Origin of the sequence: Haliscomenobacter sp. (assembly GCF_033763495.1) — a bacterium.
GTDB lineage: Bacteria > Bacteroidota > Bacteroidia > Chitinophagales > Saprospiraceae > Haliscomenobacter.
Genome location: NZ_JANRKL010000030.1, coordinates 1 through 57,671 on the forward strand (window position 1 = coordinate 1; position 57,671 = coordinate 57,671).

43 protein-coding genes (1 of these 43 running past the window's edge) are annotated in these 57,671 nt (G+C 45.5%); 20 read left to right on the forward strand and 23 right to left on the reverse strand.

Annotated features, from left to right (window positions below; translation table 11 throughout):
- Nucleotides 1–110: 110 nt before the first annotated feature.
- Nucleotides 111–836, forward strand: a complete 726-nt coding sequence (locus SFV55_RS02750; RefSeq protein ID WP_320027924.1) for a lipoprotein signal peptidase — start codon at nucleotides 111–113, stop codon at nucleotides 834–836.
- 71 nt (nucleotides 837–907) lie between these two features.
- Here the strand turns inward: SFV55_RS02750 and SFV55_RS02755 are convergent, their stop codons facing one another.
- Nucleotides 908–1,144 carry a CDGSH iron-sulfur domain-containing protein gene (locus tag SFV55_RS02755; RefSeq protein ID WP_320027925.1) on the reverse strand — a complete coding sequence of 79 codons (237 nt, stop codon included), beginning with the start codon at nucleotides 1,142–1,144 and terminating at the stop codon, nucleotides 908–910.
- A gap of 94 nt (nucleotides 1,145–1,238) precedes the next feature.
- Here SFV55_RS02755 and SFV55_RS02760 point away from each other — a divergent pair, with 94 nt between their 5' ends.
- Complete coding sequence (locus SFV55_RS02760; protein ID WP_320027926.1) at nucleotides 1,239–1,910, forward strand: RluA family pseudouridine synthase; 672 nt, start codon at nucleotides 1,239–1,241, stop codon at nucleotides 1,908–1,910.
- Nucleotides 1,911–2,296: 386 nt separating this feature from the next.
- On the opposite strand, the gene SFV55_RS02765 is transcribed toward SFV55_RS02760, so the two are convergent.
- Nucleotides 2,297–2,728 (reverse strand): hypothetical protein, encoded by a 432-nt coding sequence (locus SFV55_RS02765; RefSeq protein WP_320027927.1) that lies wholly within the window; start codon nucleotides 2,726–2,728, stop codon nucleotides 2,297–2,299.
- Nucleotides 2,729–2,811: 83 nt separating this feature from the next.
- Here SFV55_RS02765 and SFV55_RS02770 point away from each other — a divergent pair, with 83 nt between their 5' ends.
- The 4 genes from SFV55_RS02770 (at nucleotide 2,812) to SFV55_RS02785 (ending at nucleotide 8,338) form a co-directional block, all read left to right on the forward strand.
- Complete coding sequence (locus tag SFV55_RS02770; RefSeq protein ID WP_320027928.1) at nucleotides 2,812–3,438, forward strand: ABC transporter ATP-binding protein; 627 nt, start codon at nucleotides 2,812–2,814, stop codon at nucleotides 3,436–3,438.
- Nucleotides 3,439–3,520: 82 nt separating this feature from the next.
- Complete coding sequence (locus SFV55_RS02775) at nucleotides 3,521–4,921, forward strand: ABC transporter permease (RefSeq protein ID WP_320027929.1); 1,401 nt, start codon at nucleotides 3,521–3,523, stop codon at nucleotides 4,919–4,921.
- 203 nt (nucleotides 4,922–5,124) lie between these two features.
- Nucleotides 5,125–5,511 (forward strand): BlaI/MecI/CopY family transcriptional regulator, encoded by a 387-nt coding sequence (locus SFV55_RS02780; protein ID WP_320027930.1) that lies wholly within the window; start codon nucleotides 5,125–5,127, stop codon nucleotides 5,509–5,511.
- 109 nt (nucleotides 5,512–5,620) lie between these two features.
- Nucleotides 5,621–8,338: a M56 family metallopeptidase gene (locus tag SFV55_RS02785; RefSeq protein WP_320027931.1), complete on the forward strand. Its 2,718-nt coding sequence runs from the start codon at nucleotides 5,621–5,623 to the stop codon at nucleotides 8,336–8,338.
- An 88-nt stretch (nucleotides 8,339–8,426) separates the two neighbouring features.
- On the opposite strand, the gene SFV55_RS02790 is transcribed toward SFV55_RS02785, so the two are convergent.
- A complete protein-coding gene (locus SFV55_RS02790; RefSeq protein ID WP_320027932.1) occupies nucleotides 8,427–9,692 on the reverse strand; it encodes a serine hydrolase domain-containing protein in 1,266 nt (421 codons plus the stop codon).
- Between the two features lie 210 nt (nucleotides 9,693–9,902).
- Between SFV55_RS02790 and SFV55_RS02795 the strand changes: the two genes are divergently transcribed.
- The gene (locus SFV55_RS02795) at nucleotides 9,903–14,282 is read left to right on the forward strand and encodes an alkaline phosphatase PhoX (protein ID WP_320027933.1); all 4,380 of its coding nucleotides are present in this window, start codon (nucleotides 9,903–9,905) and stop codon (nucleotides 14,280–14,282) included.
- A gap of 89 nt (nucleotides 14,283–14,371) precedes the next feature.
- On the opposite strand, the gene SFV55_RS02800 is transcribed toward SFV55_RS02795, so the two are convergent.
- Complete coding sequence (locus tag SFV55_RS02800; protein ID WP_320027934.1) at nucleotides 14,372–16,363, reverse strand: M1 family metallopeptidase; 1,992 nt, start codon at nucleotides 16,361–16,363, stop codon at nucleotides 14,372–14,374.
- A gap of 123 nt (nucleotides 16,364–16,486) precedes the next feature.
- Here SFV55_RS02800 and SFV55_RS02805 point away from each other — a divergent pair, with 123 nt between their 5' ends.
- Nucleotides 16,487–18,058 (forward strand): sulfatase, encoded by a 1,572-nt coding sequence (locus SFV55_RS02805; protein WP_320027935.1) that lies wholly within the window; start codon nucleotides 16,487–16,489, stop codon nucleotides 18,056–18,058.
- Nucleotides 18,059–18,099: 41 nt separating this feature from the next.
- Nucleotides 18,100–18,864: a GNAT family N-acetyltransferase gene (locus tag SFV55_RS02810; RefSeq protein WP_320027936.1), complete on the forward strand. Its 765-nt coding sequence runs from the start codon at nucleotides 18,100–18,102 to the stop codon at nucleotides 18,862–18,864.
- Here SFV55_RS02810 and SFV55_RS02815 read toward each other — a convergent pair.
- Nucleotides 18,861–20,204, reverse strand: a complete 1,344-nt coding sequence (locus SFV55_RS02815; RefSeq protein ID WP_320027937.1) for a cytochrome P450 — start codon at nucleotides 20,202–20,204, stop codon at nucleotides 18,861–18,863. The two genes, SFV55_RS02810 and SFV55_RS02815, sit on opposite strands and share 4 nt — an antisense overlap.
- Before the next feature lie 597 nt (nucleotides 20,205–20,801).
- Here SFV55_RS02815 and SFV55_RS02820 point away from each other — a divergent pair.
- Both SFV55_RS02820 and SFV55_RS02825 read left to right on the forward strand, forming a co-directional pair.
- On the forward strand, nucleotides 20,802–23,618 hold the full coding sequence (locus SFV55_RS02820; protein WP_320027938.1) for a TIR domain-containing protein: 2,817 nt from the start codon (nucleotides 20,802–20,804) through the stop codon (nucleotides 23,616–23,618).
- Entirely contained in the window at nucleotides 23,521–24,960 is a 1,440-nt protein-coding gene (locus SFV55_RS02825) for a formylglycine-generating enzyme family protein (RefSeq protein WP_320027939.1), read from the forward strand. Before SFV55_RS02820 ends, SFV55_RS02825 begins: the two co-directional genes overlap by 98 nt.
- Nucleotides 24,961–25,023: 63 nt before the next feature.
- Here SFV55_RS02825 and SFV55_RS02830 read toward each other — a convergent pair whose 3' ends face one another.
- The 9 genes from SFV55_RS02830 to SFV55_RS02870 form a co-directional block, all read right to left on the reverse strand.
- Nucleotides 25,024–26,505: a RagB/SusD family nutrient uptake outer membrane protein gene (locus tag SFV55_RS02830; RefSeq protein WP_320027940.1), complete on the reverse strand. Its 1,482-nt coding sequence runs from the start codon at nucleotides 26,503–26,505 to the stop codon at nucleotides 25,024–25,026.
- A 14-nt stretch (nucleotides 26,506–26,519) separates the two neighbouring features.
- Nucleotides 26,520–29,693, reverse strand: coding sequence for a SusC/RagA family TonB-linked outer membrane protein (locus SFV55_RS02835; protein ID WP_320027941.1), 3,174 nt, complete (start codon nucleotides 29,691–29,693; stop codon nucleotides 26,520–26,522).
- Nucleotides 29,694–30,113: 420 nt separating this feature from the next.
- Nucleotides 30,114–32,252 carry an NAD-dependent DNA ligase LigA gene (ligA, locus tag SFV55_RS02840; RefSeq protein WP_320027942.1) on the reverse strand — a complete coding sequence of 713 codons (2,139 nt, stop codon included), beginning with the start codon at nucleotides 32,250–32,252 and terminating at the stop codon, nucleotides 30,114–30,116.
- Between the two features lie 117 nt (nucleotides 32,253–32,369).
- On the reverse strand, nucleotides 32,370–33,206 hold the full coding sequence (locus SFV55_RS02845; RefSeq protein ID WP_320027943.1) for a choice-of-anchor V domain-containing protein: 837 nt from the start codon (nucleotides 33,204–33,206) through the stop codon (nucleotides 32,370–32,372).
- Nucleotides 33,207–33,329: 123 nt separating this feature from the next.
- On the reverse strand, nucleotides 33,330–33,881 hold the full coding sequence (locus SFV55_RS02850) for a 1-acyl-sn-glycerol-3-phosphate acyltransferase (protein ID WP_320027944.1): 552 nt from the start codon (nucleotides 33,879–33,881) through the stop codon (nucleotides 33,330–33,332).
- 68 nt (nucleotides 33,882–33,949) lie between these two features.
- Nucleotides 33,950–35,380, reverse strand: a complete 1,431-nt coding sequence (locus SFV55_RS02855) for an L-serine ammonia-lyase (protein ID WP_320027945.1) — start codon at nucleotides 35,378–35,380, stop codon at nucleotides 33,950–33,952.
- A gap of 20 nt (nucleotides 35,381–35,400) precedes the next feature.
- Entirely contained in the window at nucleotides 35,401–36,672 is a 1,272-nt protein-coding gene (locus tag SFV55_RS02860; RefSeq protein ID WP_320027946.1) for a hypothetical protein, read from the reverse strand.
- A 200-nt stretch (nucleotides 36,673–36,872) separates the two neighbouring features.
- On the reverse strand, nucleotides 36,873–37,280 hold the full coding sequence (locus SFV55_RS02865) for a GxxExxY protein (protein WP_320027947.1): 408 nt from the start codon (nucleotides 37,278–37,280) through the stop codon (nucleotides 36,873–36,875).
- A 45-nt stretch (nucleotides 37,281–37,325) separates the two neighbouring features.
- Entirely contained in the window at nucleotides 37,326–38,030 is a 705-nt protein-coding gene (locus tag SFV55_RS02870) for a ComF family protein (protein ID WP_320027948.1), read from the reverse strand.
- Nucleotides 38,031–38,256: 226 nt separating this feature from the next.
- On the opposite strand from SFV55_RS02870, the gene SFV55_RS02875 reads away from it, so the two are divergent.
- Both SFV55_RS02875 and SFV55_RS02880 read left to right on the forward strand, forming a co-directional pair.
- The gene (locus SFV55_RS02875) at nucleotides 38,257–40,515 is read left to right on the forward strand and encodes a hypothetical protein (protein ID WP_320027949.1); all 2,259 of its coding nucleotides are present in this window, start codon (nucleotides 38,257–38,259) and stop codon (nucleotides 40,513–40,515) included.
- A gap of 52 nt (nucleotides 40,516–40,567) precedes the next feature.
- Complete coding sequence (locus SFV55_RS02880) at nucleotides 40,568–41,734, forward strand: hypothetical protein (protein ID WP_320027950.1); 1,167 nt, start codon at nucleotides 40,568–40,570, stop codon at nucleotides 41,732–41,734.
- Nucleotides 41,735–41,896: 162 nt separating this feature from the next.
- Here SFV55_RS02880 and SFV55_RS02885 read toward each other — a convergent pair whose 3' ends face one another.
- Entirely contained in the window at nucleotides 41,897–43,036 is a 1,140-nt protein-coding gene (locus SFV55_RS02885) for a S1C family serine protease (RefSeq protein ID WP_320027951.1), read from the reverse strand.
- A 351-nt stretch (nucleotides 43,037–43,387) separates the two neighbouring features.
- Here SFV55_RS02885 and SFV55_RS02890 point away from each other — a divergent pair, with 351 nt between their 5' ends.
- The gene (locus SFV55_RS02890; protein ID WP_320027952.1) at nucleotides 43,388–43,990 is read left to right on the forward strand and encodes an HD domain-containing protein; all 603 of its coding nucleotides are present in this window, start codon (nucleotides 43,388–43,390) and stop codon (nucleotides 43,988–43,990) included.
- Nucleotides 43,991–44,088: 98 nt separating this feature from the next.
- Nucleotides 44,089–44,745, forward strand: coding sequence for a hypothetical protein (locus SFV55_RS02895; protein WP_320027953.1), 657 nt, complete (start codon nucleotides 44,089–44,091; stop codon nucleotides 44,743–44,745).
- Nucleotides 44,746–44,786: 41 nt separating this feature from the next.
- Here the strand turns inward: SFV55_RS02895 and SFV55_RS02900 are convergent, their stop codons facing one another.
- The 7 genes from SFV55_RS02900 to SFV55_RS02930 all read right to left on the reverse strand — a co-directional run bounded on the left by SFV55_RS02900 (nucleotide 44,787) and on the right by SFV55_RS02930 (nucleotide 49,922).
- Nucleotides 44,787–46,508 (reverse strand): M3 family oligoendopeptidase, encoded by a 1,722-nt coding sequence (locus SFV55_RS02900; protein WP_320027954.1) that lies wholly within the window; start codon nucleotides 46,506–46,508, stop codon nucleotides 44,787–44,789.
- Between the two features lie 132 nt (nucleotides 46,509–46,640).
- On the reverse strand, nucleotides 46,641–47,114 hold the full coding sequence (locus SFV55_RS02905) for a DUF5606 domain-containing protein (RefSeq protein WP_320027955.1): 474 nt from the start codon (nucleotides 47,112–47,114) through the stop codon (nucleotides 46,641–46,643).
- Between the two features lie 268 nt (nucleotides 47,115–47,382).
- A complete protein-coding gene (locus tag SFV55_RS02910) occupies nucleotides 47,383–47,883 on the reverse strand; it encodes a cytochrome c (RefSeq protein WP_320027956.1) in 501 nt (166 codons plus the stop codon).
- A complete protein-coding gene (locus SFV55_RS02915) occupies nucleotides 47,867–48,238 on the reverse strand; it encodes a hypothetical protein (protein WP_320027957.1) in 372 nt (123 codons plus the stop codon). Before SFV55_RS02915 ends, SFV55_RS02910 begins: the two co-directional genes overlap by 17 nt.
- Nucleotides 48,235–48,777 (reverse strand): RNA polymerase sigma factor, encoded by a 543-nt coding sequence (locus SFV55_RS02920; RefSeq protein ID WP_320027958.1) that lies wholly within the window; start codon nucleotides 48,775–48,777, stop codon nucleotides 48,235–48,237. The genes SFV55_RS02915 and SFV55_RS02920 overlap by 4 nt, the downstream gene beginning before the upstream one ends.
- Before the next feature lie 269 nt (nucleotides 48,778–49,046).
- Nucleotides 49,047–49,517: a RidA family protein gene (locus SFV55_RS02925; RefSeq protein WP_320027959.1), complete on the reverse strand. Its 471-nt coding sequence runs from the start codon at nucleotides 49,515–49,517 to the stop codon at nucleotides 49,047–49,049.
- Between the two features lie 258 nt (nucleotides 49,518–49,775).
- Complete coding sequence (locus SFV55_RS02930; protein ID WP_320027980.1) at nucleotides 49,776–49,922, reverse strand: T9SS type A sorting domain-containing protein; 147 nt, start codon at nucleotides 49,920–49,922, stop codon at nucleotides 49,776–49,778.
- Between the two features lie 133 nt (nucleotides 49,923–50,055).
- On the opposite strand from SFV55_RS02930, the gene SFV55_RS02935 reads away from it, so the two are divergent.
- The 4 genes from SFV55_RS02935 (at nucleotide 50,056) to htpG (ending at nucleotide 55,790) form a co-directional block, all read left to right on the forward strand.
- On the forward strand, nucleotides 50,056–50,610 hold the full coding sequence (locus SFV55_RS02935) for an RNA polymerase sigma factor (RefSeq protein WP_320027960.1): 555 nt from the start codon (nucleotides 50,056–50,058) through the stop codon (nucleotides 50,608–50,610).
- A 5-nt stretch (nucleotides 50,611–50,615) separates the two neighbouring features.
- The gene (locus SFV55_RS02940) at nucleotides 50,616–51,350 is read left to right on the forward strand and encodes a tetratricopeptide repeat protein (RefSeq protein WP_320027961.1); all 735 of its coding nucleotides are present in this window, start codon (nucleotides 50,616–50,618) and stop codon (nucleotides 51,348–51,350) included.
- A 254-nt stretch (nucleotides 51,351–51,604) separates the two neighbouring features.
- Nucleotides 51,605–53,278 (forward strand): leucine-rich repeat domain-containing protein, encoded by a 1,674-nt coding sequence (locus SFV55_RS02945; RefSeq protein WP_320027962.1) that lies wholly within the window; start codon nucleotides 51,605–51,607, stop codon nucleotides 53,276–53,278.
- A 643-nt stretch (nucleotides 53,279–53,921) separates the two neighbouring features.
- Entirely contained in the window at nucleotides 53,922–55,790 is a 1,869-nt protein-coding gene (gene htpG, locus SFV55_RS02950) for a molecular chaperone HtpG (RefSeq protein ID WP_413776684.1), read from the forward strand.
- A 146-nt stretch (nucleotides 55,791–55,936) separates the two neighbouring features.
- Here htpG and SFV55_RS02955 read toward each other — a convergent pair whose 3' ends face one another.
- Entirely contained in the window at nucleotides 55,937–57,283 is a 1,347-nt protein-coding gene (locus tag SFV55_RS02955) for a D-alanyl-D-alanine carboxypeptidase/D-alanyl-D-alanine-endopeptidase (RefSeq protein ID WP_320027963.1), read from the reverse strand.
- 78 nt (nucleotides 57,284–57,361) lie between these two features.
- Here SFV55_RS02955 and SFV55_RS02960 point away from each other — a divergent pair, with 78 nt between their 5' ends.
- Nucleotides 57,362–57,671, forward strand: the 5' end (the start) of a protein-coding gene (locus SFV55_RS02960; protein WP_320027964.1) for a serine hydrolase domain-containing protein. The gene runs 1,613 nt beyond the window's last position; the window shows 310 of its 1,923 coding nt (coding positions 1–310); its start codon is at nucleotides 57,362–57,364; its stop codon lies beyond the right edge, outside the window.

Here is a 57,671-nt window from a genome sequence, read left to right on the forward strand (position 1 = left end):
CTAAACTCGTGTATTCGGAACTCTAAACTCGAAGGCGCCTGATCCCAAAATCACTAGGTAGTGCTTTAATTATTTGATAATCAACTCGCCTCAATTCCAATAACTAAACAATGAAGCCATCCACTAAAGTAGGTATACTCATTTTTTTGGTTTTGCTTGCTGATCAGGCTTTGAAGATCAGCGTAAAAACCCAGATGGAATATGGCACGGAGGTCAAAATACTGGGCCTGGACTGGGCCCTCTTGCATTTTGTAGAGAACAATGGCATGGCCTTCGGTTGGGACCTGGGCGGTGAATACGGCAAATTGGCCTTGAGCCTGTTTCGCATTGCCGCTGTCCTGTTTTTGATTTTTTTCATCCGCCAACTCATCAATGAAAAAATCCGTTTTGGCGTGTTGGCCAGCTTTGGGCTGATTTTGGCTGGAGCCATCGGCAACATCATTGACAGTGCTTTTTATGGACTGATCTTTTCACAATCTTGTCATTATTGTGAAGTGGCCAGGCTTTTTCCTGCTGAGGGAGGCTATGCAGGTTTTTTACATGGCAAGGTAGTGGATATGATGTATTTCCCGATCTGGCAAGGCATTTACCCCAGTTGGGTGCCCTTTTTGGGCGGCAAGGAGTATTTCTTTTTTAAACCCGTATTTAACATCGCCGATGTGTCCATCACCGTAGGCGTACTCAATATTTTGATTTTTCAGCGCGATTTTTTTCGCTATTATCAGAAAGACGAAAACGCTACGCCTTCGGCAATTATTCCAGCTACACTTGACAACAACAATCCCGATTTGCCAGAGGTACAAGATTCAAACAAACAGTCGAACAATCCGCAATAAATCTTTAAATTAGCCACGAAGGCACAAAGCCACAAAAACTTGTTCCCTTTTGTGCCTTCGTGGCTAAATAACTATTCCTGTGATGCTACCGTTTCAAAAGGAGGCAAACTTTTGTGGGCGCCGTCGCAAAAAGGTTTGTTAGCTGAAGCGCCACAACGACAAAAAGTTGTACGTGGCCCAGGCTTATTAACGATGCTTCCATCCGCCAGTTTTACTTCCAAAGGACCCAATACCCGCAGAGGGCCGTTGGTGATCACTTCAATGATGGTTGGATTTTCCGTGATTTCTGGACTTGACTTTTCTTCCATAATGTGCTTATTTGTGACAATTTTGTATTTGTGGGCTCTAAACTAATGTTTTTTTTGCGGAACTGCTTATTTTGTACAACAGCTAAGAGAGAACATGTCTGAATACAAGCCAAATTGGTGGATTGCTGAAACTTCAGCCTGGATCGCGGTCAACAAGCCCTTTGGCCTGAGCGTTGAAAAAACCATTGGCGCCAATGATACCATCGAGGATCAGGTCCTTGCCTATCTCAGGCGCAGTAGTTCCATGCCTTTTTTGGGCATTGTACACCGCCTTGATCGGGTAACTTCGGGGATTTTATTGCTGGCCAAAAAAAAGAGTGCCCTGCGCAAACTCAACGAACAATTTTCGCAAAGACTGGTCAAAAAAACATATCTTGCGGTGGTAGAGGGTGTTCCCGAAAAAACCGAAGCCCAGCTTTCCCAGTGGTTGTATAAAGATCAAAAAGAAAAAAAAGCCATAATTTTTGACGAGGCTGGCGAGCAAAGAGATGCTTGTCAATTGTATTACCAGACAATTAAAAAAGATGGGAAAAAGGCCTTGTTGGAAATTGAACTCCTGACTGGAAAATTTCACCAGATTCGCGCCCAATTAGCTGCTATGGGCACTCCGATTATAGGTGATGATAAATACGGTGCCAGACTCACTTACGCAGACAAAGGTATTGCTTTACATGCCTTTAAACTTTCCTTTCAGGACCCCATCGATGGAGCTCCAATTTTGCTGCATGCAAATACTCCCGCTAATCCAATTTGGAAGTTATTATGAATAGAGGCTGCTTGAGACAGAATGGGGTAGAAAAAAAAGTGCCCCAACTGACAAGTATTACAGTGGGGCCCTCTGGTGTATAATGACGAACACACTAGTGGATGCGCAATAAGGAGGAAGCCAGAATATGGTTTCCGCTTCTTGTACAGGTACAAACTACCTGAAATAGAAAATCATGTGATTGTAAGGAAGAAATACACCACATCAAACGGTGATGTCTGATTCAGTTCAGTGTATGGTGTGCAGATAGCTCAAAACGATACGTAAATATATATACTTTTTAAATTCCAAGCAAGTTTTTGTCAGAAATTTGTAAAAAAAATCTTATACGTATTTCTTGGTGCAGCAATTTTCCACTTAAATTGCAACAAACAAACAACACATTGTTATTTAATCGGCACAACCATGTGTTGTTCGTAATGAAAGCCCTCATCAGTTTGTTCTTCCGCATTCCAGCCTTTCATCACCACTATCTTGTCTTTGACTTCCAGAGCATAAAAATAATCACCTGCTCCGGCATACCACCCACCGCAGGCAGCTATCGCATTGGCTGGGATTTGAAAATTAAGGTAGCCATCTTTGGTGATTTGATCACAAGCCGTAACATCGGCAATTTTGGTGCTTCGATCATTGACCACCAAAAAAATCTGATTACGGGGCACCTCGTTTTCATCTTCGCCAAGGGATTCACATCGAAAGCTAACCTTAGCCTTAGGTGGATCAGTGGTCAGACCCGTCCCATTGTCCTTGGTTTTGGATTCTGGTTGACAAGCCGTAAAAAAAAGTAGAAAAATTGAAGAGTAGACCAACAAGCGCATGGTAAAGATGTTTATTTTTGAAGAATCTATCAAAGTTAACATTACCTGAGTAATCCACTAACCAAATCGCTTATTTTTATTCCATGTTAACAACCAAACAATTACAGTTCAGTTACACCCGAAATCAGGTGATGAACTTTCCCGATTTTAGCCTGCAAAAAGGTGAACATTGGCTTTTGCTGGGACAATCAGGTAGTGGAAAAACCACTTTACTCCATTTACTCGGCGGTTTACTTTCGCCCAGTAGTGGCTCCATCCAGATTGAGAATACCGAATTGGGGCAATTACGGGCTTCGGCTCTGGACCAATTCAGGGGCAAAAACATTGGCATCGTTTTTCAAAAGTCTCATTTTGTGCGAGCCCTCAGCATTGGTGAAAACCTAGCACTGGCCCAACAACTTGCTGGGCTCAAACCCAACCGAGAGCGGATTATAGAACTGCTCGAACGACTCAACATTGGAGACAAGTTTCGCCTCAAACCCGATCGACTGAGCATTGGTGAACAACAGCGCGCTGCCATTGCCCGGGCCCTCGTCAATCAGGCACCCATCATCCTGGCGGACGAACCCACCTCGGCCCTGGACGATCACAACGCTACCGAAGTTATCAACCTGCTCGAAGAACAAGCCAGTGCACTGGGCTCTACCTTGCTCGTTGTTACCCACGATAAACGGCTCAAAGACCGCTTCCCGAACCAGATCGCCCTCTAGCATCCCAACCCATGGCTAAAGCCGTGGGAGGGACCACCGCCCTAACCCATGGCTAAAGCCGTGGGAGGCTAAATATACTCAAATGACCTTACTCAACCTAAGCTGGAAAAACCTCAGCAATAAACCACTCACCATGCTACTCAGCCTTGTCCTTTTTGCGCTGGGGGTAGGGTTGATTTCTTTTCTTTTACTCATCAATCACCAAATAAGCGAAAAATTTGAAAAAAACCTCGCGGGCATCGACCTGGTGATTGGCGCCAAAGGCAGCCCTTTGCAGTTGATTTTGTCGAGCATGTACCACATTGACGCACCAACGGGAAACATTCCCATCAAAGGGGTGATGCCCTACCTGAATCCCAAAAATCCCTTCATCAAGGCTGCGATTCCCCTTTCCCTGGGAGACAGTTATCGGGGATATCGGATTGTAGGCACTACTGCCAATTTTCTGGAACTGTACCAGGCCAAAGTACGTACAGGCCGTTCTTTCAAAGGCTTGATGGAAGTTCTGGCCGGTGCCACCGCTGCACAGGAGCTGGGGCTAAAAGTGGGCAGTACCTTTCAAAGTTCACATGGTTTGATTGAAGATGAGAACCTGGTTCACGAAGGGCATGCATTTAAAGTGGTCGGCATCATGCAACCAACAGGAGCCTCTGTAGATCAACTTTTGCTTACCCCCGCCCAAAGCATCTGGGAAGTACACGAACATGCCGGGATGGGCGCTGCACCTGCCGTCGAAGAACCCGAAGAAGCCGAGCACGAGCACGACGATGAGGAACACGCTGCCGAAGACAGTATCGCAGAAAACCACGCCGAAAACACGGAGCAAGTCAATGGGATTGCGCTCACCAATCAGGAAGAGGACCACCAAAATGACGATGAGGCACCCCACGATCATGAGGATGAACACCAGCTTAAATCCATTTTGGAATACCCAGACAAGGACATCACCGCTTTGCTGCTCCAATTCAATGGACACAACATCACTACGCTTAATCTGCAACGCATGATCAACCAAAATACCAGCATGCAGGCAGCTACTCCAGCCATCGAAATCACCCGCTTGTACAGCTTGATGGGAGTAGGGCAGGATGCACTGCGCTGGTTGGCCTTCATCATCATGGGGGTATCAGGTTTGAGCATTTTTATCTCCCTGTTTTCTTCTCTGCGAGACCGACGTTATGAACTGGCCCTGATGCGTACAATGGGGGCCTCTCCCGGTAAGTTGTTTGCAATGATCATTATGGAGGGGCTGTTGTTGGCTATTTTTGGATACCTGATTGGGCTGGCGATCAGTCACGGCGGTATGGAATTGCTGGCGGGAGAAATGAAAGCAGCATATCGCTATACGTTTACCGGACGTACTTTCCTCCTCGAAGAAGCTTATCTACTCCTGGGCGCACTGGCAGTAGGGTTTGTTGCTGCGGTGATTCCGGCGATTCAGGCGCGGAATACGGATATTTCGGAGACTTTGGCGGAGGGCTAGGTTTTAACCAAAGCGACATTATTTTAGCCACAAAGGCGCTAAGACACGAAAAAAGCAGGGTTTTGCTTGGTGTCTTAGCGCCTTTGTGGCTTTAAAAGAAAAAAAATCAAAAAAAAACATCTAGGAATTTTGTCGTACGAAATTTTTCCTAGACATTGTGCTAGGAAAAATTTCCTAGGTATTGTATCCTGAAAAATACGACCATGCAAAACAACGAACAGGTCACTCCCACCAAATCCGAGCTGGAGATTCTCCACGTGCTTTGGCAACATGGCCCTGCTACCGTACGAACCGTCAACGAACACCTTAACGAACAGCGTGAGGTCAATTACTCTTCTACCCTGAAATTGATGCAAATCATGGAAGGGAAAGGACTACTGCAGCGTGACACCAAGGACCGCAGCCACGTATACCGCCCGGCGGAAAATCCCGAAAAAGTACAAACCCAGGTGGTCAATGGTCTGCGCGACCTGGCCTTCGGAGGCTCTACCTCCCGGCTGGTGCTGCGTGCACTCGGCGATGGTTCTGCTACACCTGAAGAATTGGAAGAAATCAAACGACTGATAGAAAAAATGCAAAATAAGGGTTGAGAAGTTGAGGCTGCCGCAAGAATGGGTTTGTGTGTGAGGTGTGCGTGTGAAAATGTGCAAAATCGCTGCGGTAGCCTCAACCTCTCAACTAAGCTCAAACTCTCCAACTATGTTCGCCTTTTCCCTTTTTGACCGCCAGCTCGAATACGCGCTGGGCTGGATGGTGCTCCATTCCCTGTGGCAAGGGATGTTGATTGCGCTCATTACCGGAGTGGTATTGATTGCGCTACGCCACCACAGCGCCAAAGTCCGTTACCTGGCCGCAAATTTTGGGCTTTTTGCGGTGGTTCTAGCAGCGGGCTTTACCTTCTATTTATACATTCAGAACAGCTCGGCAAATAGTGCTGACCTGCTTGCGGTACCACTCGAAGTGCCAGTGCCCCATCACGAGGTCAATCCGGTGCTGTTGGAGCAACTCGAAGGTTTGGAAAACCTGGATGCCGAGATAGCCGATGAATTATTGGCGGAGGCGCTCGCCCCCGCTGAACTAGCCCCACCTGCTTTGGCAACTGAAGGGCTGGGTTCTACCATTACCTGGCGAAGTATCCAGGTCTATTTTAACAAAAATTTACCCCTAATTGTAGGCCTATGGATTCTGGGGGTTGCCATTTTCCTGCTGCGCATGCTCAGCAGCATCAGTTATGTGTATTACCTCAAAGGGCGGATGAATTTCCCTGCCGATGAATATTGGCTGGATCTGTTGGATGATTTGATCAGAAAAATTGGATTGGACAAGACCGTAACCCTGGTTGAGTCCGCCCTGGTCCGCACCCCTCAGGTAGTAGGATACCTCAAGCCGGTCATACTTTTCCCGCTGGGGATGATCAACCGGCTCCCGGTGGCAGAAGTGGAAGCCATCCTGGCCCACGAATTGTCGCATATCCTGCGGCACGACCACTTGTTGAATGTGCTACAGAGTGTGGTCGAAACCCTGTTTTACTTCCACCCTGGAGTATGGTGGATTTCGGCCCAGATCCGCACTGAAAGAGAAAGCGCCAGCGACGAAATGGCCATCCAACTCACTGGTGATGCCCTTACTTACGCTCAGGCCCTCGTCACGGTACAGGAAATGGGGTACATGCCCATGTCGCCTGCCTTGGCTTTCGCCGGACAACCTAAAAGTCAATTTATGCTGCGTTTGCAGCGCATTTTACACATTAAATCACCAACGACTAACACAATGGAAAAAATGCTCACCGTAGTCCTCATTGCCGGAACGCTCGCTGGCATGGGGTGGATCAAAAATTTTGCCCACAATACCTACACCCACATCAAAACAGGTTTGGTTGAAACCTGGGATGAACCCTCTTTCATCAACGAAACCGACAACAATGCCTTTATGGCTCGAAATGGTTTTTGGAATGCCGAGATAAAAGGAGAACGAGTGTACCTCAATCTGCAATCCAAAACGGAACATTCCAATTGGAATACTTCCCGCTATTTTGATAAAAAGGAATTTTCTGCATTGCCAACCACCGAGTCGGAATTCAACCTCAAAAGAGAGGCTGGTGTAATCAACTTTAAAGGCAAGTTTGAAGGCAATGAAGGTTATGGCAAGTTTGAATTTGTACAAAGCGCCGAATTCAAACAATACCTCGATCAGCAAAAAGTGACGGGAGTTGACGAAGACGACATGTTACACCTCTTCATGGCCAATGTCAACAAAGATTACATTGCCTACCTGGGGCAAAATGGCTACAACGCCCTTTCGGGTTCCAAATTGGTGGAAATGGCCATTCATGGTCTGGATAAAGAAACCCTGGCGGGCTATTTCGATGCCTTTAAAAAGGCAGGTTATGGTCAGGTGAGCCTAAGCAAATTGGTAGAGCTAAAAATCCATGGCGCTGGCCCCAAATACATGCAGGGCTTGACCGATCTTGGCTTTAAAAACCTGGATTTGGACGAGGTTCTGGAAGCCAAAATTCACGGTGTTTCCGCAGATTACATCAAGGATTTGAAAGAGGCTGGTTACGCTACCCTGCCCATGGATAAAATTGTTGAGTTCAAAATTCATGGCGTCACTGCCGACTATGCAAAGCGGATGGCTCAGGCCAATGGTGGCAAAGTCATGTCTGCCGACGAGTTGGTCAACTCCAAAATCCATGGCCTGAATCCTGAGCGGATCGAAAAGATCCAAAAAAGCGCCAACGGCCAAATGAGTATGGACGACATGCGCAACTACAGCATTCATGGTGTGGATGACGCGTACATCCAGTCTTTGAAAGATGCTGGTTTTGGCAATTTGGATCCGCAGGAATTGGTGCAAGCCAAAATTCATGGCCTGAATGGTGCTTACATGGCCGCCTTGAAGAGCGCAGGGTACACTGACCTTTCTTTCGAGCAGGCCATTGAAGCCAAAATTCATGGCTTGAGTGCAGAACTGGTCAAGGCTTATAAAACAGCGTACAAGGATTTGTCTTTCAGTAAGGCGGTTGAATTCAAAATCCACGGGGTAAGTGCAGATTACCTGCGTCAATTCACCGAGGCTGGGTTTAAGGACATTTCAGCTAGCAAATTGGTGGAGTTGAAAATCCATGGAGTGAATCCTAAAGCTGCGCAAGAGTACAGCACACTGGGTTTCAAAGACATTTCCGCTGGTGATTTGATCAATCTGAAAATTCATGGGGTAAGCCCCGATTTTGTCAAATCCTTGCAGGGCATGGGCTTTAAATCTTTTGACCTGGATGAAGCAGTGAACCTGAAAATTCATGGGGTTACCCCCGAATACATCCAAAAAATGCGCGACAAAGGCTTTAAAGACCTGGATTTGGATGATTATGTAAAAATGAAAATCCATGGCATCGCCAATGGAAAGGATGAGAAGTAGTTGAAAAATTAAGGTTTAGAAATAGAAAAGAACGGTCACTGAGCGAAGTCGAAGTGCCGTTCTTTTCTATTTCTAAACCCTAATTTTTTTAATTCCCACCTTGCAAGTTATCAAGGTACAACTCCTGAATGATGCCCCGGATTGAATCATCACTGGCACCAACTTTTGAGTTCACCAGCAAGACCAGCTCCATTCCTTCAGGCATGAAGAAGATTACACTCTTTTCACTTCTACCACCATTCGACCAGCTGCCATTTTTACTATAAAGGTTGCCCGCAGGGGTAGGTTTGACCACGTCGATACCCAATTTGGCGTCCAGTGCTTGTTGTGTGCGACCAGCAGGAAGGATCGTATTTCTGCGGCGTACATGATCCATCACTTTCAACAAATCATCGACCGAAAGTCTCCATGCTGCACCACCAGCCATACTGGCCAGGTCGCCTGAATTCCAGCCATTTTCACCATTGTGTGGGAATTTGTAAGCCAGGGCGTTTTTGAAACCAGCCAATGGTACAAAACTTGCATTAGGCACACCCGCAGGGTTGAAGATATGGGTTTGGCAATAGTTTTTGTATGCACTGATTCCCACTGCATCCCAAACCTGATCAGTTATAGGGCCCACATTGAAGTTTTGCGGGATATTGCCATTGATTACAGCCAACAACAGGCGGCACAAGCCAAAGTTCATGTTTTCGTAGTCATATGAACCATTGGTAGGAGCACCTGCCGCAACCATCTGCTTCATGAAGTTGTAATTGGAAGCAGAAGAGTTGGAAGCAAAACCAGAGGTGTGCGTCAACAACTGACGGAAAGTCACCAGGTTCACTTTGGGGCCTTTTGCCCAGTGGGCTGGCAGGTAGTTGATAATCTTGGCATCCAGGGGAATCCCTTTGGAATCCAGCAATTTAACCATTGCAATTGCAGTGATGTACTTGCTCACGCTTGCTACGTGCATACGGGTGTCAAGTTTCCAGCCCTGACCACCGTCAGCAGGCGTCTTGGCCCAGTTCCAAAGCAGGGTGTAAACAGGGGCTCCGTTTTTGCGCAACTGCATGGCATAACCAGTCACATTGTCTTTGAGTCTGGCGTGGAGGTCTTGCCCAAAGTTGCCGACATTGAGTTTGGGCAAACCTTGAATCTGCAATCTGGGGCGACCGACGAAGGGGCTTAAACGTTCTGGTTCCTCACCATCAGAAATTACACCACGCAACTCGACTGGGTCAATTACGTGTGCGTTTACTTGTTGGATGGTCATGCCAGCTGGCAATTGTTGGGCTTGCGCCTGGAAAGCAATCAGCAGAGCAGCAGAGGCGAAAAATGATTTTACAGCTGTGAAAAAAATGGACTGTTTCATGGTGTTAAAAGATTCTAGGTGTAAAGAATTAAATTGTTGTTACACCTGAATGTGTGCAGTACACCGCAAAGTGTTCCTGCTTTTTCAAAAAAATTGTCCTTATTCACATCCACTTCTTTTACCATTATATAATACAGCCGAAACATTGGGTTAATATGCTTGTGGTACTTTCGACGTTCGACAACTTAACGTCGAAAAAACCAACCATTTATGAAAAAACAGTTACTTCTTATCTTGGGAGTACTTTTTCTCAGTTTATCCAGCTGGCAAATAAGTGCTCAAAAGGTTTTGCGTACCAGCATTGCGGCCGCTACCGATGACATGGAGGAATACGCAACCGGCAATGTAGGTGCCTTTGATGAAGGTAGTTCCGATTTGGAAATGACTACCGAAGGTGGTGGCACTCAAATCATCGGCTTGCGTTTTTCCAGCGTAAGTTTGCCCAAAAACGCCATCATCACCAAAGCGTATATCCAATTTCGCGCTGATGAGAGCCACTCCGGGGCAACCAATTTGACCCTCAAAATTCAAGACAACGACAACCCTGGCACCTTCACTGCCAACGACAAAATCTCTACCCGTACACTGGTTAAAGATTCTGTTTTGTGGAACAATATTCCAGCTTGGACTACAGGAGATGCTGGCGAAGCACAAAAAACACCAGACTTAAGCGCGCTACTGAAAAAAGTAATTAGCCGCAGTGGTTGGGCATCCGGGAACTCCCTGGTATTTGTGGTCAGTGGAGTGGGCAAACGGGTGGCCGACTCTTTTGATGATACCGAAGCGGCACGCAAAGCTGCAGAACTGGTCATTGAGTATACTGTTCCAATTTCAGCAAAAAATGCCATTGCCGACGCTACCGACGACATGGAAGAATATGTTACAGGTAATGTAGGCACCTTTGACGTAGGTAGTTCTGACCTGGAAATGACCACTGAAGGTGGTGGCACACAGATCATTGGCCTTCGTTTCAGCGGCGTAAAAGTTCCTCAAGGTGCTTTGATTACCCGTGCTTACGTACAATTTCGCGCTGATGAAAGCCATTCTGGGGCGACTACCCTGGTATTGAAGGCTCAAAATGCAGACAATCCTGGCACGTTTACCACCGCTGATAAAATTTCAACCCGCCCTTTGACCCAGGATTCTGTTCGTTGGGCTGATATTCCAGCTTGGACTACTGGCGATGCTGGTGATGCACAACGCACCCCCGACTTGACCAAGTTGGTTCAAACCATAGTCAATCGTGGTGGCTGGGCCAGTGGTAATGCCATGGTTTTTGTAGTGAGTGGAACCGGCAAACGGGTGGCCGACTCTTTTGATGATACCGAAGCGGCCAAAAAACCAGCCGAATTGGTGATCGAATACCTCCGTCCTATTACGCTCAAGGTGGCCATCTCTGATGGTACCGACGACATGGAAGAATACGTTACTGGCGGCAGCATTGGTACCTTTGACGTAGGCAGCTCTGACCTGGAAATGACGACCGAAGGTGGCGGCACCCAAATCATTGGCCTCCGCTTCAACGGCATCAAAGTGCCACAAGGCACCAATATTGCCAGCGCAAGCATCCAGTTCCGCGCCGATGAAAGCCATTCTGGAGCCACTAGTCTGGTGCTGCGTGCTCAGGCTGCAGATAACCCTGGTACTTTCACCACCAACGATAAAATTTCAACCCGTACCCTGACCGCGGATTCGGTAAGTTGGGCCGAGATCCCTGCCTGGACTACAGGTGATGCGGGTGCTGCCCAAAGAACACCTGAACTCAAAGGCTTGGTTCAATCCGTAGTAAACCGCTCAGCTTGGGCTTCTGGCAATAGTATGGTTTTTGTAATAAAGGGGACTGGCAAACGGGTAGCTGATTCGTTTGACGATACCGAGGCGGCGCGTAAACCGGCTGAATTGACCCTCGTTTATTACTCCGGTGAAGAGACTGGGACAGAAGTTCGTCCAAAATACCCAATTGGTTCCTTCCCACTTACTCGTGGTGGCCAATGGAAATACAATGACCAAGGGGAAAAACTGGATGGCAAACCTTGGGCTGCTGAAAAATACCCAGCAGATACCCTCTGGAACTTTGGTGGTGCCAAATTGGGCTACGGCCAGGCTGGTCTGACCACTACTACCAGTTTCGGGACAGATGCCAATAAGAAGTTTACCACTACTTATTTCCGCAATACCTTCAAAACCAGCAACACCGCTGCTTACGATTCATTGGTATTCTATGCCCTGGTCAACGATGGCGCAGTGGTTTACATCAACGGTACCGAAGTACAGCGCATCAACATGCGCGCTGGAGCAGTTGGTTTTGATACACTTGCTGCCAGTGCCGCTACACCAAACCAACTGACCCAATACCGCCGCTTTGTGGTAGCCAATACCCTGATGAACAACGATACCAACACCATCGCGGTGGAATTGCACCTTGCGACAGCCAATGCTGCTGCTTTGGTTTTTGATTTGGAAGTAACTGGCAAAGCGCCACAGCCTGCAATCATAGCGTTCCCGATCCCCAAACAATCCAGCTGGAGTGCCTTTGATTTGGGTCGCGAACCTAGCGGAGATTGGAAAAGCCTCAACTACGAAGATCGTGGTTGGTTGCATGGCCCGGGTGTACTAGGGTATGGTGATCCAGTTTCAACCTTGTTGAGTTTTGGTGATGATACCAACAATAAATACATTACCACCTACTTCCGCAAGAAGTTTACAGTAGCCGATCTTGCTGCTATTGGCGATTCATTGTTGTTGGGCTTGCGCCGCGATGATGGCGCAGTGGTATACATCAACGGAACCGAAGTTGCGAGAAGTAACATGCCAAGTGGTGCCATTACTTACAGCACTTTTTCTGGAGGAAATACGGGTACCGAAACGGCGTACAATCCTTTTGTGATTTCCAAAAATGTATTGGTACAAGGCACCAACGTCATTGCGGTGGAAGTTCACCAATCTGATTTAGGAAGCTCAGACATGACTTTTGACCTGGAGTTGAAAGCCAAACCTTCCATTCCAGCTCCAGCTTCAGGCTGTGAAGGCAGCAACGACGCCCACATCAGTTGTTTTACCTCGGTATTGCCAAATACCAAAAACCAGCTGTTCAACATTCCTTCATCGCACAAATTCCAAGTGCTGGTACAGGCCAGAGAACCTTATACCTTAGGAGGCAATGTTAGTGCGAATTTTGACTTTACTGGTTATGTTCCCGAAAATGGCAGCAGCACCAAAGGCCACTTGTCCATCAATTACGAAGCTGCCCCTGGCGGTGTAGGTATGTACGATGTCAGCTACAATGCTACCTCTAAATTGTGGAAAGTTGATACTTCCCGTGCAATTGATTTCTCTGGTGTGGCTGGGACAGTAGGCAACTGCTCCGGTACAGTTACCCCCTGGGGTACCATCATCACTTGTGAGGAAACGCGCTTAGGTACCGATGCCAACGGTGATGGTTACATCGACTTCGGTTGGTGTATAGAGATAGATCCTAAAACCAACAAAGTAGTGGAATATGGAACCGGCAAACCACAAAAATTGTGGGCTTTGGGTCGGGCTAGCCACGAAAACGTAGTGATCAAAAAAGACAGTGTTACTTTGTACTGGGGTGAAGATGCCGGTAATGGCGCTGTTTACAAATTCATTGCGGACAAAAAAGCGGATCTTTCCAGTGGCAAATTGTATGTATTGAAGGTAACTGGTGGTTTACCCAATGGTGAAGCTGGTTCTTCCAACGGGGTTTGGATTCAGGTGCCGAACACAACACAGGCCGACCGCAACAATACTTATCAGTTGGCGCTGAATTTGGGCGCAACCACTTTTGCCGGGGTAGAAGACATTGAAATCAACCCCATCGACGGCATGCTTTATTTCGCAGTGAAAAGTGCACCTTCTGAGCGCGTTTACCGCTTCAAGGATGATGGTGCAACCGTTTCTGGATTTGAAACTTACGTTGGTGGTGGCGATTCCTACTACATCAACAATGGTCAGTCTGCTATCTTCGAACCTTGGGGTGCAGGAAACGACAACCTGACCTTCGACGACCGCGGTAACCTTTATGTACTTCAGGATGGTAGCCAGGATCACATCTGGTTGGTGCGCAATGGACACTCTCGCAGCAATCCAAAAATTGAATTGTTTGCTACTACACCCATCGGTTGTGAGCCAACCGGGATGACCTTCTCACCCGATTTCAAGTTTATGTTCCTGTCTTTGCAGGAGCCAAGCAGCACCAACACGGCTACTTTGAAGGATGCTTCCGGCCGAACCATTACCTTCAATCGTTCTACTGCACTGGTCATTGCACGTTCCGAAAACCTGGGCTCAACCGTTCCAGTTCGTGAAGTACAACCTATTTTGGGCGGACTGGAAGTTTATCCCAACCCAACTCAAGGCAACTTCACCATGAAGTTCAACTTGAAAGAGGCTGGTGCCGTCAATCTGGAAGTATTTGACCTGGCGGGCAAACGCATCAAAGTACAGAAGATCGAAGCCAACAGTGGGTTGAACTACCTCTCCACTGACTTGCAAGAAAAAGGAATGCACATCCTGAAATTGTCTTCAGTGGAAGGCATACGGGTGGCTAAAATAATGGTGAACAAATAATTGTTCTTTTTGCTCGAATGAGAATGCCCAAATAAAAAGAGGGGATGCCAGATGGTATCCCCTTCTTTTTTTGTAGAATGTGGGAAAATTTATTTCCCTGCCCAAACATTATCCGCCGCATTCGCATCCGGGAAACGACCATGCGGATCAAAAGTGATCCTTTTGATCTTGCGTTTGCCAAAGTTCATTTCGGCATCAAAGCTGCGCTTGCCGTCAAACCAAACTGACACTGGCCAGGTAACCTCAGCAGTAGTTGCATCAATCATTTTGGCATTGGGCAAGGTTTTTATCGCCGGGCCTTCGGCTTCAAACTCCACCTTCAGCACCACCGGTGAGGGCATCTGCCCAGCCTGATGAACGGTGACAGTGGTTTTGCCACCGCTGTTTTTTACCTCCTTGATCGACCCTTCCACCGTTTCGGTAGTCCACAACCAGTAGTACCAGAACCATTCCAGGTTTTGCCCCAATTCATTGTTCATGAAGAAAATATAATCCCAGGGGGAAGGGTGTTTGTAAGCCCAGGTTGCCGTGTATTTTTTCATGGCATTGATCACCGCCTCGTCTCCAACAATTCCGCCCAGCATGGAGAGCATCAAGGGCGTTTTTTGGTAGGTTTGAAAGCCATAACCACTACCCGCATCATTGGCACTCCACATCATTGGTGCTTCACTTTCGCTGCCACTCATCCGGCCATAACTTTGGCCAAGGCCGTCCAGATTGTAGGGTTTGCCCTGATTGTCGGCTGCTGAAAGGATATTCATGTACTGGTTGAAGCCCTCATCCATCCAGCCGTAGCGGGTTTCGTTGGTGCCCAGCATCATGGGCCACCACTGGTGGGCGGTTTCGTGATCGGCAGCACCTTGATTCGAGTTGATGACCATGGGGTATTCCATGCCTGCGCTGGGGCCGTCCTGTAGCGTCAATTGTGGGAAAGGATAAGGCGCCCACAATTTGGAATAAAACTCCAGGGCGTGGCGGGTCACCTTGCCTGCTCTTTCAAAAAACCGGGCTCTATCGGGCAGGTAAAACATATGAATGGGAACTGGGCCTTTGCCGGGAATGATGGCCCGGGTGGCTCTCCACATAAAACTATCGGCAGTCGCCCAGGCAAAATCATTCACCTTGTCGGCCATAAAATGCCAGGTGAGTTTGTCTCCAGGGGCAGTGGCCTGACCTGGGCCTTTTTCTTTTTCACCCACAATCATTACTTCCTCATCGGAGTTGAGTACGGTGGCCAGGCGTTGTCTGGCAGTGGCCGTCAGCACTTCATTGGGGTTCTGCAACAAGCCAGTACCACTGACAATCCAGCCACTGGGCATGGTGATGCGGACGTCAAATTTGCCGAAGTTGTTGTAAAATTCGGAAGGGCCCAGGTAAGGACTGGTTTCCCAACCACGTAGGTCGTCGTATTTAGCCAGGCGTGGGTACCATTGGGTGGGTTGAAACAATCGGCTGTCAAATCGCTGGGTCATGCGGTGGCCGCGCCCATTCGGGCCGCCGGGCAATTTGGTATGCCATTCTATTTCCAGCTCAGCCGTCGCTCCGGCTTTGATAGGTTCGGCGAGGTTGATGGTGGCGATGGTCTGGGTTAGCCCAAAAACGCTCAACTTTGAGCCCATTGGGCGTCCCATGCCAGCTGCCGCCTTAAGGTCTGCCGCCTGACCAGCTACTTTCAAACTGGTCAGAACCATGCCCTCGGTGGCCTCCGCAGGTACGGATGCCCCGCGCTGGGCTTCGGGGCGAAAGATGTTGTGATCCAGGCGCAGCACAATCGTTTTGAGGTCGTCCTTGCTGTTGTTGTGCAAGCTGATTTTTTCTGAGCCAGTGATGGTTTGGGTGGTGGGATCGAGGCTGGCTTGGATGGTGTAGTCGGCTTCCAGTTGCCAGTAATTGGGGCCGGGTTTGCCTGAAAAGTCGCGGGTGCCAGCTTCAAAAGCTTTGCGGATGGAGTTGGTCATGGGGACGTCGAGCCGGATGGAGCGCTGATTGGTTTCCAAACTTCGGCGGAGTGGAAGGCTTTGTTGGCCGGATGCAGCGGTGATGCTGAGCAGCAGCGTCAGAAGGGTAATGTGTTTGAGCATGGCTTGTGTTTGGTTAGGAGATTTGAGGGCTAATTTAAGACAATACACTAGTTTCTTTCGAACATTTTTATCTTTAGACAAGCGTTAAAGTTCCTCTCAATCCTCACCAGAAAAATTTATTCCATGCCACACTTCGCCCAAAAAGCATTCCTGTCCATTTTTTTCTGGTCAATGTTTCCAGGTCTCTTTTTTATTACATCTTTTTCAACATCGACAATTGCGGCTTCTCCTTCAAGCAAGCCAAACATAATCATTTTCCTCGTTGACGATCTCGGCTACGGAGACCTTGGGTGTTACGGCAATCCAATTGTAAAGACCCCAAATATAGATCGCTTTGCCACTGAGGGTGTTCGTTTAACCGATTGTCATTCGGCTGCGACCGTTTGTTCTCCTTCCAGGGCGGCCCTATTAACGGGGCGGAATCCGTATAGGAGTGGTTTTTATGACATCCTGGGGAGTTTTAACTGTTATTTGCAGCGCCGGGAAATCACCTTACCCGAACTGCTCAAGCCCATAGGGTATTCGACCTGCTTTGTGGGTAAATGGCATTTGTCCCAAATCAACACCAGCGGAAAAACCAATAGCCAAAACAGTCAACCCTCTCCCGGTGAGCAAGGATTTGATCATTGGTTGGCCACTTCACTCAATGCTTTTGAAGGGCCCAGAAATGTCAAGAAACTGGTTAGAAATGGCGTTCCACTTGGCGCAGTTAGTGGCTCTTATTGTGATATAATTGTTAAAGAAGCTTGCGATTGGATCGGCCTCCAGAAAAAAGACCAGCCCTTTTTTCTGGAAATTTGCCCCCATGAACCCCATACCCCGATTGATCCGCCGGAGGAATATAGCCAACCCTACCGGAATGCAAAAGTGGATTCACTGGAGAAGACCATCCAATATGGCGGGGTTCCAAGGCCAAGCGGCATTGCAAAACACAAAGACAAATATTATGGCACCGTAGCCCAACTCGACCATGCCTTTGGCCAATTAATGAAATTCCTGGATGCCAATGGCTTAACCAACAACACCCTGGTTATTTTCACGAGTGACAACGGGCCCGAATCACCCGTAAATTTTGATGAATCGAGAGGCCTGTGGAAGGATACCATTAGAGACCAATGTTTCGGCACACCCGGCTTGTTCCGGGGCATGAAGCGATTTACCTACGAAGGCGGTCATCGGGTGCCGGGTATTGTACGTTGGCCATCCAAAATTCCGGCTGGCCTTGTGAGCGACAAATTGGTGAATGGAACCGACTTTTTTTCAACGATATGTACCATTGCAGGCATCAAACAACCTGACGATCGGGCGATTGATGGTAAAAATATTTGGCCCGCATTGTTGAATCGGCCTCATGACAAAAATAGGTCGGTAATCTGGCCCCTGCAGTTGAATGAGGATATGTATTCCAAAATGGCGGATATGTCCATGCGGTATCAGGAGTATACCTTAATTGGCCGCATGCCGCTTAAAGCCGATTCAGTCCCCCTGTTAAACTGGATGTATCATTCATTGCCGGAAAAATTTGAGTTGTACAATATCGCAAAAGACCCGGGGCAGCAGTTTGATATAGCCGATCAGCATCCTAGGCTTCTAAAAAAGCTGATCCCTATGATGACGAACATGTGGCTCAATATTCGGGATGAGGGAAAAATGAATGCTGCGGCATTTAACGCCAAAAAAATAGGAACTTTTTAAAGCCCTGATCAATTATTTTTCCATCATCATCAAGGGAACCCATGCAAAATATCATCACCCAAAATTTCGATCGCCACGCCCATCTCATCCCTGGCCAAACGCCGGGTATGCTGGTTTTCCAAAGCCCTAAATTAAGCTACGTAGATAGTGGACTTTCCTGTGATACCTTCAACATTATTCATTTGCTCAGCGGCGAGGAGGTAGCTTCAGAAATCCGTGCTGCAGTGGATTATTTTCGGCAAAAAGGCCTGGCCTATTGTATTTGGGTAAACCAGGAAAATCTTAGTGGGGAAGTGCAAACCTGTTTTCAGGACCTGGGTATTCAAGTCCAGAATTCCGAACCTGGAATGGTTTTGGATTTAAACAAGTACGAAGTCATCCACTCTCCCTTGCACCAAAATGTAGAATTGGTGCATACCCCAGCCCAACTGACCGAATTTGCCGAATCGATCGCCGCCAACTGGTCGCCGCCAGATCAAAATGTAATACGGTATTTTCAAAGAGTAGCACCAGCCATCCTCAATCCCGCACACCAGATTCAATTGTTGCTTTACCGCGAAGCCGGACAAGTGGTTTCCTGCCTGGAAATGTTCCCCAGCGACGAGCACACGCTTGGATTTTACAGCTTAGCGACGCTGGAAGCCTATCGGGGCAGAGGCATTGCTTCAGCGATGCTGACCTTTGCATTGAATCGTGCCAAAACATTGGGCTACCAGCAGGTGATCCTACAGGCGTCTGAGGATGGGTTGCGGATTTATGAGAAAGTGGGGTTTCGGAAATTCGGGCTATATTATGAATATGCCTAGCGCCTCCAAAACCGCATCCATACCCCATCTTTCGGCCTCAACGTAATCAAGGGTTGCGGTATCACCTCACGCCCAGGTTCCATGGCAAAGTCATACCTCCGCGCCATCTCGGCGATCACCAATTGCATTTCCATGAGTGCAAAATGGTTGCCGATGCACAAACGCGGGCCACCGCCAAAGGGCAGATAAGCAAAAGCCGGAATTTTGGCATTTTTGGCAAAACGTTCGGGACGAAAAACATCCGGATCGCCCCAATGCTCTGGAGAATGGTGCGCTCCGTAAATGTAAGTCGCCACAATGGCCCCTTTGGCGATTTTAATGCCGTTGAACTCATCAGCTTCCACCGCCATCCGGTCGGTGATCCAGGCTGGTGGATACAGGCGCAAAATCTCGTCAACCACCTGGCTCAGGTATTCCAGTTTGGGGAGGTCTTCAAAAGCGACCGTCCGCTCACCTACTACCTGGTTCAGCTCTTCCCGGATTTTGGCAAGTGCCTCTGGATGTTGGCTCAACAAGTACCAGGCCCAGGCCAGGCCATTGGCGGAAGTTTCGTGGCCAGCCACAAAAATGATTTTTAACTCATCCAGCAACTGCTGTTCGTTCATGGCCTCGCCGGTATCCTCGTAACGCGAGTCGAGCAACATTTGCAGGAGGTCGTCGCGGGTTTCGCCACTGTCCTGGCGTTGGTGCACCAGTTTGCGGATTGCATCTTCCAGGTCGGCAGCAAGGGCTTCGTGCTCCTTGATTTTGCCACTTAACGCCCGCCACCAATTGAGGTAGGGTTGCCGAATCAACTGGATGACAAATGCCTGAATTTGGGTGATTTGACCGCTCATTTTTTGCACTTGCTCCTCGGGCACGCTGATGCTGAAGATCGAGCGCATGATGATGCTGAAGGCCATGTCCATCATGTGCTCGGCCATGTTGACCGGGCCAGCCTTGATCTCTTCGTCAAATTTGGCCAAACGCTCCTCGATCACTTCGTTCATCAAATGGGTGAGGCTGGCCAAACGCGAGCGGTGAAAACTGGGTTGAATCAAACGGCGTTGCCGCAACCAATGGTCGCCATCGATGGTCAATAAACCCTTTCCTATAAAATGCCCCAAATGCTCGAAGTGAATCGGGGATTTTTTGTACATCCGGTGGTTCTTTTGCAAGATATGCTGGATAAAGGCAGGATCGGCAGTAAAGGTAGCCGGAATGATGCCACCAATGTAAAAGCGATAGGTGTGGCCGTACTCAGCCATATTGCCCCGAATGGCCGTGATAGGGTCGCGGAGGAATTTGAGCGAGTTGATCAGGGTTTTGAGGCGAGGGATGGTGGGGATGGTGCTGGACATGGTGGTGGAATTTGAGTATTAGGGATTAGATGCTTTTTTCTTCACAATAATTTCTCCTGAAATACAAAGTTCTCATTCAACATCACAAGGAGGAAAGGAGTTCAGGGTAAAAATAAGGGCAGTCGAATGGAGATCGTCCCTATGTTCGAAATTGTGAGGTCGTGAGTGGACTTTACCCGCTATACGAGGTTTTGGAGACCCTTGTCTAGCGGCGCACTCGACCCCATAGTCGTGAAAATAAGCAGTTTCACTTTATTTCGAAGAATAAATTTGATGGAAATGGGTTTGTGCAAGAGTTTTTTAAAAAATGCACCCCAGTCTTAAAACTTCCGTCTATCTATATTTGTTAATCTTCTTATTTGAGCTATATTTGGTGGTATAATAATACATGTTAAGAACTGTTTGTAAGGCGAGAGATATTGTGACTTCAAAGGAGGTGCCGTCACCGACTTAGGGGCAAAAAATCACCTATTTCCATACTACGCGTAAAAATTGATGATGCACCTTCTGAGTGGCTGATTCAGAATAACCAATTTTCTAAACTTAATAAGTTAATTTATTTTTTAAATTAGATTTTATTAATTAAAAGTAGTAAAAATGGCTAATAAGGATAGAGGTGAATTAAAGCCTAAGCTCGTAGCCCAAGAAACTACGAGTAGGAACTTCTTATTGGCTATCGCTATAGATGAATATGAATATTGTTCTAATTTAAATAACGCTGTTTATGATGTTGAATCCTTCATTGCATTAATTACCAGAAAATATTTATTCAACAAAGAAAATATTGTTTTAGTCAAAAATAAAGAAGCAACAAAAAGAAGGATAGAGCACGAACTGGCAAGAATGGTGTCTCTGCTAACTCCATCTGATAACCTTGTAGTATATTTTAGTGGACATGGTCGTAATCATGATAAATTAGGGGGATATTGGATTCCAACGGAAGCTAAATCAGGATATGAAGATTGGCCTGATTACCTGTCTAATGGATTGATCAAAGATTATCTGAGTAAAATAAAGAGCCTTCATACTTTTTTGATTGTTGATTCGTGCTTTTCTGGAGCATTATTTATTGATAAGAGTCAGTATCGAGTTGTTGAAAATAGAAAATATCTTGAACCAAGCCGTTGGGGCTTAACAAGTGGAAAGAAAGAAATTGTTAGTGATGGAGTTCCAGGGCAGCATAGCCCTTTTTCCGAGGCTCTACTTAATGTTCTTGAAAATGCAGATCAGCCATTAGGGGTGATGCATATTTGTGAAATAGTTCTTGAAAAAGTAATTGCGAATACAGAACAGACTCCAATAGGTTCTCCTTTGATTATTCCAGGTCATCAGGGCGGGGAGTTTGTTTTTTTCTTGAAGCCTAATGAATATTCCTCGGTAGAATTTGAAACAGAATTTTATCAAAGCATTAATGTGGAACCAAAAATTGAATATATACCAAGCATATTTATTGCTTACTCCCATACAGACAAGCAATATTTGGAAGCTTTAAGAAAAAGTCTATCGCCTTTAATACGTAATAAAAAAGCTAAAATATGGTTTGATGGAGAAATTCGCCCAGGAGATTTATGGGATGATGAGATAACATCTGCTATTGTTAATGCAGACATTATTTTACTTTTGGTCAGTACAGATTCACTTCACTCGGACTATTTCTATGAAAAAGAAGTAAGCAATGCTCTAAAGAGGCACGAGAATAACCAAGTTAGAGTAATCCCTATTCTATTAACTCCTTGTCTTTGGGATGAAACTCCGCTAAATAAATTGCAAGTACTCCCGGCAGAAGCAAAACCGATTACGAGTTGGAAAAACCTGCCAGAGGCTTGGGATGATGTGGCCAGAGGTATAAGGAGTGCTATTGATAAAATAATTAAACAAAAAGAAGAAGATGAAAAAAGAAGATTTCAAGAGAAAATACAATTAATGGCAGAAAAAGAAAAAGAAGAAAGGATAAAGGCCGAACAAGAAATTCAAAAGTGGGTATTAAAACAAAAAGAAGAAGAAGAGAAACTAGATGAATTAGCTTGGCAAGAAGCATGTCTTCATGACGAGCGTAGTTCATTTGAAGCTTATATGAATAAGTTCCCAGAAGGTAAATATTTCAATGAAGCCAAGAAAAAAATTGAAACGATTAAAATAAGAATCTTAGAAAATGAAACCTGGCAAGTAACCCTCTCTCAAGGTACTATTGATGCCTACTCTCTCTATTTGACTAGATTTCCTAATGGAGAATTTGCAAAACTCGCTAGTCAATATTTGACTAAAATAAAAGAAGAAGAAGTAATAAATAAAAGAGAAGAAGAAGCGTTATGGGATGCATCCATTAATATTAATACAATAGAATCCTACAATAAGTATTTACAGCGTTATCCGAATGGATCAAAAAGCAAAGACGCACAGGAGGCCATAGCTAATTTTCATCATGAAACCCTGGAAAAGTCAATTAAAATAGCTTTTGAAGAAGTAAAAGAAAAAAACTCTATTGAAGCCTACCAAAAATTCATTCAACTTTATCCTCATTCTTCTTATATAGTGGAGGCCAATTTACAGCTTATCCAGTTACAAAAGCAGGAGGAAGAAAAAAAACTAGATGAAGCAACCTGGAAAGAAGCCCACCTCATCAATGGGCTAAATGCATTCAAAGGTTATTTAAACAAATTTCCTGAAGGTAATTACGCTTTTCAGGCTAAGGAAAAAATAGCCGCTATTGAAGCAAAAAATGTAGAAGATAAAGCTTGGTCCACTGCGCAAACTCAAGATAGCCAGGAGAGCTACGAGTCCTATTTAGTTCAATTTCCAAAGGGGGGCTATGTAGAGCAGGCTCTAGCTGCTATTCATGTTATTCAAGAAGAAAAGGAGAAACGCCGGAAAGACGAAGAGCTTTGGAATCAGGCGGTTAATGAGCATACAATAGAAGGCTATAAATGCTATGTGGAAGAAACAGAAGCGGCTTTTTTTAGTTTAAATGCAGAAAAAGAAATTAAGAGATTAGAAAGAAAGCAAAGGTTTGCAAATTACACTTTAGTTTTAGTGAAATCCTTTAATAAAAGAGTACTCAGTGCAATAGCTATCATTACAATTTTTATCTTTGTTTCCTATTCAATCATACTAATTAACGTAAAAAATAAAAAACTGAAGGAAGAATACCAGACTGTGTTTAATGCACGTAATATTCCTAGCTATAAGCAATTTCGAACTAAATATCCTAATAGCAAATACGATGCTTTACTATTGAAAGAGATTTCATTACTTCAAGATTCCATTGATAAACTTGTGAATAATGCTGAACTTTATATTCAAGCAAACTTAAATAATGATGCAAAAAAAAACTTGGAAAAGGCTCGTTCGCTTAACCCTTCAGACCAAAAGGTTATTTACTTGCTTAAAAAACTGCACACTGGCACAAAAGAATGAGAAGCATTTTCTCATCTCTATTCTATTTTTTATTCTCATCCAGTCTTCTCTTTATTGTCAAGACGATTGCTTTAAAAAACTTTACAGCGCTGGAGAAGAGAAATTTATGCTAAGAAATTACCAAGAAGCAAAGAGAATATGGAGCTTAGCACTAAAATGTAGTGATTTATTACCAGTCAATATAAGGCAATTAAACTCTCGCATAAGGGAAGTGAATGATGATGATGGAGATAATATTATAAATTTATTTGATAAATGTCCAAATGACGCAGGCTTAACTCCAACTGGGTGCCCATCTAATCCAGATAAAGACTATGATGGTATTCCTGACGCTCAAGATAGGTGCCCAGATTTTCGAGGCCCTAATTATACCCAAGGATGCCCTGACCCAGATTTCGATTCTATCCCCTATCCAATCGATCGTTGCCCTTTACAATTTGGACACCGAACATGCAATGGATGCCCAGACCAAGATAGGGATTCTATATCAGATGTCCAAGACAGATGCCCCAATCAATTTGGTTTAGTAAGATATGATGGTTGTCCAGATAGTGACTCCGACGAGGTGCCGGATCATTTAGACTCTTGTCCAAAAACAGAAGGAAATCTTTCTAATGGATGTCTCTGTGAAACTCCAACTCCGCGTAATATGGTCCTGGTTAAAGGTGGTGATTTCAAGTTGGATAGCTTAGAAGATTCTAATGGCAGGTTCATTTCCAAGCATTACAAAGTCAAAGACTTTTTTATTGCTACATATGAAACCACATTTGAGGAGTATGACAACCTCAGGAAAAGCTATCCAGATTTACCAAAAACGATAGTACCTGACTGGGACCGGGGCAAACACCCCGTCATTTATGTCACTTGGCGGGATGTGATTATGTACTGCAATTTCAGAAGTATCCAAGAAAAACTGAGTCAAGTTTATACCATTAAAGGAGATTTTATAACTATAGATTCTACCGCCAACGGTTATCGGTTACCAACTGAATTAGAATGGGAATATGCAGCCACAGAAAGGGGTAAAAACATCTTATTAGGTAATGGCATGAATATAGCTAATCCCACACAAATTAACTATGACAAATCAGGATTCAACAGGTCTGTAGAAGTAGGTCGTTATATGCCAAATCAATTAGGGCTTTATGATATGAGTGGTAATGTTTGGGAGTTGGTTGATGGGAGTTATCGTTTGCCGATTGAGGAAAGATTAAAAATTATCAAGGGTGGAGCATGGAGAGCCTCTGCTCAATCGATTACAGTCAAGGGAAAAATGCAAGTTAGGGTTACTGACAGTACTGCTCATTTAGGCTTTAGGCTAGCAAGAAGTATCTTTAAGTGATAGGTGAAAAATGACGAATGATTTCAATACGTTCAAAACCATTCGTCATAAAAGAGCATTAATTTAGGGGTTTTGAACTGTTTCTTTGTTAGTATCTAATTCCCTGCGTGAAATTTTAAATTGCCATAAATCACTTCCTGCGGGTACATCCAATGTTTGAGCCAGGGAAGTAGAGTGGTTAGCTCCTTTACGATTTAAAGGTAAATTGAGGCGTTTGAGGTCAGTAAAGCGAAAGCCTTCTCCCCATAGTTCGATGCGTCGGTTTAGCAAGATTTCATCTATCAAGGCCTGACCATTATTGCTTGACAATTTATAGGCTGGGTCTCGATTACTCATTAATTCGAATAGGGCTTTTTGTGCCCCTATTGCGTCACCTGCTCTGGCTTTAGCTTCTGCCTCTATAAGAATCATTTCCGCAGAGCGCATATAAGGAATGTCATTTGCAGTATTGCCAATATCAGCCACCAAAAATTTTTGAGTCATATAAGGTTTATATAAACCACCTGGAGGGGTAATGGCATTGCTAGCAGAAGGATTAGGAACCCATAATTTTCTCCTAATATCTGTGGCTGACATTTTATCATAAATCAAATTGTTAATTGCTTTGGGATTGTTTCTTATGTTTGTTGTATTATAGTTGCAAGACATGTAAGCAAAAAAAGCTGTAAAAACCATATCAGGGTCTATTTCGTGACCTGAACCCCAAATCCACTCTGGGTTATCCAAGCTATTGAAACCTTGAGTCATTTGCTGATTTGACATTAGAGAATAACCCGCTCTTGCTTCAGTAGCCATTTTTGCCGCAAGCTCCCAGTTTTGTTGGGTCAAAGCTACCCTTGCTTTGATTCCTTTTGCTACATTAATATTGATGTGGGATTTATGTTCACTAGGCCTATACGTAGTTAAAATTGCTATAGCATCATCCAGGTCTTTGTTGATCTGTTTATACGTTTCTCCAACTGTAGCTCTTGGCTGGCCTGATGTACTACCATTCAATAACAGTGCAATTCCTAGCTGTGGATTAGTAGCGTTTTGTGCGTCAAACCTTTTCCCATATAACTGTACCAATATAAAATGAGCCCAGGCTCGGTAAGTCAAAGCTTGGCCTTTGATGGATTTTTTTTCATTTTCAAGCGCCGACGCGTCATCTATTTTTGCAATTATGGTATTAGCATTTCGAATGATTCGATAGTAAAACTCGAACACATAGCTGGTAAGGTTACTTGCCTCATTCCTATGGTCATTCCACTTGTATGCTCCAATAAAAAAATTGTTGGATGCCGCCGTCATAACAAGGTCTTCTCCTAAAACATCAGTGTTCATCATTATCGAACCCTGTCCGAACTCTGCTTGATTGTTATAACGGGAATAAAGCGCCCGATGAATTCCATTGATAGCTGCCAAAGCATTTTGAATATTGGCTATAGCTAAAGTGGCGGGTACACTATTGGTTTGGTCTGTGTTCAGAAAATCTTTCCCACATGAAGGGACTAGAATTACCAACGCAATTAGTCCTAAAATTCCAATGATATTTGATTTTTTCATGGTCTTGTTTTTAATTAAAGGGTTACATTAGCTCCAATCGCAATAACTCTAGCTGGTAGGTATGAATTAGAGATTATTCCATCGAAGGCTTGAGCTACGCCAACACCTTTTCGTTGTGTAAATAGCTTTAAATTCTCACCTGTCAGAAATAATTGGATGCCTGGTTTTTTTGATTTATTTGAAAATGAATAAGCTGCGTAAAAACTCCTAAAATTAATAAATGAAGCATCTGAAAGCCATCGATCCGATATGGCATTAAAAGCAGCTGTTTGATTGGCATCCATTCTAGGAACATTAGTAATATTGCCTGGTGATTGCCAACGTTGAAGCATATCTTTGTGTAAAGCTGAGCCAAAACTACCCGTGTTCATCAGCGACCGGTAGACCCCATCATAATAATGCCCACCTTTTTGAAAAGTAAATAGAACTCTCAGCTCAAAACCTCGATAGGTAAAAATGTTGGTTATTCCTCCATATAAATCAGGAATAGATGAGCCACTATAATGGAACCGAGCATTATTTTGGCTTGTTGTTACTGTATCTCCATTGGCCAAAATCCGTGTGTTAGCTGCTTCAAATTTCTCGGCCCTGTATAAAGCGACACCATCTTTAGGATCTACCCCGTACCATTCTCTTAGCCAAAAGTCATATATGGAAGATCCTACTTTAAGTTTTTTTGTTCCCCGTACAATTTCTTCTTGTGGTAATTTCGTGATTCTATTGACAAAATGAGTTAAATTAAGCTTTATGTTCCATAAAAAGTCCTTGGTACGAAGAGGGATAATGTCCAGGTTAAGTTCTACTCCCCGATTATACATTGCCCCGATATTTTGAATTTGTGATAAAATACCTACGGATAATGGTAAAGGAATTTCAAAGATCAAATTGGAAGATTTTCGATTAAAAAGTTCAATATAACCATCTATTCGATCATTCTTGATGGCAAATTCTAAGCCAAGGCCGTAAGATGTATTGGATTCCCACTCTAAATTTTTATTCCCTAAACTAGATTCAATAATACTTGGAAAATCGCCATTATTCTTGACTCCAAGCCTGTATTGCTGCCTGGATGCGTAATAGTCAATCTCTGAATCATTGCCCGTTTTTCCATAAGAGGCACGAATTTTTAAGAGATCAAATGGTCCGCTTTCTTCGAACCACGACATCTTGTCCAAGGACCATGCTGCACTAATTGAATAAAAATTACCCCAACGAGCTGACTCTGAAAATTTACTGGAAGCATCTCTTCGGTAAGAAGCTTCAATGTGATACCTCTTATCATGGCTTATTTCCAGCCTAGAGAAGTAGCCTTCGACACTATAATTTATGGTGTTAGAAAGGATTTCATCCCGAGATGTAAAATTCACAAATTCGGTATTACCTTCTTGGATCTGTTTAGATTTTACTGTTAACGCATTTTTAACTTTGTAATCATAACTTTCATGGCCTATCAATAATTTAACCATGTCTCTATTATCATTGAAAAAATTATCATAACTTAATAATTGATTAAAATTTAATGTAGTAATATTTTGTTCGTTTTTTGATGCCAAACCTTTAACTGGTGCACCATCACCAATTATAGGGTTTTTATAGTCTAAAAAACTAATGGAATTAAGATCCATTGCTGCATTGACCATAAGTTTGATGTTTCCGATTTGAGGAAAGTCTTTTTTATTGACAATCGAAAACTCGTGTTTATTACGAATGCTCAACAAGTTTTGGCGGTTTAGCCTTTCATTTAGTTCTGTTTCTTGAATGACATGCCGACCCGCAAGAGCTCCACTTGGCCTAACTGGTAACCCGAAGGAATTTGCAGCTCCAGCATCATATTGTTTTTCGCCATCGATTAAAAAATATTCGCCTGGGGTTGTAGGATTATAGGCGTAGATGGGGTAGATAGGTCCTATTGTATGGGTAAAATTAAACGGATTAGCTAATGCATCATCGTTAACACTTTCTGCCAGGCCTCTATTGGAAGAGCTATTCACTTCAGCAATATTCAAACCTAAGCGATACCATTTTTTAATCTGTGAATTTGTATTTAGACGCAGCGCATACCTCTTGAAATCTGATTTTATTAAAAATCCTTGCTCATCGAGATAAGATGCCGAAAAATAGTAATCTGCACTATCTTTAAACGCTCTTGAAATATTAAATACAATTTCATCTCTCGAGCCTTTTCTACTAATCTTATCTTGCCAGTTTAAATCCTCTTCCTTAAAAATCAGTCGCGCGCTAGGGTTAATGATTCCAAAATTACCAACAATCTGATCATCTGGTACATTAAAGGGGTTGTATCCAAGGAGACCTTTAATTTCCTTAGAGGCTTGATTGTTCGCCGCATCCAAGCTAAGGGAAGCAGAGCTTCTATAGATCAAACTATTTCTGTAAGATTCCCACATCAAGGGGTAATATTCAAAAGCATTCACAAGGTCATAATCGGGTATAGATCTATCCGAAAAACCACGAGAAAGTCTTAAATTAATCTGAGGGTCTTTGCTTTTGCCTATTTTAGTAGTAATCAATATCACTCCATTCGCTGCTCTATTTCCATAAAGTGCTGATGAGGCAGCATCTTTTAAGACCGTAATGCTCTCAATATCTGTGGTAGATATGTTACTCAGATCTCCCGTATAAGGAACCCCATCCAAGACAAATAAAGGCGAACTAGAAGCGCTTATCGATCCAAATCCCCGAATGCGTATATTGAGGGGTACCCCTGGCTGACCAGACCCGCTATTAGCAATCACTCCGGACATATTCCCCTTAGGAAGTGGTACAGGATCGAGAAGAGAAATATCCTTCCCTTTGAGTTGATCTAAAGAGCCTGTATAAGAATGCCGGGTATTTGTACCAAAAGCGATAATTATAACCTCGTTTAGACGTACAGGGATTCCTTTTAAAGATACGGTTAAATAAGCATTACTGCCAGGCGAAATCTCCTTAGGCTCAAAACCGGTGTAACTGATTACTAGAATATCTGTTGATTTGTTAATAGTAATTTCAAAATTTCCCTCAGCGTCTGTAGCTGTTCCCATCCCTGTGCCTTTAACCAGTACGGTTGCTCCGATAAGTGGAATTTTAGATCCTTCTGATTTAACGACCCCTTTGATGAGTATTTGAGAAAACACTAGGTATGGGCACAAGACAAGTGTGCATAAAAGTAGTCGATGTAATAAATTCATAGTTGATAATTTTGTTTATGATTATCGTTTGTAAATGAGAGTTAAAAGGAATAAAAGGCGAAATATTTTAAGCAAAAATCATCTAATATACAACATCTTGATCTTGATGTGATCTGTGTATTCAGCTGAAAGTTGTGCAATATGAAAGATGTCTACTTTAAGGGAAGACTTTTCGTACATTTAAAACTTTCAGGCTTATACTTACAATTTTTGCCTTATTATACTAGTTCCAAATTATAAACTAAATTGACTAATCCCGTACATGACATTTTCATTTATAATGAAAAGTTACTATCGGTTTTAAAAAACAGTGTGTATAAATAACCTATCAACACATGCCTAATTGCAAATTTGTTGAAACAACTTATTCTGATGATTACAAATATACACAGATGTCTTAATAAAAAAAATATAATGCAATTAAAAAGTTATCATCGCCAAAAACTCATCCTCCGTCAAAATTGTCACCGTACCCAGCTCCCGAGCCTTTTTCAATTTTGACCCCGCCTCGTCACCTACTACCAGAATATCCAGGTTTTTGCTCACGGCGCTGATGTTTTTGGCACCCGCGGCTTCCGCTTTTTCCTGGGCTTCTTTGCGGCCCATTTTATTGAGGGTACCCGTAAAAAGGATGGTTTTGCCAGAAAATACGGCTCCTTCCGCAGCGACTTTGGGGCGGTCTTCCTCGGTTTGTGTCATATTGACTCCCAGGGATTCCATTTCGCCCAGCATTTCGATGTTGGTCCAGACCTGGAAAAAATCGATGATGTTTTTCGCTACAACTGGGCCAACGTCTTTGATTTTGGTAAAATCTTCAAATTGCCAGTCTTTGAGTTCCATCACATGGTTGATCTCCGCCGCAATCAGTTTGGATACCTTTTTGCCAAAGTGATGGATGCACAAGCTGTACAACAAGCGGTGAATGGGGTTTTTCTTGGCTTTTTCAATGGCCGCCTCCAGGTTGGCCGCCGATTTTGGGCCAAAGCCTTCCAACTGCGCCAATTGAGCGTAATCCAGTCGATACACGTCGGCAAAATTGGTAACCCAGCCCAGTTCATAAAAGCGCTCCACGATTTGTTTGCCCATGCCATCGATGTCCATGGCATCTTTGGAAACGTGGAAAATGATGCGTTGCAAATCCTGGGCGCCGCACACACAATTGGGGCAACGCCAGGCAGCCTCCTCCCCTTCGCGCACCAGCTCTACCGGAATATCCGTGCTATTGACGGGACAAAATTGAGGGAAAACAATCGGCGTTTCACTGCCATCCCTGAGTTCGTCCATCGCCTTGACGATGTAGGGAATCACATCCCCGGCGCGTTCAACCAGTACGGTATCGCCCAGGCGCAGGTCGCGACTGGTGATGAAATCTTCATTGTGTAGCGAAACGGAAGAAACGGTTACCCCGGCCAATTGCACCGGATCGAGTTTAGCAACTGGGGTGATCGATCCAATTTTGCCCACCTGGTATTCTACATTGAGCAATTTGGTGGTAGCCTGCTTGGCTTGAAACTTAAAAGCAATGGCCCAGCGGGGGTGGTGTGAGGTGAAACCCGAGCGTTCTTGCAGCTCCCGGCTGTTGACTTTGGCCACCATGCCGTCAATTTCATAGGCGTAGCCTTCGCGTTGTTGTTGCCAATAGTTGCAAAAGTCGATGACCTCCTGGATGTTTTTGCAGAGTTTGCGTTCCTGAACGGGGACTTTAAAGCCCAGTTTTTCCAGGGTTTCCAAACTTTCCAAATGGGTCGAAAATTGACCCAAAACGTTGTTACCCTCTTTGTCTACGGCGTAACCCAGGGTGTAAATAAAGGCTTCAAGCCCACGTTTGGCAACCTCCTTGGGGTCTTTGATGCGCAGGCCTCCAGTGGCGGTATTGCGGGCATTGGCAAAAAGGGTGACGCCTTCAGCCGCGCGTTTGGCGTTCATTTTTTCAAAAATATCCTTGCGGATCAACACTTCACCACGCAACTCTACGCGGTGGATGCCGTATTGGGAAAAAGCGGCTTTCAGGGGGATGGAGCGAATCACTTTGGCATTGTTGGTAATTTCTTCACCAATGACCCCATTGCCACGAGTGGCGGCGCGCACCAAAACATCATTTTCGTACACCAGCGCAATGCTGCCGCCGTCAAACTTGGGTTCGACCCCATAGGCCAGTTCGGTTTCTGGATCGATGTTCAAAAAACGTTTAATGGACGCATCCCAATCGTTGAGATCTTCGGCATTGTAGGAGTTCGCCAAAGAAAGCATGGGGGTCAGGTGTTCAACCTGCGAAAATTCTTCGGTCAGATCTGCGGATACCCTTTGCGTTGGAGAGTCTGCGTTCAGCAGTTCCGGGTGCTCGGTTTCAATTTTTTCCAATTGCTTGAACAGCTGGTCGTATTCATAATCACTCAGCACGGGGTCATTCTGAATGTAATACCGCCATTCGTGGTAAATGATTAAGGCGCTCAAGTCGGCGTGTTGCTGGGCAGGGGCCTGGGTGTGTACTGCATGATCCGCCTGAAGGTAGGCCTTCGAGCGTTCGTACAGGGATTTTTGGTCAGATTGGGTGTACATTGGATGATGGCTTTAAGCATAAGCCAGTTCATCACCAAGCCTTATTGATGATGAACTGACGCACATCCAAAATTAATCCTTTCTTTCGATTTTGGAAATTTAAAACTATTTTTTGTTTTATTTTAACAATGAAATAGTTTTTGTTCGTTGGCCATCGCTGACCTGCACCCAATATTGTCCTTTTGGCAAGGCTTTGACATTCAGATCAACCTGCGCAGTTTGGGCGGGCTGTTGCAGTTTTTTACTTTGGCGAATGCGCCCCTGTACATCCAGCAAATTGACCCAAAGTTGCTCATTTTCCAAGCTGCCCTCAATTTCTACCCTTGCCAATTCGACGGCAGGATTGGGGAATACTTTGATTTGAGCACTGAGAATTCTGTTCGAGGTCAGGCCAGTTGAAGTCGCTTCAATGAGGCTAAGCGTAGCTTTTACAGCATTATCCCTACCCGTACCACCATCGCCATTGACAGCCATTCCGGCAGCGTATACCTTCAAGTCGCCGGTACCCGCAGCAGGTGCAGTCCAAGGCATTTGAAAGGTGTTGGAAGTAGAGCGGCGGGATTGCTCGGCATATTGGCGGCCACCGAGGGTGACTATCCTTTGTCCCGCAGGTGCTGCACTAAAGGCACCTGCCTGGGCATTTGATTTGGCGTTCAATACCGTTGCCTGATAGCCATAACCTCCAGGAGTACCTGCTCCGGCCACAATACTGACCTGCATGGTGTATTTTTTCCCCGGAACATAGGTTGTGACAGGATTTGCACCATCCAGCATAGCAATCTCTACAGTGGGATTATAAGTGCCAGTACCGTGGCAATCCCCACAATAACTGTCTCCAATCGGTGAACCGGTTCGGTCAGTTCCCTGATTTTGGGCAGCCCCGGAGGCGTTGCTGCTCAAAGCAATCCAGATTGCAGATAATAAAGTGCAAAGGACAAGTACAGATTTTTTCATGATTTGACTTTAGTTGAACCTACTTAACAAGCTTTCAGACTAAACCCAAACTCCAAAGTTTAAACATTGGTTGTATGGGTACATTGATTTTTTTGCAAAATGTTATTGCCAGACAAAAGCAGGTTAAAAAAATATGCCATCCTCAGGGTTTTTACCTTTTACCCCCCGGAAATGATTCAGGATGACTTCGAAGTCCTGTTCCTTATTGCCAGTGGGGTAAAAAGGCTCGGTAAAAGTCACCGTTTTGGTGCCAAAATCGAGGATCACCATGACGAGCGGCACTTTGGCCCCCAATGCGATGTAATAAAACCCGGATTTGAATTCATCGACCCGTTTCCGGGTACCTTCGGGCGTGATGGTGATGATAAAATCAGATTTGGAGTTGAAAATATCCACTACGGCATCTACGTAATTGTTGTTTTTGCTCCGATCGACCGGGTAACCACCGAGTGCGCGAAAAATCCAGCCAATGGGCGGTTTAAACAAGGAAGACTTGCCCAAAAATTTTGCATCAACCCCACGAATGTTACGCAGCAATAACCCCATGGGGAAATCCCAATTGGAAGTATGCGGAGCAACCACCAGAATGTACTTTCTTAAATGTTTGGGAAAATCACCAATCAGTTTCCAACCCCAGAGTTTGAAATAAATAAAAGAAGAAATGGCTGCCCACATAAATGCTCAATTTTAAATGGAAAGATAAAAGAAAAAAAAGAACAATAGTGATGGTCTTTTGAATCAACTCAACATTCTGGCAGTGCAATGGCGATGTTGACCGCCAGGCCTCCCAGGCTGGTTTCTTTGTATTTGTGGTTCATGTCTTGCGAGGTTTCCCACATGGTTTTGATCACAGCGTCCAGGGTTACCTTGGCTTTTGAGGGATCACTCTCCATGGCGATTTTAGCCGCCATGATCGCCTTTACTGCCCCCATCGAATTGCGTTCAATGCAGGGGACTTGTACCAGACCACCCACCGGATCACAGGTCAAACCCAGGTGGTGTTCCATGGCAATTTCAGCCGCCATCAAAGCCTGATCGGGGGTAGCGCCCAAACATTCGGCGAGTGCTGCAGCGGCCATCGCACTGGATACTCCAATTTCAGCCTGGCACCCCCCCATGGCGGCGCTGATGGTTGAACCTTGTTTGAACAAAGCCCCAACTTGCCCGGCAACCAGCAGAAACCGAACTATGTCTTCATTCTTGGCCAGGGGTTTGGCAAAACAGAGGTAGTACATCAATACCGATGGAATCACTCCCGCTGCACCATTGGTGGGGGCAGTGACGATGCGGCCAAAATTGGCATTTTCCTCATTGACGGCCATGGCAAAACAGCCAATCCACTTTACGACTTCCGAAAAACCAATGCGGCTAAAGCGAATGCACTGGATCCATTCCTGGGCAGAGGCATACTCCCCGTCAGCAAGCAATTTCTGGTTGATGTTAAAAGCCCGGCGCGCAACGTCCAGACCACCCGGCAACATGCCCTCGGTATGGCAACCCCGATAAATGGCGTCCAACATGACCGACCATATCCTGAGCAGTCGCTCGTCGATTTCCGCCTTGCTCAGGAAGTTTTTTTCATTCTCGTAAACGATGTCCGAAATTCTGCACTTGCGCTGCTTGCACCACTGAGTGAGGTCAGCACCACTGGTTATGACATAAGGCACTTCATTTTCTTCACGCAGGGGGGTATTTTCTTCCCCTTCTTTGACCACAAAACCTCCGCCGATCGAATAATAGGTGCTTTGATGGATGCTGTTGCCTTCTGCGTCAAAAGCATTCAATTGCATGCCATTGGCGTGGTAAGGCAACATTTGATAGCCGCGAAAGTGGATCTCGTGTTCGGGATCAAAGGCGATGGGGTGGGTTCCGCCCAACTTGAGTTGTTTGTGTTCCAGGATTTGCTCGGGTAGAGATTTTACCTCTACAACCGGTACCGTCACCGGGTCTTTTCCGCTCAAGCCCATAAGGATGGCAATATCGGTGCCGTGGCCCTTACCCGTTAAAGCCAGAGACCCATAGAGCAAAACCTCTAATTTCCGGGTTTTTTCGAGCAGGAATTGTTCGTTCAACTCTTTTACAAAACGCTCTGCGGCCCGCCACGGGCCAAGGGTATGGGAACTGGAGGGCCCCACCCCAATTTTGAGCATGTCAAATACACTGATGAATTCCATTTGGTTAGGCGCTTAAGTAATTATCTGTTAAGGCTGACTTTCAATTTTTCAATGTAATCGTTCAAGGTAGCACTAAACATTGGAACCAGGGTAGTGGGGAGTCGGGTTTCTAGTGCAGCCATCAAGGCTTTGGCGTCGTCGGTTTTGCCCAACTCGATCAATTGGAAAATGGCGTTGGCGTAGCCGATGCGGTAAAAATTGAGTTGATTGACCAGGTCAGGACTATTATTAATGGCGGCCTGCTGCTGGGGTAAACTGCTGAGGTTGAAGTTGCGGAGGTAATCCGCTGCGTTTTTGGTTTTTTGGGCGTCACAAGGTTTGAGTTTTTGCACCAGAACCCCAAATTCCAAATGGCTATCCAGATACAACAAGTCATCCTTGGAGAAACCTGCCGTAAAAAATATGTCACTGGCAAACTGATTGCCAATAATGACTTGTAAAAGTACGTATTCGCTGCGCAACAAGAAGTCGCCGTTGATCAGTTCAGGGATGTCCCACTCGAAGGTTTTGTCATTGCCACAATCACTGCTGCTGATTTTTGCGGAAACGGGCCCTGGTTTCCAGCTTACCAAATTGGGAATGGCATCAATGCTGACTCCTTCCCGCAAGGTGGCATTGCTGGCATATGCGGCCAGGTAGAGGCAGTACCAATCGGTATTGAGGAGGTTGACATCGACAATTTGTACATCTAAACGCAGGTTTTCCACCGTTTGCAGGTAAAAAAGTGGGTATGAAAAATTGTCGCCCGAGCTGAACAGGATGGCATCTTTGGTGCAAGAATTGAGCAAATTCCGTCCCAGTTCCAAACTTGGCTCCAGGTAAGCGCCCTTACTTTTGCCTTGCCGAAATGCCCAGCGGGCCGAATCGGGCAGGTTTTGAGCCAGGTAACCCATGGCCAGGCCTCCCCATACGGAGCCCAATTTGGAATAAGGATCTAGGGCCAATTTTTCCCCCTTGTAGCGCGGCGACAAGCGGATGCATTGCTCCAGGTGCTGGCTGATTTGGGCTACAGTTTTGCGGTTGCTGCTGGCCACCCAGGTCGCTTCAGCGGCATTGACCCGATCGAGCGCATTGGCCAGGTAGTAATGGATTTCAGGGTTGTTGGGCTGGCTAAGCAGGGCTTGTTGGAGCTGCTGAGCGGCTTGGGTCATGTTTTGGGTGGCGTACTCCTTTTTAAATTCGGCCTTGGCGGAGGCCAGGAGGGTGGCGGCGCTTTGGGCAATAGTAACCAGGTTAGTGCTAAGGTTACAAAATACAATCAAGCTGATGTAGATGGAAAATTTGGCGTTCATCGGGTTGAAAATTTGTGTAAAGATGGTGGAATTTCAGAGGAAGTGGTAGTTTAAAGCTTAGGATTTTTGGGCGGCTTCGCCGCTTGGTTTTTTCACCACCTAAGAAACCTAAGGCACTAAAGGGGCACCTAAGAGATAACGCTTTTTTTCCTTAGGTGCTCCTTTAGTGCCTTAGGTTTCTTAGGTGGTGAAAAAATAAATCACTTAAGTTCCCGATAATAATCGTTCACAAAGGATTTCTTTCCATTTTTCACAATGCTTGTGCAATTGAAATTAACGAGTAGGCCTTTTGGTATTTTCAACAACTTCATATAGGTTAACACTTGAGCATCGTGAACGGGTAATATTGCTTCAACGGACTTGAGTTCAATAATGATACAATCTTCGACAACAAAATCAGGTCTTAACTCTGCATCAAGCGTCATTCCTCCGTAAGTAATAGGAATCGTTAACTGGGATATATAATTTACTTTCCGCAAATCTAGTTCATGTGCCAAACACTTGTGATAAACACTTTCCAGCAGACCTGGTCCTAAAGCCTTATGAACATTGATGAATGCTCCAGTCAATGTATATTCTAAATCGCAGATAAATTGCCTCGTCAGCATTGGATTTTATTTTCTAATGTTTAAAATTTGATTCCCTTTCGATGCTCACTGCCCCGCTATCGCCAGCGTAGCCATGCTCAGCTTCAAGCCCGGCACCTCCAATAACTGCAAAGCCGCAGCCTCCAAGGTCGCCCCCGTCGTCAACACATCATCCACCAATAAAATATGCTTCCCTTCCAATTGCTCCGCCTTCCGCACCTGAAAAGCAGTACTGACATTGTCAAAGCGACTCATCCGCGATTTTTGGGTTTGGGTATTGGTATAGGCCACCCTGCGTAGGTATTGTTCCGCATAAACCACGCCCATACCCTGGGCCAGGCCCGCTGCAATACAGGCACTTTGATTGTAGCCCCGCTGCCGCTGCCGTCGGGGATGTAAGGGAATTGGGATGATCAAGTCTATGGATTCAAAAAGAGGAGTGTTGCGCAGGGTTTCTCCGAACATGATCCCCAGTCTGATTCCTACTTCCTGATTGCCGCCGTATTTCAATTGGTGTATCAGTGCCTGTACCCTTCCTCCTTTGACAAAGTGGAGCATGGCAGCACCAGATTCCAGGGGCACCCGACCCCAAAACCTTTCGGTAAAGGCGTTGTCAACATCCAGATGCTGATCGGTGTAGGGCAGTTCACAAAGGCATTGTAAACAAATCAGGCTTTGCCTAGGCAGGGCATTTTCTTCACAAGCAGGGCAAAGACGAGGATAAAGCAGGCCGATAAGGTTATCGATCCATTCAAGAGCGGTGCTAAACATGGTAATGGCTTTCGCGGTGGAAGAATGTGGTTTTCGCGAAAGGAGGTGTAAATAAGAGCAGAAGGCAACAATATTTACAAATATAAAGCAAGTTATCTAATCTGGCAGTAGATAAATTGTAAATTCCATTTAAAATACCGAATTTGCTGAATGTATAACTTTAACTAGAATCCCACAAAACATAGGTTGCTCCCCTTGACTCGACTGTTTATCTAAATCCGACCACATGAATTGCCTTTTTCGCAGTGTACTTTTTTTTCTGTTTTCTGTAGCACCTTTCGGGTTATGGGCTCAACAAACATTTGGAAAACTCACCATTCATTTAGGCATCAAAAATCACCGGATTGTCATTGACAGTGCAACTTTTGAGGATCAGAAACTGGCTTACCCTCCTGATACCAAGGAAGTTTTGACGAAGTTCATTCAGGAGTCCTTCGATCAACTGGATGTACAAATGAAATCAAACTCCAGCAGTGGATGTTTGAACAGCGGTATTGTTGATTTTAGCGAACTTTCCAGGACATATAGCCAAATCACTGCTTTGGATACAAGTGGAACAGTAGCAGCCCAGTTGTATGGGGCTGATTCAGGTGATGATATCGCTTTTGATTTTACCAATTATTTATTCGAAGCGCTTGGCAAATGCTTCTGGGAAGGCTCGCCGATAATCGCCAATACAGATGATTACGACGCCTTGAATTATATGAAGTTGAGTTTCCCGTTGGACATCCGCCCTCCAATCGATTTGGATAAAATGTTGATCGTATGGGATCAGAAAGACACCCTAAGTCGAAATCAGACCAAACAAATTCTCAATGGCCTGGATCGTAAGCTTTGGTTCAAAAAAGCCATTTTAACCAAAATTGAGCGCCACTATTTCCTGCTCAACAATATTTTAGATTACACCATTGGAGATGACTTAATCCTGGTTTTGCCCAATAAAATTGCCAGGGTTCAGGTAAGTACTGATCGGGTAGAACAGGTGGATCAAGTTTTTTACAACCTATTGCCCACCAAATTATTCAGGCAATACCTCAAAACCCCAAGAAGCAACCTCACGATTGGGGATTCCCTTTCTTCCCGCCCTAAATTTAATTTTGACTTGATGAAACAAGGGGGATTAGCCCTCGGGCAACTGCCCGTTTTTGAAACAGACATTTTCCAATGGCACCAACTACAATTGAACAAATTGAGCTATTCCCTTAAGGTTGAAGCCACACCCAGCACAGTGTTTCAACGCCAGGACGAACAAGCTCACCTTGAACAGTACGTTGATGTCATTGCCGAAAAACTGGCCGATGCTCAGGCCAAAGACAGCAGCAATATAAAAGCAGCCATGCCTACACCCAACGAGGACGGCGTATTGGGCGCACCTGGGCAGTTCAACCCACAAAACGGAATGGGACATCAAACGCCAATGGAACCAAGTGAGCGCAAAAAAACCGGACTCCGAAGGAATTACCTGGGACTGGGTTTTGGTTATTACATTCAGGATGCCTTCCAGGTCAATGGCATTTTTCAGCGGCTAATGAAAAATGGCAGCACTTTGTCCGCAAAATTTGGGTATACTTTTAACGAACAAGGAACTGTAAACGGTGGCCTCTTTGTATCTGCCAACTATTTCCAGGATTACGTTCTTTTCAATACCCTGAAAAAAAGGATGTCCATTCAATTGACGGCAAATTCCCTGTTTTCGGGCAACCGTGTTTTTGAAGGGGAGAGTTATAAGGAACGCCGCAATGGAGGAAAAATCCTCAGTGAATTAGAATGGTTCAAAAACCTGAATGGCAATCAACTGCTGTCCCGTTTGTCGTTTACAGCGCAAGAAGTTAGCCTAAGCCGCAGTTTGGATGTGGATAAATCGAGCACTTCAATAAGCTACTTGGAGTTTGACTTGATTCACAATTATTTTAAAAATCGGGCACAAACCTCCACCCGATTGATGATCGAACCGAATTTCAAATTGGGATGGACCAGTGCGGATGGCGGAAAGTCAGTGGATTTGTACACCATTTCCAACCTCCAATTCAGGTTCCGGCAAGATTTGGCCAAAGGCTTCGTGTTTAGTCTGGCCGGACAAAGTGAATACGACTCCCCCAAAACGCCATTTTTTGAACAATTTGCACTACAAAATTCGCTCAATCGGGGTTTTAAAGAAGATGCCGCCATCGGCAGATTCAATTGGACGCTGCAACCAGAGTTTTGGACACCAGTTCCACAATTGGGAGCCAAATGGGGCAAAATAAACCAATTTTTATCCCAGAACATCCGTTTTGCTGTTTTTACAGACATTAGCTATATTGATAAAATATGGGCCGGTAATGGGGACAAAAAGGCTACCTGGTATAGCCCCGGAGTAGGGATTCGTTACCTTAAATCGCCCACTCAGATTAATTTGGATTGGGCTTATGGGTTCACGGAGCCCCTGCAAATGAGTGCCAAAGGTCAATTTTCAATTAATTTAATTGTCAATGGACCACTTTAACAATAAAACAGAGAGTTACAATATTTAACTTCACCTAAAAATCCAGTACACAATGGCATCTAGCTTTAACCTTTCAAACAATAACAACCAATTTTCTCTAGATACTGAAGGCAATGTGAATGACACGAATGGCCAAAAAATAGGCGTATGGCATACAGACCATCAGAATAACCTCGTCATTCAAAAACCAGCAAATGCCGATGGAACGCTTCCCCCGCCCATTGTTATTCCGGCCAAATGGGGCTTTAATCCCAACAACCAGTTTTGCCTGCAACAGGCCAATGGAACGGTACTACTCAATTTCAATGCGGACGAAACAGTCATTCCGGAATACGAATTGCGCAATGCCCTACTACGCGTCAGGCCGGATATGACGAAGGACTTTCAATTCTTCATCAACGGAGACTGGAACATGACTCCCGATCATTTGCTCCAGTTTACCGTAAATGGTGCTACTTCCACCATCGATGGGGTTTTGGCCGACACCAAAAGCCGTTTCATTTATAATTTCAGGGACAAAACCCGCCCATTTGTTTCCTCCCGCCTAACCTTTAGTGGAGCCTGGCAACAACAAACGGTGGATGGGGTGCCCAAATTAAGTTTCACTTACAACCTCGCTGATGGGTCTACAAAAACTTTTGCCCTGCCAGGAGACCTCGTCATCAGCAAAGGAAGTAACCAGTTCAAATACTCCTACAATAAAAACGACCGGAGTTTTGGGGTGAGCCTCCTAGGCTTTTTAAAGATCAGTGAAAACCTGATCATTAGTTACACCCTGGATAAGCAGTCATCACAAAATGGAGATGAATTGGTGTCTACAACCACTTTTACCATGCAGGCTGCGTTCGTGGGTAAGCAGTTTGAAGGTGACCTCAATCTCGCCCTGGTCCGTGACGACAACACCCCAGGCAATTACACCCTTGCCGTGACCGGAGAATACACCGGGGTGGTGGGCGATACCAAGGTAATGATCGGATTCCGCTTCAGCCAAATTCGGGCCAATGGCAAAGTAACCCGCACCGTTGGCATCGGGGGCTCTTTTATTTTGAAAAATGGCCAGATTAGTTACTTGCTGGATGTTGGCCAAAATACCATAAGCCTCACGTTGGGCGTAGAAATTCGCCTGAAGAATGGCGCGGCGGTGGATTCAAAGCTGAACATTACCTCCGAAAATGGAGAAGTGCAATCCATTAACTTCTTGCTGGGTGTTTCCTTTTAACAAAAAACGTCTGCCTCGAAAATCGCGACAGACGCCTCAAAACAAAACGAAAAACCAACTTTAAACAAGTCTTTTAGTATCGCAGAAAAATTAACTTCCCGATTTGGGTTGAATAAATTGAACAGGATTCTAAGAGACTTGTTTAAATCGGCCTGTTAAACTTTATTGATTTTTCTGCTCACGCAGTTTCACCGGTATGGTAATGGACTTGCTTTTCCGCAAAACCTTCAAGTTTACCGTATCACCTACCTTAGCGCGACCTACCACTTCTTGGAGTTCTGGAATCGATTTTACCTCACGGCCATCGATGCCAACAATCACATCATTGACCTGTAAGCCAGCGTATTGAGCCGAACCTCCTTCTTCCAAACCTTCAATCACTACACCTTGTGAGATGTCCACATTCAATTCTTTGGCAAACTCACTGTCCAACTCCTGGATCGTCACCCCGAGGTAAGGCCGCTTGTAACCTCCAAAACTGATGATGTCATCTACCACCCGGCGTACCAGGTTCACCGGAATGGCGAAGCTGTAACCCTGGAAGGAGCCCGTACGAGTAGCGATAGCCGTATTGATGCCAATCAGTTTGCCTTGAGCATCTACCAGTGCTCCCCCACTATTGCCAGGGTTCACGGCAGCGTCCGTTTGAATGAAGGCTTCAATGGCTGCGCCTTTACCCAAAAGGTCGATGTTGCGGCCTTTGGCACTGATGATACCTGCGGTAACTGTTGAGGTCAGTTCAAAGGGGTTACCTACGGCCAGTACCCATTCGCCGATGCGGGCTTCGTCGGAGTTGCCCACTTCAGTAGGGGTCAGCCCGGTGGCGTCAATTTTGATGACAGCCAGGTCGGTTCTTTTATCGGTACCCACCAGGGTTGCTTTGAATTTACGGTTGTCGGAAAGGGTAACTTCCAGTTCGTTGGCCCCTTCCACTACGTGGTTGTTGGTGATGATGTACCCATTTTCGGAATAAATGACCCCGGAACCAGAGCCTTCCGCTGGTGCGCCACCACCACGGCCACCAAATGGAGAAAAGAAAAAGAAATCGTCCTGGTTGGAGCGGGCAGTTCGGGCAATTTTAGCGGTGATGTTCACTACCGAGGGTGTTGCTTTTTGCGCTGCTTGTACAAAATCAAAGGGCACGGAGCCTGACCAGGCGGGTAAATTAACGGGTCGGGTGTAAGATACCGCTTCGGTTTTAAGGGTTTCGGCATTCTTCTCAGCATTGAGAAAATGGCTGCCAGTCAGGGTGATCACTCCACCCAAGACTCCGGAGAATACTAAAGCAATCCACTGCTTCATGGCTATTGATGTTTTTTAAAAAGAGTATGTCTAGATCAATTAGGTTGCAAGATGGACGAACAGGTTCCATCGTTCAAGTTACAGAGAAGTAACCAGCGTGTAAAGGCATTGGTTAAGCTTTTTTTTTGCTTTAACCAGATTTTAACATCCTAAACCGCCAAAAAGGCGCTTATCTTTGATCGCGAAATTTTCATTTCGGGGCGATAAAAAAATAAGTGTTTCATTTTACCAAAGGATTAGATAAGTAAACGGTTCATTTTAAGTTTCTTATCTAATCCTTTGGCTCAGAGAAAATGAAAACTTATTTTTGCCCCACTACTTAAGAATTTTTACCAAAAAAACAGTAAAAAATTGGTAAGCATTCACAATGGGATGGAAGGTAATAACCCAAACAAGATAGATTATCACAGGGAACTGAAACCGGAAAATGAGTTGGAACTTGCCTTGCTTGAAGATCCAGCATTTTTGGAGGGTTTAGATTGGGGCTTACCCAGGTATGGGCACCCTGAAGGGGAGGTGTATCGCCACATTGCTGAGGTGTTGGCCAATATTGACAAAATTAAACTGGACCCCGAATCCCGGCGCATCCTGCGCGCCATCGCTTTTGCCCACGATACCTTCAAACACGCCGAGCACAAAGGCAGCCCCCGCGACTGGACGCGGCACCACAGCGTACTGGCTGCGCAGTTTCTGGAAAAATACACCGACAATAAAATCATCCTCGACATCACCGAGCTACACGACGAAGCCTACTACTCCTGGCGCATGGAATACCTGTACCACCAGTACGACGAAGGCCAGGCGCGCTTAAAAAGCCTGCTCAACCGCATTGGCGACAACATTCAATTGTACTACCTTTTCTTTAAGTGTGATACCCGTACGGGCGATAAAACTCAGGCGCCAGTGAAGTGGTTCGAGCATACGATCCGGAATATTGAGGTGGTGGAGTTTTGAGGGGCTGAGACCTATCTTTGCCATCGATGCACCAAAACTTGCCTATCCTTCATCTGGACAGATGACAATCATTTTCTCGCCTTTAGCTATGCTCTTTTATGAAGCTATTATTTTTAATGATTCTTGCCCTGCTGCAGATTCGGTCAATTGCCTGTAGCTGTAGATTGGCTACTATTGCGAATGAATTTCAGCGTAATGAAGCTATTTTTTATGGCAAACATATTGAGACCAAATACACCTCCGATTATTATCGAATGAATGGATGGCCCCTTAAAATTGAAAACTTCGAAGTAATTAGGGGGTATAAGGGTGTTAATGTGGAAAAATTTAAATCCTTGGGAGACAAAAAATACATTGTTTCTGTTTTGAGCCCTTGTGATGAAAGCAGCTGCCAGCGATGTTTTGAACCCAATAAACATTACCTCGTATATAGTTCGACCAATCCATATCTGGGTATCATGGAGATCGATTATTGCAGCCGCAGCCGGGAGATTACTACTTCAAATTTTACAGCGCCAGAATATGACCAAGAAAGGGGTAAAGATGAACAGCGTGAATTATTGCGCTTGAGCAAAATTCGTGGCGCAGCAGGCGAAAGCTTTTTTACAATCCTTGAAAAAAAAGACCAGGAGATTCGTAGTTTAGAAAAAGAGAATAACCGACTACAAAAGCGAACTTTCAGGACTGAAATTGCCCTTTACTGCTTATTTCCCCTTATGTTTTTGGGCATCTTTATGTACATCCAAAAACGATGAACAAGTTTTCTTTATGGATCAAACTTCCTCAGATTGAACCCTCATTTCAACTTCTCCATCTCCCCTCGTACAAAAGTCCCCAAATCCCGCACATACTCCTGCGAAAAATCAAAACGAATCCCCGCTTCAGCATAAATTTCCCGAATCGAGCGCGTATTGCCCAGGCGCATGGCGCGCGTAAAGGCTGCAACGGCCTGTTCTGGGTTTTCGCGGTATTGCCGCCATAGGGCGATGGCGCCTAATTGAGCAAAGCCGTATTCGATGTAATAGAAGGGCACTTCAAACAAGTGGAGCTGTTTGTGCCAAAGGTTTTCGATGTATTGTTCGAGGCTTGAGTAGTCCAGTACTCCGGGGGTGAAGGCGTGGAAACTTTCGGTCCATTTGGCCCGGCGCTCTTCCTGCGTATGATTCGGGTGGGTATACAACCAGTGTTGGAATTGATCGATGGTAGCAATCCAGGGCAAAACCTTCAGCACGTGCTCCAATTGAGTAATTTTGGCGCGGCGCAGGTCGGCTTCGTTGGGGAAAAAGAGGTGCCAGTGATCCATGGTGAGCAATTCCATGGTCATGGCAGCCAGTTCGGCTACTTCAAATGTAAATTTCCGATCAAATAATAAAGGGTAATCACGAGTGAGGAAAAAATGAATAGCGTGGCCACTTTCGTGCATAAAGGTGCGCAAGTCACCCAGCGAATTGGTCGCATTCATAAACACAAAAGGCATCCGCGTAGCCTGCAAAGGCATGTTGTAACCACCAGGGCGTTTGCCAGGGCGGGAGGCCAAATCCAGGAAACCATTTTGCTGAATCAAACGAATGATCCGAGCGTACTCTGGATGTACTTGTTCCAAACACTCAATCCCCTTTTGCAGCAATTCGTTGGTGTCCTTAAAAGGATGCAAGGGCGCTTGCCCGGCGGTATCCGCATTCAAATCCCAGGGCCGCAATTGGGCAACCTTCAAGTTTTGTTTGCGGGTGAGGTACAGTTCATTCAAAATTGGCAAAACCTCTGCCTTCACTGCCTGGTGAAAATCGTGGCAGTCGGCGGAGGAATAATCGAAACGCCCCAACTCCTGAAAAGCATAATCGCGGTAATTCTCCATTCCGGCGTTGCGGGCGATGGCGTGGCGTTTTTGCAGCAACTCATCAAACAACTGATCCAACTGCGCCGTATCCTGTAGGATGCGCCTGTTGATTTTGTGGTAAATGTTGCGGCGACGCTGGCGATTGGGTTCTTCCAAAATGGTATTGGCCTGCTGGAGGGTCATTTGTTTGCCATCCATACCAATCATCATTTGGGAAAAAATGCGGGCGTATTCCTTGGTTTTGAGTTGCACATCGGTGTTGAGGGCGACATTCTCTTCCTGAAACAGGTCTACCGATGCCTGAATATTACGCAAATAAATCTCGTACCGGCGTGTATCTAACTGGTTCAAGTAGGGCGACTCTACCAATTTTTTGTTCAAGGCTTGATCGAGAGGATCTAATTTGGGTAAAATTTCCTGAATAACGTATTGGTAACGTTGGTTGGCAGCCTGACTTTGGTTGTCTGCCGATAGTTGGATGTAGGCCCAACTGATGGTTTCGCCCAACTGAGCCTCAAGGTCACTGCGCTCAGTGATCCATGTACTCAAGTCCTGAACCGAGTGGATCGGCCGCTGGAGCAATTGGGTGAATGTAGGTTCTACATCCTCCCAGGTTTGTGGTAGTGCCGGTACAGAATAGTCCGTACAGGCGCTGGTTTTGGTCGCCGGTAGATTACGCATAGTATAGGTCGCCTAAAAAAGTTGCACAGTTGAAACGTTGAAGGGTTGAAAAGTCCCAGGTAGTGCAAAAGTTGACGAAATACCTTAGATCATTGCGTATCTCTTCAACTTTTCAACCCTTCAACTTTTCAACTATTCTTCGCCTTTTTCCGCGTCTCCTTCCGTTTCTACCACTTCGGCTTCGTCAGCCTCGTCTTCTTCGGTTTCTTCATCTTCTTCCATCGTGGTGTAACCCAGTTCGTGCAAGTGCAAGAACCACTTGATGGCTTTTTTGATGTCGCCCGTATTCACCCGATCGCGGTCATAATCGGGAAGGATTTGCGCGAAATAAGTATGTAGCTTATCGCCAGTTTCAGTCAAAGCAGGTGTGGGTACTGATTCCAGTTTGTCCAACATGCTTTGAAAAACAATTTTCAATTCTGAAGTTTCACCATCATTCGTATAAATGCCAATGGATTCCAATGGTGTAAACTGATGTTGCCTTACAGATGCAAAGCGCCTTTTACCGTTGGCCAGGTCTTCTACAATCAAACCGTTGGTGCGATTCGCAACCATCTTAAACAGCCCCGGTAAGCCGCTCACCGCTACTAAACCCTTAATTTTCATGTTGTACAATTTCTGTTTTTCAATTGAACGCGCAAATGTACAAACAATTATGATAACCCATATAGCTCACGCATTCATTCGTGAGATACCCGGGTGGGTTTTATAAACCACGAGTCAATTCGTGGAGTATTGGCTAGAATAATAGTGAAATATGTGTGGAAAGCCTCTTTGTAATGCAAATGTAAAAAAAAATTTATAATTCAAAGCTTTTTTGGTGTTCGGTTGTTTTTTTTGGGTAAACGGTCGATTTATTTTTTATTTAAAACAATCAAAATGCAGCGTTTTGTGCTTCCACATAGGCCAGAATGGCTTCAATGTCCTCATCTTTAAGGCTGTTGGAGGGGGTCATTATAACTGGTTTCCATTTTTGCCACAGCTCTTGAGCGCGGGGATGCCCGGCCTCAATCAAGGCCTGCGAATTGCGAATCCACTGATAAAGGTCGGTACGAGGATAAGCTGCCCAACGCTCTTGAACGCCCCCCAAAGCTGGCCCGGTCAAATTTGATTTCATGTCCCGATGGTGGCAGGCGGCACAGTTGTTTTTGAACAAATCTTTGCCTTTCTGAGCAGCAGGGCTCAGTATTGGCATTTGCACCTGCACTACCTGTGGCTGCTCAGCTTTACTGCCCATGAGCCTGGAGTAGTTTTGCCAAAACAACAAAATCAGGACCAGCAGCAACAAAAAACCAGCCCGGGTAAGTTTGGAAATGGCGGCCAGTATCTCGGTATTCAGGCTCTCCTGACTTTCTTCTTCAATGTGCTTTTTCATGTTTTGTATGGGTTTTAATTTTGGGTAAATGAAATCGTTTTTCCAAAGAATCTATGCTATCCGACACCCCTTTGAGTTGATGTTCCATGGGTGTCTTGAGCTTCGGGAGTGGCAAATCGAGCGACTTGTTTTGTGGTGGGTACAAAAAAAACAGCACCACCATCACCAGCAAAACCGTTGCCGCCAGATTCAACCAATGCAAATTGGCATTCAGTCGTCGAGCCAAAAAGCGCAACTTTTGTGGCGCTGTTTCCCTCTCGATTTTTGCCCATAAATTGGGTGGCGGCTCGGCCTGGTGTTCAGCCAGTTTTTTTTGCAACAAACCTTCAAAGGATTTGGGATCTCTTGGTTTCATCCGCCATTCATTTTTTTGAGTTGTTCCAAACGGTTTTTCAGGGCAATCTTTGCGCGCAGGTATTGCGAGCGCGATGTTCCTTCACTGATGTCGAGCATGGTGGCAATTTCGGCATGGGAATACCCTTCGATGGCGTACAAGTTGAGCACCGTGCGGTAGCCCTGCGGCAGGTGATTGAGCACGGTAATCAATTCTGAAGCGCTCAGGGCACCAATGATGTCTTCATCGGTGTACAGGTTTTCCGGGGGTTCTACGTAGGGCAGGAATTTGAGGCTTTTTTTGCGCAGGCGACTCAGCGCGGTATTGACCATGATTTTACACATCCAAGCCTCGATGCTACCTTCGCCCCGAAAAGCCGATAATTCTCGAAAAATTTTGATGAACCCTTCCTGGAGCATGTCGTTGGCTTCGCCTTCATCGCGGCCATAGCGCAGGCATACGGCGTACAAACGGGGGCTGTAGCGTTCGTAAAAACGAAACTGGGCACGACTATCGCCTGCGATGCAGGATTGCAGCAGTTCATCAGGTTCTAAGGCCATAAGGGTGTTGCTTGCTTTCGCCATGGTTCGGGTATAAAGTTAACCTTATGGCGCAGGAAGGAGGGGAGAACGTTGCATGGGGCATTTATTTATTGAATACATGAATTAAGAATACATGAGATAAAAGTTTAGAAGTGAGCTACCGCAGTCGATTAGACCAACGCTATGTCAAAGTCGCTGCGGTAGCTCACTTCAAAACTCTAAAGTCATGTACTCATGTACTCTTCAATCAATTAAAACCAATCCAAAGAATTACTTAGCCGAGGCAATTACTCAATTTCAAAAATCCCTTCCACTTCCACCGCCACATTTCCTGGCAATGAGCCCATGCCCACAGCACTCCGCGCGCCCTTGCCGTGCTCATCGCCCCACAAATCGACAAACAAGGTACTGCATCCATTCATCACCACTGGGTGCATGGTGTATTCGGGGGTGCTGTTGACCATGCCCAGTAATTTGACCACCCGTTTGATGCGGTCCAGGTTGCCAAGGTGGTTTTTCAGGGAGGTCAACATAGCCAGACCACATTGACGAGCGGCAATTTGGCCTTCGGTTTCATCGAGGTCCTGCCCCAGTTTTCCGCTGATGTAGCTGCCGTCGCTTTGTACGGAGACGTGACCAGACACATAAACGAGTTTATCCACCGTGAGGCAGCTGTGGTAAATGCCTTTTGATCCCGGTAAGGTTGGTAAAACGAGGCCCATTTCAGCCAGTTTTTTTTCGATGTTGCTGTTTTCCATGTCGTTGGGAAAATTTTTTTTGCTTTTTTTAAAAACGCAAGTAAGATACTAAACCTGATAAAACTAAAGCCCTTACAGTGCACGGATAAACCAAATTACCGAAGTCTTACTTAAATGATGGACAAGGTTTCGGCAGTTCAAAACTTCCTTTAAAATACAAAAGGTGCAGGCCCGCGGACCTGCACCACTGTTACATGGGATCAAAAAATGTTCATGGGATTATGCAGCCAATTACTGCTTAACGACTAGTGTTTTATATCAGTTTTCAATTGAGATGGCTTCCAGAAAATAGGTTCCATTGGGCAGTTCATCCAAATTCAAGGATTCGCGGTTGCTGCCATTTTGTTTGTGCAGCACGGTTTTGCCGGTCAAATCGCGGAGTACAAACGGGTAATGATTCTGGATTTCATGGGTAACAGATTTAACAGGATGATGGAATAAGGTGCTATATTAGTCGCGGTTTTTGCCGCCTACATCCATACATCTCCGAGGTGGGAAAAATCTTACTAGTGAGAAGTGTTAAAAAAATGTTAAAAAATTGAGCGACAACCAAGACCTACTCGCCCTATGCGCTGGAGATCCCCTGCGGATTCGGGCGATCTACCAGCAGCACGCTGCACCGATTCAGCGTTGGGTAGAAGCCAACAATGGCTCGGCTGCCGATGCCCAGGATTTATTTCAGGATGGACTCATGGCCATTTACGATCGCTACTGTGGGGCTGATGTTCAATTCAATAGCAGTTTTGGTGCTTTGCTCTTTGGCATCTGCAAACGCAAGTGGTTCGACCGATTGAAAGAAAAAAATCGCGAAGCAGTCGTAAGAAAAGTGGAGGAGGAAAGATATAACGATGAAGACGACCCCGGTTTGGAATCAGAAGCTGCTTTCCAGGAACTGCACAAGCAGGAAACCTTGACGAAAACCTTCGCTTTGTTGTCGGCACAATGCCAGGAATTGCTCACTTTGTTGGGCAAGGGCGTGGCCAGCGAACAAATCGCCGAACAACTGGGCCTAGCTGCCAATGCGGTGTACCAAAGCAAACACCGCTGTATGGGCCGCTGGAAGGAGCTTTTTGCCCAACAATTCAAAAGTTAAGAACCATGAACAACACCGAAAAAATAGACCGCTACCTCCGCGGCGAACTCCCCGAAGCCGACAAAAATGCTTTTGAGGCAGAATTGAACCAAAGCCTCGATTTGGCCGCCGAACTGGCTTTGCAAAAAGACATGGAGCAATTCCTGCGCAAACAGGATCGCCGTGCTGCACTCAAAGGGCAATTGGAGAACATGGGCCCCGAGTTTTTCCAGAATACCGCCCCCAAAGAAACCGGACGGATCGTGCCCCTGCGCCGCAATCAGACCATGCGCTGGGTCATTGGTCTTGCTGCGACCATCGCCTTGGTCCTGGTAGCCCGGTTTTTATTGTTCCAACCCGACCTGTATGAGCAATACGGCCAATACCCGCCACTGGCCATGATTGAAAAGTCCAATGCTGCCCAGGATAATCTAGCGGCGATGGAATCGGCTTTTAACCAAAAGGACTACGCCAAGGCCTTGCCGCTGTTGCAGGCGTATGTGCAGGAAAAACCGGAAGATTTGCAAGCTCAACTCTACCTCGGCATCTGTTTGCTCGAAACGGGGAAATATGCCGCTGCCAGGGACTTGTTTACCAACATCAGCAGCGGTGAATCCAGCTTTGTGGACTATGGGCAATGGTACCTGGCCTTGAGTTATTTGAAGGAGGGGAACAAAACGGAGTGCCGCAAGGTTTTGCAACAAGTGCCTGCGGAGTCGGAGTTTGCACAAAAAGCGCAAGACTTGTTGAAAAGGCTGTGATTTCATGTGTGAAACTTCTCTAACTTGCAGTTTAAATACACACGACTGAACATTAGGTTCGGAGGACATCAATTGCCCCAGGCTTCAGCCTGGGGGTAAAGGAGCCCCTCTGATTTGGGCTTTAGCCCTGGCTTGAAAAAAAGTTTGGGCTAAAGCCCGATCAAAAGGCAATCCCAATCCACGAGCTAAAGCACGTGGCAATTGATGTCCTCCGAACCTACGTGTCCAGTAGCGTGGCCTAAATATTGATCTACATGTTTTTAGGTCTGGACTTGAGTGATCTCCTGGAAGTCAGTTTAACCATCGCGGGTGGGGTATTTGCAACGTTCCGTTGGATCATCCCCTGGTTCATGCAACGTCAAAAGGAAAGCCGCCTGTCGCGCTGTCTGCACCCTTTTTACACGGCCAGTGAGATCAAGAGCCACACCAAGTTTTTCATCCCGACGCAGTGTCAGTCCAAATCACCCACGGAAGGCACCGAAATCAACCGGGATACCGAGCCCCGCGAACCCTTGATTCCCTATTTTTTGCGCATTTTTGAAAAAGACAAAGACGATTATGTGTTTATGGTTTTAGCCGATTCGGGGATGGGCAAAACCACCTTCATGATCAATCTGTACGATACTTATCGCCGCCGTCTGGCTAAAAAATACAAAATCCGCCTTTTCCCCTTCAATGCCGGAGTGGATGAGGAAATTGAAAAAATTTCGGAAGAGGAACGTAAAGAAACCATTTTGCTGCTGGACGGCCTGGATGAAGATCCTCAGGCTATCGAGCAACCCAATGAACGCATCGCCGCACTGTTTAAAAAAGTCAGTCATTTTCAAACGGTGATCATCACCTGCCGCACCCAGTTTTTTGCCCGGGAAGAGGACATTCCTAGTGCATTGCCTTTTTCCAGCATGTCTACTAACCGGGCGCCGCGCCGCATCGTGACGCGCTACATTTCGCCCCTGCAACAGGATGAGATTAAAGTTTTTTTGCGCAAAAAATTTGGTCGATTTAGCCTGCGTTACCGCAATTGCCTGCAATTCATTGAGGAGTACAAGGAGCTGGTCGCCCGGCCCATGATCCTGAGTTACATCGATTTTTTGGTGGAAAAAGCGCCCAATTATCAATACTCCTATCAGGTGTACGCCCAGATCATCCAGCGCTGGTTGGAGCGGGAGCGCAACATTCGGAACAAGGGCTCCGATTTTGTAGACAATCTCTACCACTTCTCGCGTTTTTTTGCGCTGGAGTTGTACCAGCACCGCGAAAACTTATCGATCAGCGATTTGGGCGTTTTGCAAAAATTATCCCAGCAACATCAGGTCGAACTCGATTTGTTCGACATGCAGGCCCACTCCCTGCTCACCCGGGGGGCGCACAACAACTACAAGTTCACCCACAAGTCTTTATTGGAGTATTTTTTAGGGCTGGAGCTGTTTGAAAACCCACAATTTTTGCCCCAATTCAAAGGTTTTGAGGGCTTCGACATGCTCAAAATGTTTTATCAGGAGATGGTGCTGGAACTGGTGGCTAAGCCGTTTTTTCTGGAAAAATTTGGCCTGGAGCACGGGAGGCAATACAGTACAGAGGAAGTACAAAAATTCAAAGCCCGCCTGGGTACCGGAGCCCTGTTTTTGCCAATTGGTTCTTACGAAAAGGCGTTCTTCTTTAGCTGCAGTTTGAACAAGTTGAAAGAAGTGACTCAGATTAATTTATCGAATACTCAGTTACAGGATTTTAAAATTGTAGCGGCTATGCCGAAGCTGCAGGAGTTGAATGTAGCCGACAATCCAGGTTTGAAGGACTTTGATTATTTGTTCGTGGAAGGTTTGAATCGGGAATTGAGAAGTATCCGAATCAATGGCACCTCTATTGACCGTAAAGATTGGCAGGGTCTTGAAATAATTGGTGCAGAAAAGATGATTGGAAAAGCCTGAGCGTAAGTTCGAAAAGTCCAAAAATAAAAAAAGCCGGTTCTCCCCCCTAAATTGGAACCGGCCCTAAATATCCATTCAGGTTTACTTCCGAAATTGATGTTTGGATCAAAGCAATGGCATATTGTGGCGACATCCTTATGAGTGGTCAAGCCCTTATGAGTGGTCAAGCCAATTGAATATTGCCAATCCAAATGGAAAAAAATGATGCAGTGAACCTCCGGATCAAGCGTCCCCCCTTTGTTGATCGTTCAGTTCACTGCAAGCTCTTGTTGGTGTATTGCTTTTTATTGAACCCAAAAGGCAATACAGGACAAGCGATAGCAGAATGTCACGAAAATGTGATGGTATGTGTAGATAGAAATTTTACACAGAAATTGTGTAGAAGTGTAAAAAGCTCTTTTTGGTAAGAATAAAAACGTGATACAAAGAAAAGAAAATAGACTCACTAAGTCAAGCTAAACGTATTATTTTTTTTTACAATCGAGAAAAATACCTTTTTGAGGGTACAATACTTTTGTTGCTAAAAAATACAATCGGCGCATGCGGCAGTATACCCTGAGCTTTTGTGTCAAAATGTCAGCACAAGTAAGCATGGCATGTTGTTTGACGGTCTTTTTGCCAAAAGAAATAAAACCTTATAATCATGCAAAAAGGTAACATAGCCGTACAAACGGAGAACATTTTCCCCATCATCAAACGTTTTCTGTATTCTGATCACGAAATATTCCTCCGCGAGTTGGTATCCAATGCCGTGGATGCCAGCAATAAACTCAAAGCCTTGTCTCGCCGGGGCGAAGCCAAAGGTGAAATTGGCGATCTGAAAATTGAAATCCTGATTGACAAAGACGCCAAAACCCTGACCATCCGTGACCAGGGCATCGGGATGACCGAAGAGGAAGTAAAAAAATACCTCAATCAGGTGGCCTTTTCCAGCGCCCAGGAGTTTTTGGAAAAATACAAGGACGAAACCAACATCATTGGTAACTTCGGTTTGGGTTTCTACTCTGCCTTCATGGTGGCTTCCAGTGTAGAAGTACAAACAAAATCCTGGCAAGACGGCAATGCCGCTGTGCGTTGGACCTGCGAAGGTAATCCTGAATACACCCTCGAAGAAATTGAAAAAGAAAGCCGGGGTACCGATGTGATCCTGCACATTGCTGAAGACAGCCTGGAATTTTTGGAAAATGAGCGCATTGAGGGCTTGTTGGAAAAATACTGCAAGTTTTTGCCAGTCGCTATCCAGTTTGGCACCAAGGACGAAACCGTTTACGATGGCGAGGGTGACGAAAAAACCGAACGTACCATTCAGGTTGACAACATCATCAACAACCCCGAACCCGCCTGGCGCAAACAACCTGCCGATCTGACGGATGAGGATTACCGCAATTTTTACCGCGAATTGTATCCTCACAGTTACGAATCTCCGCTTTTTTGGATCCACCTGAACATCGACTACCCCTTCAACCTCACCGGGGTACTTTACTTCCCGAAATTGGGCAACAGCCTGGAGTTGCAACGCAACAAAATCCAGCTGTATTCCAACCAGGTTTTTGTAACGGACAGCGTCAAAGAGATTGTACCGGAGTTCCTGACCCTGCTGCACGGGGTAATCGACTCACCAGACATTCCGCTCAACGTATCGCGCTCCTACCTGCAAGCCGACAGCAACGTCAAGCGCATCAGCGGCTTCATTACCAAAAAGGTAGCCGACAAGTTGGCCGAATTGTTCAACAAAGACCGTGCTGACTTCGAATCCAAGTGGAGCGACCTGGGCATTTTTGTCAAATACGGAATGCTCAGCGACGATAAATTCTATGAAAAGGCCATCAAGTACGCCTTGGTGAAAAACCTGGCTGGCGAATTTTACCCCATCGAGGAATACGTTGAGAAGGTAAAACCCACCCAAACCGACAAACACGACAAGGTGGTGCTCATTTACACCACCCAGCCCGAAGCGCAACATACCCAAATCGAAGCTTGTAAAGCCTATGGCTACGAAGTGATTGTGATGGATCAGCCCATGATCGACAGCCCCTTCATGCAGCAATTGGAATACAAACTGGGCAAGGTAGTCTTCGTTCGTGTAGATTCTGATACGGTCAATAACCTGATTCAAAAGGATGAAAAGCCTGAATTGGTGTTGAACGAGGAGGAAAAAACCAAGGTGAAGGATGTCTTCACATCGGTGGTTAGTGACCCTGCAGGCCGGGTAGAAGTCCAGCCTTTGTCGCCACAGGAAGCACCCGTTATCATCACCCGCCCCGAATTTATGCGCCGCATGAAAGAAATGCAGGCCATGCAAGGTATGGGTATGGATGGTTTCCCGGATTCTTACCAGGTGATCGTCAATGGAAACCACGAGTTGGTAGCCAAAAAAATCCTGCAAGAAACCGACGCAGAGCAAAGTGCTAAGCTCGCCAAATACCTCTATCAATTGGCACTGCTGAACCAGGGCATGTTGAAAGGGGCCGAACTCGCAGAGTTCACCAAGCGCAGCCTGGAAAATCTCTAAATCATATCTAACTTAGGTGTCTCTTAGGTGCCTTAAGTTTCTTAGGTGGTGAAAAAGAAAAAAAGTCCTGCGAAGCAGGGCAAAAAATTATTCACCACCTAAGAAACCTTAGGCACTTAAGACTCACCTAAGCAGTCAGCTCGGTATTACAGGTTATCCCTTACCCATTCCAATATCTTCTGCATTTCCTTCCGAATCGGTGTTGCACTACCTAAATAATGGTTGTGCATAAAACTGAAAATCAGCACCCGGCCCTTGTTGGTGCGCACGTAACCACTCAAACAATGGTTATTAGAAAGGGTGCCCGTTTTGGCAAAAACGTAGGGCTTTCCATCCTTACCACCATACCAATCCTGGATTGTCCCACTCACCCCACCAGCTGGAAAAATTTTGAACAAACGCTCACTGGGGTATTCCAGGTATAATTTTTCCAAAACCGAAACAATGGTTCGCGGCGAAAAAAGATTATAGCGCGACAAGCCTGAACCATCCACCCAAACCATTCCATCTGGATTACTGCCCAAGATACTGCGCTGAGCGTACTCGATGATGCGGTTGATGTCCAGCTCACCATACAGTTTGGCCGAACAACTCAACAACAATTGCTCAGCAATGTAATTGTCGCTTTCCTGCATGAACAAACTCAGCAACGTATCTGGCAAGGGTGTAGACAAAGTCCGCCAGTTGTTGGTCAATACGGGCGGGTTCCACACTTGTACCTTGCGCTTGAGCGTGTCGGTCAACAACTCACTGGCCAGATGTGCCGTATACCTGAATGGAGTGGTGATGTTCACCTTGGCTGCACGCAAACAGGCTGCGTTGTACAAATAATGGCCATCGTGCTCTTCACGTAGGATTTCCGGCTTGCCGCTGGTATTGAGCGGATCGTATTCCAGCGTTGACAAAAAATAGTTGGGTTGCGTGCGCCATTTTTTGCTACTTGAATCAAGGCGAAACCGCACCAAATTGCCATAAATCGGGAAAGAAGCCTTCTCCGTCTGGTAATCATCCCGGAAATCATCCCAGGCCCAGCCGCTCCCGAAGCGGTTGTCCTTGTAGTTGCTGGCCGAAAAAGCCAGGTGTCTTTTTTCCTGGCTTAAAAACTTCCAGGCAACACTGTCCTGTGGGAAAAGTGGATTCAAAAACATGGGATTGCCCATGCCTTGAAACACGGTAAACTCACCTTCCTGGGTATACCGCAACACAGGGAGACTGTCCTTGAGTACTTTAAGCGTAGTGTAAAGAGAAAAAATTTTAGTATTGGAAGCGGGGGTGAAAAACTTGTCCGCATCTTTTTGAAACAAGGTCAATTTCCCATTGGGGTCGTACAGCATAAAACCATAAAAATGACGCGCAAAAATGGGCGACTGCAACAGCAATTTGTCCATCGCCACTTGTTGCGGACTGTTTAATGCTTGACCAAAAAGATTATGTGGGAAATACAGCGTGCAAAGCAGCAAAAAAGTAGTTATTTTAGTAAACTTGTAGAGCATAGAGCGATTATTTGCGACAAATGGAATGATCCGTGTTTTATCGCCCTAGAATACAAAAAAATATACAACCCTGAAAATATGCTGTGGAGAAAACTAACGCTAAGCTTGTGTATTGTGGTTTGCAATGTATGGCTGAGCGCACAAAGCAATGCGGTTGTGAACCTTTATCAGGAAGCATTGGCCAACCTGGTTATGCTTCGCAATGAAGGTTCTTTAGCCCCATTACAGCGCTTAGATAGCCTGCAAATCGCATATGTATCAGCAGGCGGCCCCAGACAGGCAGTTTTTCAGGACTTCCTGGAGCGCTATACCAACATTACCCCGCTAAACTTTCCCTCCATTGCTTCTGCTTCAGAAACGCAAAACTGGATCAATACCCAAAGCCGCC

Excerpts from the sequence above, each read along its gene's own strand:
- SFV55_RS02750 (WP_320027924.1), top strand. The coding sequence starts at position 111 with ATGAAGCCATCCACTAAAGTAGGTATACTCATTTTTTTGGTTTTGCTT.
- SFV55_RS02755 (WP_320027925.1), bottom strand. The coding sequence starts at position 1,144 with ATGGAAGAAAAGTCAAGTCCAGAAATCACGGAAAATCCAACCATCATT.
- SFV55_RS02760 (WP_320027926.1), top strand. The coding sequence starts at position 1,239 with ATGTCTGAATACAAGCCAAATTGGTGGATTGCTGAAACTTCAGCCTGG.
- SFV55_RS02765 (WP_320027927.1), bottom strand. The coding sequence starts at position 2,728 with ATGCGCTTGTTGGTCTACTCTTCAATTTTTCTACTTTTTTTTACGGCT.
- SFV55_RS02770 (WP_320027928.1), top strand. The coding sequence starts at position 2,812 with ATGTTAACAACCAAACAATTACAGTTCAGTTACACCCGAAATCAGGTG.
- SFV55_RS02775 (WP_320027929.1), top strand. The coding sequence starts at position 3,521 with ATGACCTTACTCAACCTAAGCTGGAAAAACCTCAGCAATAAACCACTC.
- SFV55_RS02780 (WP_320027930.1), top strand. The coding sequence starts at position 5,125 with ATGCAAAACAACGAACAGGTCACTCCCACCAAATCCGAGCTGGAGATT.
- SFV55_RS02785 (WP_320027931.1), top strand. The coding sequence starts at position 5,621 with ATGTTCGCCTTTTCCCTTTTTGACCGCCAGCTCGAATACGCGCTGGGC.
- SFV55_RS02790 (WP_320027932.1), bottom strand. The coding sequence starts at position 9,692 with ATGAAACAGTCCATTTTTTTCACAGCTGTAAAATCATTTTTCGCCTCT.
- SFV55_RS02795 (WP_320027933.1), top strand. The coding sequence starts at position 9,903 with ATGAAAAAACAGTTACTTCTTATCTTGGGAGTACTTTTTCTCAGTTTA.
- SFV55_RS02800 (WP_320027934.1), bottom strand. The coding sequence starts at position 16,363 with ATGCTCAAACACATTACCCTTCTGACGCTGCTGCTCAGCATCACCGCT.
- SFV55_RS02805 (WP_320027935.1), top strand. The coding sequence starts at position 16,487 with ATGCCACACTTCGCCCAAAAAGCATTCCTGTCCATTTTTTTCTGGTCA.
- SFV55_RS02810 (WP_320027936.1), top strand. The coding sequence starts at position 18,100 with ATGCAAAATATCATCACCCAAAATTTCGATCGCCACGCCCATCTCATC.
- SFV55_RS02815 (WP_320027937.1), bottom strand. The coding sequence starts at position 20,204 with ATGTCCAGCACCATCCCCACCATCCCTCGCCTCAAAACCCTGATCAAC.
- SFV55_RS02820 (WP_320027938.1), top strand. The coding sequence starts at position 20,802 with ATGGCTAATAAGGATAGAGGTGAATTAAAGCCTAAGCTCGTAGCCCAA.
- SFV55_RS02825 (WP_320027939.1), top strand. The coding sequence starts at position 23,521 with ATGCAAAAAAAAACTTGGAAAAGGCTCGTTCGCTTAACCCTTCAGACC.
- SFV55_RS02830 (WP_320027940.1), bottom strand. The coding sequence starts at position 26,505 with ATGAAAAAATCAAATATCATTGGAATTTTAGGACTAATTGCGTTGGTA.
- SFV55_RS02835 (WP_320027941.1), bottom strand. The coding sequence starts at position 29,693 with ATGAATTTATTACATCGACTACTTTTATGCACACTTGTCTTGTGCCCA.
- ligA (WP_320027942.1), bottom strand. The coding sequence starts at position 32,252 with ATGTACACCCAATCTGACCAAAAATCCCTGTACGAACGCTCGAAGGCC.
- SFV55_RS02845 (WP_320027943.1), bottom strand. The coding sequence starts at position 33,206 with ATGAAAAAATCTGTACTTGTCCTTTGCACTTTATTATCTGCAATCTGG.
- SFV55_RS02850 (WP_320027944.1), bottom strand. The coding sequence starts at position 33,881 with ATGTGGGCAGCCATTTCTTCTTTTATTTATTTCAAACTCTGGGGTTGG.
- SFV55_RS02855 (WP_320027945.1), bottom strand. The coding sequence starts at position 35,380 with ATGGAATTCATCAGTGTATTTGACATGCTCAAAATTGGGGTGGGGCCC.
- SFV55_RS02860 (WP_320027946.1), bottom strand. The coding sequence starts at position 36,672 with ATGAACGCCAAATTTTCCATCTACATCAGCTTGATTGTATTTTGTAAC.
- SFV55_RS02865 (WP_320027947.1), bottom strand. The coding sequence starts at position 37,280 with ATGCTGACGAGGCAATTTATCTGCGATTTAGAATATACATTGACTGGA.
- SFV55_RS02870 (WP_320027948.1), bottom strand. The coding sequence starts at position 38,030 with ATGTTTAGCACCGCTCTTGAATGGATCGATAACCTTATCGGCCTGCTT.
- SFV55_RS02875 (WP_320027949.1), top strand. The coding sequence starts at position 38,257 with ATGAATTGCCTTTTTCGCAGTGTACTTTTTTTTCTGTTTTCTGTAGCA.
- SFV55_RS02880 (WP_320027950.1), top strand. The coding sequence starts at position 40,568 with ATGGCATCTAGCTTTAACCTTTCAAACAATAACAACCAATTTTCTCTA.
- SFV55_RS02885 (WP_320027951.1), bottom strand. The coding sequence starts at position 43,036 with ATGAAGCAGTGGATTGCTTTAGTATTCTCCGGAGTCTTGGGTGGAGTG.
- SFV55_RS02895 (WP_320027953.1), top strand. The coding sequence starts at position 44,089 with ATGAAGCTATTATTTTTAATGATTCTTGCCCTGCTGCAGATTCGGTCA.
- SFV55_RS02900 (WP_320027954.1), bottom strand. The coding sequence starts at position 46,508 with ATGCGTAATCTACCGGCGACCAAAACCAGCGCCTGTACGGACTATTCT.
- SFV55_RS02905 (WP_320027955.1), bottom strand. The coding sequence starts at position 47,114 with ATGAAAATTAAGGGTTTAGTAGCGGTGAGCGGCTTACCGGGGCTGTTT.
- SFV55_RS02910 (WP_320027956.1), bottom strand. The coding sequence starts at position 47,883 with ATGAAAAAGCACATTGAAGAAGAAAGTCAGGAGAGCCTGAATACCGAG.
- SFV55_RS02915 (WP_320027957.1), bottom strand. The coding sequence starts at position 48,238 with ATGAAACCAAGAGATCCCAAATCCTTTGAAGGTTTGTTGCAAAAAAAA.
- SFV55_RS02920 (WP_320027958.1), bottom strand. The coding sequence starts at position 48,777 with ATGGCCTTAGAACCTGATGAACTGCTGCAATCCTGCATCGCAGGCGAT.
- SFV55_RS02925 (WP_320027959.1), bottom strand. The coding sequence starts at position 49,517 with ATGGAAAACAGCAACATCGAAAAAAAACTGGCTGAAATGGGCCTCGTT.
- SFV55_RS02940 (WP_320027961.1), top strand. The coding sequence starts at position 50,616 with ATGAACAACACCGAAAAAATAGACCGCTACCTCCGCGGCGAACTCCCC.
- SFV55_RS02945 (WP_320027962.1), top strand. The coding sequence starts at position 51,605 with ATGTTTTTAGGTCTGGACTTGAGTGATCTCCTGGAAGTCAGTTTAACC.
- htpG (WP_413776684.1), top strand. The coding sequence starts at position 53,922 with ATGCAAAAAGGTAACATAGCCGTACAAACGGAGAACATTTTCCCCATC.
- SFV55_RS02955 (WP_320027963.1), bottom strand. The coding sequence starts at position 57,283 with ATGCTCTACAAGTTTACTAAAATAACTACTTTTTTGCTGCTTTGCACG.